This window comes from Hydrogenivirga sp. 128-5-R1-1 (assembly GCF_000171895.1).
On record NZ_ABHJ01000008.1, the window covers coordinates 1 to 54,389 of the forward strand.

General features: G+C 48.5%; 63 protein-coding genes, 1 tRNA gene and 1 pseudogene (1 of these 65 running past the window's edge). 30 read left to right on the forward strand and 35 right to left on the reverse strand.

All coding sequences use genetic code 11. The features are described from left to right. Positions 1-54 precede the first annotated feature (54 nt). From tuf to HG1285_RS18795, 16 genes and pseudogenes are all read left to right on the forward strand, one after another. Positions 55-1,178 (forward strand): annotated as a pseudogene (gene tuf / locus HG1285_RS18135) (elongation factor Tu). Between the two features lie 13 nt (positions 1,179-1,191). Further along, a complete protein-coding gene (gene rpsJ / locus HG1285_RS09120; protein ID WP_008287528.1) occupies positions 1,192-1,506 on the forward strand; it encodes a 30S ribosomal protein S10 in 315 nt (104 codons plus the stop codon). A 5-nt stretch (positions 1,507-1,511) separates the two neighbouring features. Continuing rightward, the gene (gene rplC, locus HG1285_RS09115) at positions 1,512-2,222 is read left to right on the forward strand and encodes a 50S ribosomal protein L3 (protein ID WP_008287529.1); all 711 of its coding nucleotides are present in this window, start codon (positions 1,512-1,514) and stop codon (positions 2,220-2,222) included. Continuing rightward, positions 2,219-2,818, forward strand: a complete 600-nt coding sequence (gene rplD, locus HG1285_RS09110) for a 50S ribosomal protein L4 (RefSeq protein WP_008287530.1) — start codon at positions 2,219-2,221, stop codon at positions 2,816-2,818. Before rplC ends, rplD begins: the two co-directional genes overlap by 4 nt. Further along, complete coding sequence (gene rplW / locus HG1285_RS09105; RefSeq protein ID WP_008287531.1) at positions 2,815-3,123, forward strand: 50S ribosomal protein L23; 309 nt, start codon at positions 2,815-2,817, stop codon at positions 3,121-3,123. Before rplD ends, rplW begins: the two co-directional genes overlap by 4 nt. 10 nt (positions 3,124-3,133) lie before the next feature. Next, positions 3,134-3,997: a 50S ribosomal protein L2 gene (gene rplB, locus HG1285_RS09100; protein ID WP_008287532.1), complete on the forward strand. Its 864-nt coding sequence runs from the start codon at positions 3,134-3,136 to the stop codon at positions 3,995-3,997. A 188-nt stretch (positions 3,998-4,185) separates the two neighbouring features. After that, positions 4,186-4,458, forward strand: a complete 273-nt coding sequence (gene rpsS / locus HG1285_RS20230; protein ID WP_232219482.1) for a 30S ribosomal protein S19 — start codon at positions 4,186-4,188, stop codon at positions 4,456-4,458. 10 nt (positions 4,459-4,468) lie between these two features. After that, on the forward strand, positions 4,469-4,867 hold the full coding sequence (gene rplV, locus HG1285_RS09090) for a 50S ribosomal protein L22 (RefSeq protein WP_008287534.1): 399 nt from the start codon (positions 4,469-4,471) through the stop codon (positions 4,865-4,867). A gap of 3 nt (positions 4,868-4,870) precedes the next feature. Further along, positions 4,871-5,566, forward strand: a complete 696-nt coding sequence (gene rpsC, locus HG1285_RS09085) for a 30S ribosomal protein S3 (protein ID WP_008287535.1) — start codon at positions 4,871-4,873, stop codon at positions 5,564-5,566. Positions 5,567-5,569: 3 nt separating this feature from the next. Beyond that, on the forward strand, positions 5,570-5,992 hold the full coding sequence (rplP, locus tag HG1285_RS09080; protein ID WP_008287536.1) for a 50S ribosomal protein L16: 423 nt from the start codon (positions 5,570-5,572) through the stop codon (positions 5,990-5,992). Next, complete coding sequence (gene rpmC / locus HG1285_RS09075) at positions 5,989-6,189, forward strand: 50S ribosomal protein L29 (protein ID WP_008287537.1); 201 nt, start codon at positions 5,989-5,991, stop codon at positions 6,187-6,189. The genes rplP and rpmC overlap by 4 nt, the downstream gene beginning before the upstream one ends. Next, positions 6,189-6,479, forward strand: coding sequence for a 30S ribosomal protein S17 (rpsQ, locus tag HG1285_RS09070; RefSeq protein ID WP_008287538.1), 291 nt, complete (start codon positions 6,189-6,191; stop codon positions 6,477-6,479). Before rpmC ends, rpsQ begins: the two co-directional genes overlap by 1 nt. A gap of 43 nt (positions 6,480-6,522) precedes the next feature. Continuing rightward, positions 6,523-6,729, forward strand: a complete 207-nt coding sequence (locus HG1285_RS09065; protein WP_008287539.1) for a hypothetical protein — start codon at positions 6,523-6,525, stop codon at positions 6,727-6,729. A gap of 3 nt (positions 6,730-6,732) precedes the next feature. After that, complete coding sequence (locus HG1285_RS09060; RefSeq protein WP_008287540.1) at positions 6,733-7,950, forward strand: bifunctional 3,4-dihydroxy-2-butanone-4-phosphate synthase/GTP cyclohydrolase II; 1,218 nt, start codon at positions 6,733-6,735, stop codon at positions 7,948-7,950. 11 nt (positions 7,951-7,961) lie between these two features. After that, positions 7,962-8,261 carry a hypothetical protein gene (locus HG1285_RS09055; protein WP_008287541.1) on the forward strand — a complete coding sequence of 100 codons (300 nt, stop codon included), beginning with the start codon at positions 7,962-7,964 and terminating at the stop codon, positions 8,259-8,261. After that, complete coding sequence (locus tag HG1285_RS18795; RefSeq protein WP_008287542.1) at positions 8,254-9,531, forward strand: diguanylate cyclase; 1,278 nt, start codon at positions 8,254-8,256, stop codon at positions 9,529-9,531. The genes HG1285_RS09055 and HG1285_RS18795 overlap by 8 nt, the downstream gene beginning before the upstream one ends. Here HG1285_RS18795 and HG1285_RS17425 read toward each other — a convergent pair. Continuing rightward, positions 9,524-10,132, reverse strand: a complete 609-nt coding sequence (locus HG1285_RS17425) for an ankyrin repeat domain-containing protein (RefSeq protein WP_008287543.1) — start codon at positions 10,130-10,132, stop codon at positions 9,524-9,526. The genes HG1285_RS18795 and HG1285_RS17425 overlap by 8 nt on opposite strands. 10 nt (positions 10,133-10,142) lie before the next feature. Beyond that, positions 10,143-10,478, reverse strand: a complete 336-nt coding sequence (gene metG, locus HG1285_RS09050) for a methionine--tRNA ligase subunit beta (protein WP_032496675.1) — start codon at positions 10,476-10,478, stop codon at positions 10,143-10,145. Between the two features lie 89 nt (positions 10,479-10,567). On the opposite strand from metG, the gene tpx reads away from it, so the two are divergent. After that, positions 10,568-11,080 carry a thiol peroxidase gene (tpx, locus tag HG1285_RS09045; protein ID WP_008287545.1) on the forward strand — a complete coding sequence of 171 codons (513 nt, stop codon included), beginning with the start codon at positions 10,568-10,570 and terminating at the stop codon, positions 11,078-11,080. Positions 11,081-11,103: 23 nt separating this feature from the next. Here tpx and HG1285_RS09040 read toward each other — a convergent pair whose 3' ends face one another. From HG1285_RS09040 to pseI, 5 genes are read right to left on the reverse strand one after another with little or no spacing between them, the layout of a single operon-like run. Next, positions 11,104-11,661: a Uma2 family endonuclease gene (locus HG1285_RS09040; RefSeq protein ID WP_008287546.1), complete on the reverse strand. Its 558-nt coding sequence runs from the start codon at positions 11,659-11,661 to the stop codon at positions 11,104-11,106. Continuing rightward, positions 11,658-13,097 carry an aminomethyl-transferring glycine dehydrogenase subunit GcvPB gene (gene gcvPB, locus HG1285_RS09035; protein ID WP_008287547.1) on the reverse strand — a complete coding sequence of 480 codons (1,440 nt, stop codon included), beginning with the start codon at positions 13,095-13,097 and terminating at the stop codon, positions 11,658-11,660. The genes HG1285_RS09040 and gcvPB overlap by 4 nt, the downstream gene beginning before the upstream one ends. Positions 13,098-13,109: 12 nt before the next feature. Continuing rightward, a complete protein-coding gene (locus HG1285_RS09030) occupies positions 13,110-13,517 on the reverse strand; it encodes a HEPN domain-containing protein (protein ID WP_008287548.1) in 408 nt (135 codons plus the stop codon). Then, positions 13,507-13,947, reverse strand: coding sequence for a nucleotidyltransferase domain-containing protein (locus tag HG1285_RS09025; protein ID WP_008287549.1), 441 nt, complete (start codon positions 13,945-13,947; stop codon positions 13,507-13,509). The genes HG1285_RS09030 and HG1285_RS09025 overlap by 11 nt, the downstream gene beginning before the upstream one ends. Positions 13,948-13,965: 18 nt before the next feature. Next, a complete protein-coding gene (gene pseI / locus HG1285_RS09020) occupies positions 13,966-14,997 on the reverse strand; it encodes a pseudaminic acid synthase (protein WP_032496677.1) in 1,032 nt (343 codons plus the stop codon). A 146-nt stretch (positions 14,998-15,143) separates the two neighbouring features. Here pseI and HG1285_RS09015 point away from each other — a divergent pair, with 146 nt between their 5' ends. Continuing rightward, positions 15,144-15,923, forward strand: coding sequence for a methyltransferase domain-containing protein (locus HG1285_RS09015; RefSeq protein WP_008287551.1), 780 nt, complete (start codon positions 15,144-15,146; stop codon positions 15,921-15,923). Between the two features lie 11 nt (positions 15,924-15,934). Here HG1285_RS09015 and HG1285_RS09010 read toward each other — a convergent pair whose 3' ends face one another. From HG1285_RS09010 to pseB, 13 genes are read right to left on the reverse strand one after another with little or no spacing between them, the layout of a single operon-like run. After that, a complete protein-coding gene (locus tag HG1285_RS09010) occupies positions 15,935-16,942 on the reverse strand; it encodes a glycosyltransferase (RefSeq protein WP_008287552.1) in 1,008 nt (335 codons plus the stop codon). Continuing rightward, the gene (locus HG1285_RS09005) at positions 16,939-17,592 is read right to left on the reverse strand and encodes a class I SAM-dependent methyltransferase (protein WP_008287553.1); all 654 of its coding nucleotides are present in this window, start codon (positions 17,590-17,592) and stop codon (positions 16,939-16,941) included. Before HG1285_RS09005 ends, HG1285_RS09010 begins: the two co-directional genes overlap by 4 nt. Then, on the reverse strand, positions 17,592-18,887 hold the full coding sequence (locus tag HG1285_RS09000) for an aminotransferase class III-fold pyridoxal phosphate-dependent enzyme (RefSeq protein ID WP_008287554.1): 1,296 nt from the start codon (positions 18,885-18,887) through the stop codon (positions 17,592-17,594). Before HG1285_RS09000 ends, HG1285_RS09005 begins: the two co-directional genes overlap by 1 nt. Next, positions 18,884-19,654 carry a glycosyltransferase family protein gene (locus tag HG1285_RS08995; RefSeq protein ID WP_008287555.1) on the reverse strand — a complete coding sequence of 257 codons (771 nt, stop codon included), beginning with the start codon at positions 19,652-19,654 and terminating at the stop codon, positions 18,884-18,886. Before HG1285_RS08995 ends, HG1285_RS09000 begins: the two co-directional genes overlap by 4 nt. A gap of 1 nt (position 19,655) precedes the next feature. Further along, positions 19,656-20,474 (reverse strand): aldo/keto reductase, encoded by an 819-nt coding sequence (locus tag HG1285_RS08990; RefSeq protein ID WP_008287556.1) that lies wholly within the window; start codon positions 20,472-20,474, stop codon positions 19,656-19,658. Beyond that, a complete protein-coding gene (locus HG1285_RS08985) occupies positions 20,471-21,769 on the reverse strand; it encodes a DUF4910 domain-containing protein (RefSeq protein WP_008287557.1) in 1,299 nt (432 codons plus the stop codon). Before HG1285_RS08985 ends, HG1285_RS08990 begins: the two co-directional genes overlap by 4 nt. After that, a complete protein-coding gene (locus HG1285_RS08980; protein ID WP_008287558.1) occupies positions 21,769-22,005 on the reverse strand; it encodes a phosphopantetheine-binding protein in 237 nt (78 codons plus the stop codon). The genes HG1285_RS08985 and HG1285_RS08980 overlap by 1 nt, the downstream gene beginning before the upstream one ends. 5 nt (positions 22,006-22,010) lie before the next feature. Further along, positions 22,011-22,928, reverse strand: coding sequence for a ketoacyl-ACP synthase III (locus HG1285_RS08975; protein ID WP_008287559.1), 918 nt, complete (start codon positions 22,926-22,928; stop codon positions 22,011-22,013). After that, a complete protein-coding gene (locus tag HG1285_RS08970) occupies positions 22,925-23,518 on the reverse strand; it encodes a hypothetical protein (RefSeq protein WP_008287560.1) in 594 nt (197 codons plus the stop codon). Before HG1285_RS08970 ends, HG1285_RS08975 begins: the two co-directional genes overlap by 4 nt. Before the next feature lie 3 nt (positions 23,519-23,521). After that, the gene (locus HG1285_RS08965; protein WP_008287561.1) at positions 23,522-24,334 is read right to left on the reverse strand and encodes an AAC(3) family N-acetyltransferase; all 813 of its coding nucleotides are present in this window, start codon (positions 24,332-24,334) and stop codon (positions 23,522-23,524) included. Positions 24,335-24,336: 2 nt separating this feature from the next. Then, positions 24,337-25,401, reverse strand: coding sequence for a hypothetical protein (locus HG1285_RS08960; protein ID WP_008287562.1), 1,065 nt, complete (start codon positions 25,399-25,401; stop codon positions 24,337-24,339). Beyond that, positions 25,379-26,521: a UDP-4-amino-4,6-dideoxy-N-acetyl-beta-L-altrosamine transaminase gene (gene pseC, locus HG1285_RS08955; RefSeq protein ID WP_008287563.1), complete on the reverse strand. Its 1,143-nt coding sequence runs from the start codon at positions 26,519-26,521 to the stop codon at positions 25,379-25,381. The genes HG1285_RS08960 and pseC overlap by 23 nt, the downstream gene beginning before the upstream one ends. Then, positions 26,518-27,537, reverse strand: a complete 1,020-nt coding sequence (gene pseB, locus HG1285_RS08950; protein WP_008287564.1) for a UDP-N-acetylglucosamine 4,6-dehydratase (inverting) — start codon at positions 27,535-27,537, stop codon at positions 26,518-26,520. The genes pseC and pseB overlap by 4 nt, the downstream gene beginning before the upstream one ends. A gap of 31 nt (positions 27,538-27,568) precedes the next feature. On the opposite strand from pseB, the gene HG1285_RS08945 reads away from it, so the two are divergent. The 6 genes from HG1285_RS08945 (at position 27,569) to HG1285_RS08920 (ending at position 33,584) form a co-directional block, all read left to right on the forward strand. Continuing rightward, positions 27,569-29,530, forward strand: coding sequence for a 6-hydroxymethylpterin diphosphokinase MptE-like protein (locus HG1285_RS08945; RefSeq protein WP_008287565.1), 1,962 nt, complete (start codon positions 27,569-27,571; stop codon positions 29,528-29,530). Between the two features lie 66 nt (positions 29,531-29,596). Next, positions 29,597-31,174: a flagellin gene (locus HG1285_RS08940; protein ID WP_008287566.1), complete on the forward strand. Its 1,578-nt coding sequence runs from the start codon at positions 29,597-29,599 to the stop codon at positions 31,172-31,174. Between the two features lie 56 nt (positions 31,175-31,230). After that, positions 31,231-31,602, forward strand: a complete 372-nt coding sequence (locus HG1285_RS08935) for a flagellar protein FlaG (protein ID WP_008287567.1) — start codon at positions 31,231-31,233, stop codon at positions 31,600-31,602. A 2-nt stretch (positions 31,603-31,604) separates the two neighbouring features. After that, positions 31,605-32,936, forward strand: a complete 1,332-nt coding sequence (gene fliD, locus HG1285_RS08930; RefSeq protein WP_008287568.1) for a flagellar filament capping protein FliD — start codon at positions 31,605-31,607, stop codon at positions 32,934-32,936. After that, entirely contained in the window at positions 32,933-33,349 is a 417-nt protein-coding gene (gene fliS, locus HG1285_RS08925; protein ID WP_008287569.1) for a flagellar export chaperone FliS, read from the forward strand. Before fliD ends, fliS begins: the two co-directional genes overlap by 4 nt. Beyond that, the gene (locus tag HG1285_RS08920; RefSeq protein ID WP_008287570.1) at positions 33,342-33,584 is read left to right on the forward strand and encodes a hypothetical protein; all 243 of its coding nucleotides are present in this window, start codon (positions 33,342-33,344) and stop codon (positions 33,582-33,584) included. The genes fliS and HG1285_RS08920 overlap by 8 nt, the downstream gene beginning before the upstream one ends. Before the next feature lie 9 nt (positions 33,585-33,593). On the opposite strand, the gene glp is transcribed toward HG1285_RS08920, so the two are convergent. Both glp and HG1285_RS08910 read right to left on the reverse strand, forming a co-directional pair. Then, positions 33,594-34,814 carry a gephyrin-like molybdotransferase Glp gene (gene glp, locus HG1285_RS08915; RefSeq protein WP_008287571.1) on the reverse strand — a complete coding sequence of 407 codons (1,221 nt, stop codon included), beginning with the start codon at positions 34,812-34,814 and terminating at the stop codon, positions 33,594-33,596. Then, positions 34,807-36,348, reverse strand: a complete 1,542-nt coding sequence (locus HG1285_RS08910) for an HDIG domain-containing metalloprotein (RefSeq protein ID WP_008287572.1) — start codon at positions 36,346-36,348, stop codon at positions 34,807-34,809. The genes glp and HG1285_RS08910 overlap by 8 nt, the downstream gene beginning before the upstream one ends. A gap of 56 nt (positions 36,349-36,404) precedes the next feature. Here HG1285_RS08910 and HG1285_RS08905 point away from each other — a divergent pair, with 56 nt between their 5' ends. After that, the gene (locus HG1285_RS08905) at positions 36,405-37,592 is read left to right on the forward strand and encodes a hypothetical protein (protein ID WP_008287573.1); all 1,188 of its coding nucleotides are present in this window, start codon (positions 36,405-36,407) and stop codon (positions 37,590-37,592) included. Here HG1285_RS08905 and HG1285_RS08900 read toward each other — a convergent pair. From HG1285_RS08900 to HG1285_RS08885, 4 genes are read right to left on the reverse strand one after another with little or no spacing between them, the layout of a single operon-like run. After that, the gene (locus HG1285_RS08900; RefSeq protein ID WP_008287574.1) at positions 37,583-38,716 is read right to left on the reverse strand and encodes an acetoin utilization protein AcuC; all 1,134 of its coding nucleotides are present in this window, start codon (positions 38,714-38,716) and stop codon (positions 37,583-37,585) included. The genes HG1285_RS08905 and HG1285_RS08900 overlap by 10 nt on opposite strands. Next, positions 38,713-39,996, reverse strand: coding sequence for a PDC sensor domain-containing protein (locus tag HG1285_RS08895; RefSeq protein WP_008287575.1), 1,284 nt, complete (start codon positions 39,994-39,996; stop codon positions 38,713-38,715). The genes HG1285_RS08900 and HG1285_RS08895 overlap by 4 nt, the downstream gene beginning before the upstream one ends. Then, the gene (locus HG1285_RS08890) at positions 39,993-41,159 is read right to left on the reverse strand and encodes an LL-diaminopimelate aminotransferase (protein ID WP_008287576.1); all 1,167 of its coding nucleotides are present in this window, start codon (positions 41,157-41,159) and stop codon (positions 39,993-39,995) included. Before HG1285_RS08890 ends, HG1285_RS08895 begins: the two co-directional genes overlap by 4 nt. Positions 41,160-41,208: 49 nt before the next feature. Beyond that, positions 41,209-41,574 carry a cupin domain-containing protein gene (locus HG1285_RS08885; protein ID WP_008287577.1) on the reverse strand — a complete coding sequence of 122 codons (366 nt, stop codon included), beginning with the start codon at positions 41,572-41,574 and terminating at the stop codon, positions 41,209-41,211. Between the two features lie 20 nt (positions 41,575-41,594). Here HG1285_RS08885 and HG1285_RS08880 point away from each other — a divergent pair, with 20 nt between their 5' ends. Next, on the forward strand, positions 41,595-42,611 hold the full coding sequence (locus HG1285_RS08880; protein WP_008287578.1) for an anthranilate synthase component I family protein: 1,017 nt from the start codon (positions 41,595-41,597) through the stop codon (positions 42,609-42,611). Here the strand turns inward: HG1285_RS08880 and sreC are convergent. From sreC to HG1285_RS08860, 4 genes are all read right to left on the reverse strand, one after another. After that, complete coding sequence (sreC, locus tag HG1285_RS08875; RefSeq protein ID WP_008287579.1) at positions 42,602-43,618, reverse strand: DmsC/YnfH family molybdoenzyme membrane anchor subunit; 1,017 nt, start codon at positions 43,616-43,618, stop codon at positions 42,602-42,604. The two genes, HG1285_RS08880 and sreC, sit on opposite strands and share 10 nt — an antisense overlap. Next, positions 43,618-44,361 (reverse strand): sulfur reductase subunit SreB, encoded by a 744-nt coding sequence (gene sreB, locus HG1285_RS08870; RefSeq protein ID WP_008287580.1) that lies wholly within the window; start codon positions 44,359-44,361, stop codon positions 43,618-43,620. Before sreB ends, sreC begins: the two co-directional genes overlap by 1 nt. 12 nt (positions 44,362-44,373) lie before the next feature. Continuing rightward, positions 44,374-47,217, reverse strand: a complete 2,844-nt coding sequence (sreA, locus tag HG1285_RS08865; protein WP_008287581.1) for a sulfur reductase subunit SreA — start codon at positions 47,215-47,217, stop codon at positions 44,374-44,376. Between the two features lie 118 nt (positions 47,218-47,335). After that, a complete protein-coding gene (locus tag HG1285_RS08860) occupies positions 47,336-48,511 on the reverse strand; it encodes a class I SAM-dependent rRNA methyltransferase (RefSeq protein WP_008287582.1) in 1,176 nt (391 codons plus the stop codon). 33 nt (positions 48,512-48,544) lie between these two features. Here HG1285_RS08860 and accD point away from each other — a divergent pair, with 33 nt between their 5' ends. Together accD and HG1285_RS08850 are read left to right on the forward strand one after the other, a co-directional pair. Next, positions 48,545-49,387, forward strand: coding sequence for an acetyl-CoA carboxylase, carboxyltransferase subunit beta (accD, locus tag HG1285_RS08855; RefSeq protein WP_008287583.1), 843 nt, complete (start codon positions 48,545-48,547; stop codon positions 49,385-49,387). A 44-nt stretch (positions 49,388-49,431) separates the two neighbouring features. Then, complete coding sequence (locus tag HG1285_RS08850; RefSeq protein ID WP_232219481.1) at positions 49,432-50,049, forward strand: MgtC/SapB family protein; 618 nt, start codon at positions 49,432-49,434, stop codon at positions 50,047-50,049. Here the strand turns inward: HG1285_RS08850 and pth are convergent. Then, positions 50,042-50,620 (reverse strand): aminoacyl-tRNA hydrolase, encoded by a 579-nt coding sequence (pth, locus tag HG1285_RS08845; RefSeq protein WP_008287585.1) that lies wholly within the window; start codon positions 50,618-50,620, stop codon positions 50,042-50,044. The two genes, HG1285_RS08850 and pth, sit on opposite strands and share 8 nt — an antisense overlap. Continuing rightward, positions 50,617-51,222, reverse strand: a complete 606-nt coding sequence (locus tag HG1285_RS08840; RefSeq protein ID WP_008287586.1) for a 50S ribosomal protein L25/general stress protein Ctc — start codon at positions 51,220-51,222, stop codon at positions 50,617-50,619. The genes pth and HG1285_RS08840 overlap by 4 nt, the downstream gene beginning before the upstream one ends. A gap of 61 nt (positions 51,223-51,283) precedes the next feature. Between HG1285_RS08840 and HG1285_RS08835 the strand changes: the two genes are divergently transcribed. Beyond that, positions 51,284-52,507 carry an EAL domain-containing protein gene (locus HG1285_RS08835; protein WP_008287587.1) on the forward strand — a complete coding sequence of 408 codons (1,224 nt, stop codon included), beginning with the start codon at positions 51,284-51,286 and terminating at the stop codon, positions 52,505-52,507. Here the strand turns inward: HG1285_RS08835 and HG1285_RS08830 are convergent. The 3 genes from HG1285_RS08830 to ispE all read right to left on the reverse strand — a co-directional run bounded on the left by HG1285_RS08830 (position 52,504) and on the right by ispE (position 54,341). Beyond that, the gene (locus HG1285_RS08830) at positions 52,504-53,442 is read right to left on the reverse strand and encodes a ribose-phosphate pyrophosphokinase (protein ID WP_008287588.1); all 939 of its coding nucleotides are present in this window, start codon (positions 53,440-53,442) and stop codon (positions 52,504-52,506) included. The genes HG1285_RS08835 and HG1285_RS08830 overlap by 4 nt on opposite strands. Before the next feature lie 11 nt (positions 53,443-53,453). Beyond that, a tRNA-Gln gene (locus HG1285_RS08825) sits at positions 53,454-53,529 on the reverse strand. Next, complete coding sequence (gene ispE, locus HG1285_RS18800; protein WP_008287589.1) at positions 53,520-54,341, reverse strand: 4-(cytidine 5'-diphospho)-2-C-methyl-D-erythritol kinase; 822 nt, start codon at positions 54,339-54,341, stop codon at positions 53,520-53,522. Before ispE ends, HG1285_RS08825 begins: the two co-directional genes overlap by 10 nt. 46 nt (positions 54,342-54,387) lie before the next feature. Between ispE and HG1285_RS19470 the strand changes: the two genes are divergently transcribed. Beyond that, positions 54,388-54,389, forward strand: a 2-nt sliver of a protein-coding gene (locus HG1285_RS19470) for a hypothetical protein (protein WP_008287590.1). 328 nt of this gene lie beyond the right edge of the window; only 2 of the gene's 330 nt are visible here; only part of the start codon is in view: it crosses the right edge, with 2 bases visible at positions 54,388-54,389; its stop codon lies off the right edge, out of view.

The window sequence follows — 54,389 nt, forward strand, 5'->3', positions numbered from 1 at the left end:
AACGTAGGGACGATAGGGCACGTAGACCACGGCAAGAGCACGCTGACCTCAGCCATAACCTGCACCCTTGCAGCAGGGCTGGTAGAGGGAGGAAAGGCAGAGTGCTACAAGTACGAGGAGATAGATAAAGCACCAGAAGAGAAAGAGAGAGGGATAACCATAAACATAACCCACGTTGAGTACGAGACAGCCAAGAGACACTATGCCCACGTTGACTGTCCTGGGCACGCAGATTACATCAAGAACATGATAACCGGGGCAGCCCAGATGGACGGGGCGATACTCGTCGTCTCAGCGGCGGACGGACCCATGCCCCAGACAAGGGAGCACGTGCTGCTCGCCAGACAGGTTAACGTACCCTACATAGTCGTGTACATGAACAAGTGCGACATGGTAGACGACGAAGAACTCCTTGAACTCGTTGAGCTTGAGGTAAGGGAACTCCTCAACAAGTACGAGTTTCCCGGGGACGAAGTACCCGTAATAAAAGGCTCAGCCCTTGGGGCGTTACAGGAACTTGAACAGAACTCCCCCGGCAAGTGGGTAGAGAGCATAAAGGAACTCCTTAACGCGATGGACGAGTACATACCCACCCCCAAGAGGGACACAGACAAACCCTTCCTCATGCCCATAGAGGACGTGTTCACCATATCCGGAAGGGGAACAGTTGTGACAGGGAGAGTAGAGAGGGGAGTACTCAAGCCCGGAGAGGAAGTAGAGATAGTAGGACTGAAAGAGGAGCCCCTAAAGACAGTAGCGACCTCCATAGAGATGTTCAGGAAGATACTTGACGAGGCACTACCCGGTGACAACGTAGGAGTGCTGCTCAGAGGAGTAGGCAAGGATGACGTAGAGAGGGGACAAGTTCTTGCAGCACCCGGTAGCGTGACACCCCACAGGAAGTTCAAGGCACAGGTGTACATACTCAGCAAGGAAGAAGGAGGAAGGCACACACCCTTTTTCCTGAACTACAGACCCCAGTTTTACTTCAGACAGCGGACGTGACGGGTACAGTTGTGAAGCTACCTGAGGGAGTGGAGATGGTGATGCCAGGTGACAACGTAGAGATAGAGGTAGAGCTGATAGCACCTGTGGCGATGGAAGAGGGGTTGAGGTTTGCGATAAGGGAAGGAGGAAGGACTGTAGGTGCTGGTGTAGTTACTGAAATACTGGATTGAGGAGTAACCTATTATGGAACAGGACAAGATACGGATAAGGCTTAGGGCTTACGACCACAAGCTGCTGGACGAGTCCGTCAAGAAGATAATAGAGACCGTAAAGAGAACCGGAGGAGTTATAAGGGGACCCGTGCCCATGCCCACCAAGATAAGGAAGTGGTGCGTACTAAGGTCTCCCCATAAATTTGAGCAGTCCAGAGAGCACTTTGAGGTTAGGGAGCATGCGAGGATACTGGACATAACGAGGGTTACTCCTCAGACGATAGAGGCTCTCATGGAGATAAACCTGCCTGCAGGTGTTGACGTTGAAGTGAAGATGAGGGGTTGATCGCTATGGGAATAGGAGTGATAGGAAGAAAGCTCGGCATGACGAGGGTGTTCACCTCGGATGGAACCGCTGTGCCCGTTACCGTCATACAGGTACCCGCCAACTATGTAGTTCAGGTTAAGTCTCCTGAGAAGGACGGCTACTCGGCTGTTCAGGTGGGTGCAGTTGAAGCTAAGGAGAAGCATCTGACCAAGCCCCTCATGGGACACTTCTCTAAGAAGAACGTAAAGCTGCTCAGATACCTTAAGGAGTTTAGAGTTGATAACACTCAGGACTATCAGGAGGGTCAGGAGCTCAAGCTTGAAGAGGTTTTCAAGCCCGGAGACCTCGTTGATGTGGTTGGAACTTCAAAGGGGCGTGGTTTTGCAGGAACCATGAAGAGGTGGGACTTCGGTGGATTTCCCAAGTCCCACGGACACAGGTATCACAGGGCTGTCGGTTCCATAGGTAACAGAACTGACCCCGGAAGGGTCTGGAAAGGCAAGAAGATGGCAGGACACTGGGGTGCAGAGAAGATAAGGGTTCAATCCCTGCTCGTGGTGGACGTGATACCCGAGGAGGGTCTGATACTGGTGAAGGGTTCAGTCCCCGGTCCAAACAAAGGACTCATCTTTATAGAGCAGTCAAGGATAGCGAGCAGGAAGAAGCAGCAGCTAAAACAGAACAGGCTCAAGCCTCTAATTGAGGGACTACAAAGGGCAGGAGCACAGGCATGAAGATAGGAAGGATAGAGGTGAAGGACGAGGTATTCAATGTAAAGGTTAAGAAGCATGTCCTGTGGGAAGTCGTGAAGTGGCAGCTCGCCTCCAGGAGGCAGGGAACCCACTCTACCAAGACGAGGGGAGAGGTAAACTACAGCGGTAGAAAGATACTTCCCCAGAAGGGTACCGGTAACGCCCGCCATGGAGACAGAGGTGCCAACATACTCGTCGGCGGCGGTGTTGCCCACGGACCCAGGCCGAGAGACTACAGCTACTCCCTTCCCAAGAAGGTCAGGAAGCTCGCTCTCAAGATGGCTCTCTCCGACAAGGCACAGAACAAGAACGTGGTTATAGTGGACAAGATAGAGATCGGAGACACTCCAAAGACGAAGAAGGCGCTGGAGTTCCTCAAAAAGAAGAAGATTGATTCCGAAAAGGTTCTGGTGGTGACCCCCGAGAAGGACGAACTCATAATGAAGTCCTTCAGGAACCTTCCGAACGCAAAGGTTCTGCCCGTTGAAGGTCTTAACGTTTACGACATACTCTGGAGCGACAAGCTTGTTATTCTCAAGGGTGCTCTTGAAGGAATCTATAAGAGGGTGGAAGCATGAGTCAGAGAAGACCTTACGAGGTGATAATAAGGCCGGTTATAACCGAGAAGAGCAACAGGCTTATGGAGGACTATGGGAAGTATGCCTTTGAGGTTGCCCTGGACGCCTCAAAGTCCGAGATAAGGAACGCTATACAGGAGCTTTTCGGAGTCAAGGTGAAGAAGGTCAATACCATGATAGTCAAGCCTAAGAAGAAGAGGATTATAGGTAAGTTCAGGCAGTATGGGACTACCAAGAAGTGGAAGAAGGCTATAGTTACCCTTGAGCCTGGAGAGAGCATAGACCTTCTTAACTTTGCCAGCTAAGGAGTGAGATATGGGTGTTAGAAAGCTAAAACCTGTCACCAACGGAACACGACATGCGGTAGTCTATGACTTCTCGGAGATCACCAAGAAGGAGCCGGAGAAGTCCCTGGTTGTCTGGTGGCACAGGGCTAAGGGAAGGTCCCGCCAGCAGGGTAAGATAACCTCAAGGCACAGGGGCGGGGGTCACAAGAAGCTTTACAGGATAATAGACTTTAAGAGGGACAAGAGCCTCGTACCTGCGAAGGTTGCCGCCATAGAGTACGACCCCTTCAGGAGTGCGAGGATAGCCCTCCTCCACTACGCCGACGGAGAGAAGAGGTATATACTCTGGCCGGAAGACCTCAAGGTGGGCGATACGGTCATGTCCATAAGTTACGAGGACGCCTCTGCGGGCAAAGAGCTTCCCGAGATAAAGCCTGGAAACGCCATGCCCCTTAAATTCATACCCGTGGGAACTATAATCCACAACATAGAGCTCAAGCCCGGGAAGGGTGGACAGCTGGTCAGGTCTGCCGGCACAGAGGCACAGATACTCGGTAGGGTGGGCAGCTACGTGCAGGTGAGACTTCCCTCGGGTGAGATGAGGCTCGTCCACGAGAGGTGCATGGCTACTATAGGTAAGCTCGGTCTTTCTGAGCACGAGCTCGTCAAGCTCGGTAAGGCGGGAAGGACGAGGTGGCTCGGCTGGAGACCTCACGTCAGGGGAACGGCTATGAACCCCGTTGACCACCCCCACGGTGGTGGTGAGGGAAGGACGAGGGGTAAGCACCCCGTATCTCCCTGGGGATGGAAGACAAAGGGATATAAGACGAGAAGAGGCAAGAAGTACTCGGACAGGTTCATAATTACGCGTAGAGACGGGAGGCCGCTCTGATGGGTTTTAAAGGTGCTTGGAACAAAAGGGACAGGCTCGTGGAAGACCTGGACACCTTCTACGGGCTTTACAAGCGTATTCACAGACTCCACAAGAAGGTGAGGGAAGCCCAGAAGAAGGGAGACCCTGAGCTCATAGAGAGAAGGATCAAGAAGTACGAGGAGACCTACGAGCAGTATAGGGAGCTCATAAACAAGAAGGCGTGGGTACACCCCAAGCTCTGGAAGAAAGTCAGACAGATGAACGAGAGCGGGGACAGGAAGGTTATAAAGACCTACTCCCGTTCCACAACCATAATACCTGAGTTTGTGGGGCACACCATAGCGGTTCATAACGGGAAGACCTTTGTTCCCGTTTACATAACCCAGGAGATGGTGGGACACAAGCTTGGAGAGTTCGCCCCCACCAGGACTTTCAGGGGACATCCCGAGAAGAGTGCCAAGGTCGTGAAGAAGAAGTGAGGTATAGAGGATGGGACAGCTGAAGATAAAGGACAAGAGCCAGAGGGAAGGTTACAGAGAGGGCGAGTCTATAGCTCTCCTTAGGTACGCGAGGATATCTCCCCTTAAGGCGAGGCTCATACTCAACGAGATAATAGGTAAGGACGTGGGTGAAGCCCTCTACCTGCTGAAGGTTCTACCCAAGAAGGGGGCTCGCATAGTTGAGAACGTGCTCAAGAGCGCCATAGCCAACGCAGAGCAGAAGGGTCTTGACCTTGACAGGTTGTACGTAAAGAAAGCGGTCGCCGACAGGGGACCCATGTTCAGAAAGTGGCTCCCAAGGGCTCACGGGAGGGCTACTATGCTCAGGAAGAGGCTCTCCCACATAACCATAGTTCTTGCCGAAAGGCAGGAAGGACAGGAGGACTGATTTATGGGACAGAAGACGCATCCTATAGGCTTCAGACTCGGGGTGACAAAGAGCTGGGATTCAAAGTGGTACGCTCCGAAGAAGGAGTACGCCCAGACCCTGCATGAAGACCTGAAGATAAAGCGCTACATAAAGGACAGGTACAAGGTGGCGGGTATATCCCGGATAGACGTTGAGAGGATAGTTGATAAGCTCAAGATAAGGGTTTACGCTTCAAGACCGGCGATAATCATAGGAAGGAAGGGGCAGGAGGTTGAGCTCCTCAAGAAGACCATAGAGAAGATGATCTCAGGCAAGGAGGTCACCATAAACGTTACCGAGGTCAGAGTCCCCGAGGCTGATGCCCAGCTGGTTGCCGAGGACATAGCCCTTCAGATAGAGAGGAGGGTCTCCCACAGGAGGGCGATGAAGAGGGCTATAGACAACGCCCTGAAAGCCGGTGCCAAGGGTGTCAAGATACAGGTGAAGGGAAGGATAGGCGGTGCCGAGCTTGCGAGGAAAGAATGGTTCCTCGTGGGAAGGATGCCCCTACAGACGCTCAGAGCGGACATAGACTACGGCTTTGCCACCGCTTACACCAAGTACGGAATACTCAGTGTTAAGGTCTGGATATACAAAGGAGACATACTCAAGGGAGGAAAGGAAGAGGTTCTCAAGAAGATAGAGGAAGACCTTGCCAAGGTTTCTCAGGAGGTATAAGGAATGTTTCTCCAGCCCAAGAAGACCAAGTTCAGGAAGCAACAGAGGAGAACCCTCAAGGGTAAGTCCCTGAGGGGGAACAGGGTTGCCTTCGGTGAGTATGGAATACAGGCTCTTGACAGGGCGTGGATAACCCAGAGGCAGATAGAGGCTGTCAGGGTAGCCCTCGTGAGGGCTCTCAAGAAGGGAGCCAAGGTCTGGATAAGGATATTCCCCGATAAACCCTACACCAAGAAGCCCAACGAGGTCAGAATGGGTGGAGGAAAGGGTGACCCTGAGGGATTTGTTGCCGTTGTCAAGCCCGGCAGGATAATGTTTGAGTTTGCCGGTGTTCCCGAAGAGGTCGCCGAGGAAGCCTTCAGACTCGCCTCTGCAAAACTGCCCATAAAGACGAGACTCGTTAAGGCTGGAGGATTCACGCTATGAAAGCTGCGGAGTTGAGGAAGATGAAGCTTGAAGAGCTTAAGAAGAAGGCTGACGAGCTCAAGATGGAGTTGCTTAAGTTAAAGTTCCAGCAGAAGATATCGGGACTGGACAATCCTATGGAGGTCAGAAACCTCAGGAGGGATATAGCGAGGGTTCTCACCGTTATAAGGGAAAAAGAACTCAGAGGTGAAGGGTAATGGCTGATAAGAAGTGGAATGAGAAGAGAAAGCACCTTGTAGGTGTTGTGGTGTCTGACAAGATGGATAAAACTGTCGTTGTGAAGGTGGATAGGAGGGTTCCCCACCCCCTTTACGGCAAGCACATAATAAAGAGCAAGAAGTACCACGCCCACGACGAGAAGAACGAGTGCAGAGAGGGAGATGTAGTTGAGATAAGGGAAACGAGACCCCTCTCCAAGACGAAGAGGTGGGTAGTGGTGAGGGTGATCCAGAGGGCGAGAAGTGCTGAGGAAGCTCTCTCGGAGTAGTCCTAACTTTCCTTTTAGCTGAAGTAAGCTTATCTTTATCCTTATGTTAAGGTATCTTCTGTACGTAGCTCTCGTATTTCTTCTGGCAGATCACGTATTTACGCACTGGGGTCCTGAGATAATCAACTGGCTCGCGAGCCAGTTTTTGGGAAGGGAGGTAGTCGTAGTTGAGGAAGCCCCCTACCGGGAGAGCCTCATAGACAAGGTTGTTCATGAAGTGCGTGATAAACTTGAGAGAGCCCGGAGGTAGGCCATGGCAGCAGGAGGATTTAAGTTCAACAGCATTGAGGAGGCTGTAGAGGACATACGAGAGGGCAAGATCGTCATAGTTGTGGACGATCCCGATAGGGAGAACGAAGGCGACCTTGTCATGGCGGCGGAGAAGGTCACGCCGGAAGCTATAAACTTTATGGCTAAGCACGGCAGGGGACTTATATGTCTGTCCCTTCCTCCCGAGAGGTGCGAGGAGCTTGACCTTTACCCTATGGCTCACAGGAATACAGACCCTAAAGGCACTTACTTCTGCGTTTCAATAGACGCTCACCCCAGACACGGAACCACGACCGGCATCTCCGCTTACGACAGGGCTAAGACCATAAAGCTCGCCATAAGCCCGGAGGCCGGTCCTTCGGACTTCATAAGACCGGGACACGTCTTTCCCCTGAAGGCGAGACCCGGAGGTGTCCTTGAGAGGGCTGGTCATACGGAAGCCTCGGTGGATTTAGCCAAGCTGGCAGGTCTTTACCCCGCAGGGGTTATATGCGAGATAATGAAGGAAGACGGTACTATGGCTCGCCTTCCAGACCTGATTGAGTTTGCCCGAGAGCACGACCTTAAGATAATAACGATAGCAGACCTCATAAGGTACCGCCTTAAAAAGGAAAAACTTGTTGAGCGTGTGGCGAGCGCCCACCTGCCTACTCCCTGGGGGACTTTCAGGGTTCACGCCTACAGGCACAAGCTAACGGGTGAGGAACAGGTAGCTCTGACCATGGGTGAGTGGGACGAAGACGAGCCCGTTCTCGTCAGGGTTCACTCCGAGTGCCTGACCGGGGACGTCTTCCGTTCTATGAGGTGCGACTGCAGACCGCAGCTTGAGAGGGCTCTTGAGATGATAGCGAACGAAGGCAAGGGAGTCCTCGTCTACATACTTGGGCACGAGGGCAGGGGAATAGGCATCGCCAACAAGATAAAGGCTTACGAGCTGCAGGAGAAAGGCTACGATACTGTTGAGGCGAACGAGAGACTCGGCTACCCTCCGGACTTGAGGGACTACGGTGTGGGTGTTCAGATACTCCTTGACCTTGGGGTCAGGAAGATGAAGCTCATGACCAACAACCCGAGGAAGATCGTAGCCCTTGAGGGCTTTGGACTTGAGATAGTGGAGAGGGTGCCCATAAAGACAGAGCCCAATCCCCACAACAGGGTTTACCTCAGCACGAAGAAGGATAAGCTCGGGCACATGTTTTGAGGAGGAATGATATGGCGGACTTTAGAAAGGCGGGGCTTGACAGGGGAGACATAAGGGCGGAGCTCAAGAACTTCCTCCTCTCCATAAGGATAAGGAGGGAGGAGTACATGAACATAATAGATGAGCTTGAGCCCGACGAGCTTGAGTACGACCTTAGGGAATACAGGGAGTACTTTGAGAAGCAGGTCAAGCCCCTGTACGAGCAAGCCCACGCGGTAGGTGTAAAGAGCCTGATTGAGCTTGCGGAGGAGGTAAAGGGAGTTTACGACGAGATAATAGAGCTCATAGAGAAGAAGCTTTCAGATGTCTGACAGGGATGTAGAGAGCCAGAGTATTCTTGAGGAGTTTGAGAGGCTATTTCAGGTAGTAGCTGTAAGAAAAGAAAGCCAGATAATCAGGGAGTTCGGCAGGGGCTTAACCCTCCTGAGGTTCTCCTCCATAATAGAGAGAGCGTTCCAGAACTACTACCTTGCAAAGAACATATGGAACATAAGGATAGCCGTGATCGTAGGAGTTGTCATGTACGCCCTCTTCAGTATCCTGGACGCGATAGCCTTTCCTCAGTTGAAGACCCAGCTCTGGATGATCCGCTTCCTGTTCGTTATACCCTTCGGCGTTCTCTTCCTGTTTCTAACCTTCAAGATTCAGAACGAGAGGCTTATAGAGTTCCTACACTCCCTTCTTGTTCTTATAGGCGGGCTCGGCATAGTTGCGATGATATACCTTATCTCGGGGGACAAGTACTACCTCTACTACCCCGGTTTGATGCTGGTTATCTTTTACGCCTTTACCCTGTCAGCCCTGAGGTTCTATTACGCAACGGCGAGCGTGTTAGCCTTGCTGCTCACCTATCCCGTCGTTGATCTGTACCTTCTTAAGACCCCTGAGGAGCTCCACATAACCAACATGTTCTTCCTGACGTCCTCCGCGCTCCTTGGCATGCCTGTTAGCTACCTGCTTGAGAGACACGCTCGCAAGGACTTCCTGCTGACCATGCTCCTCGCCTTTGAGAAGAGGAAGACCGACGAGCTCAACGTTAGACTGCGAGACATATCCTTCATAGATGGGCTCACAGGGGTGGCGAACAGGCTCAGGTTTGATGACTTCTTCCGCAAGGAGTGGAGAAGGGCGAGAAGGACTAAGAGACCCATATCCATTCTCATGCTGGACATAGACTTCTTCAAGAACTACAACGACCTCCTCGGGCACCTGGAGGGCGATGAGTGTTTAAAGAACGTGGCCAAGACGATCCAAAGCCACATAAGGGCTGACGTAGACCTCGTGGCAAGATACGGAGGCGAAGAGTTTGTGGTAGTCCTACCGGAGACAGACCTGAAGGGTGCTCTCAAGGTGGCTGAGAGAATAAGGAGGGATATAGAGGGGCTGAAGATAGCCCACCCAGGTTCTCAGGTTTCAAAGTTCGTTACGGTGAGCATTGGGGTTGCCTCCATAGTTCCCATAGACAACCTAAAGAAGGAAGTCCTCTTAAACATGGCTGATAAGGCTTTGTACGTTGCGAAAAAGAGAGGCAGGAACAGGGTTGAGGCTTACAGCATAGAGATGGAAGGGAAGGCTACCTGACAATACCTTTTAAGAATTCAGCTACCTCCTCATGTCCGTATTCCCTCGCGAAGTCAAGGGCTGTCAGGCCGCTGTTGTCCTTTGCACTCACGTCGGCACCCGAACGCACGAGGATTTTTACCACGGGGAGGTGTCCGTTCATGACTGCGACGTGGAGAGGAGTCAGACCGGCTCCGTTGCGGGCGTTTAGCTCCGCACCCCTATCCACTAAGATTCTGACTATATCGGCGTACCCGTTTCTGGAAGCGAGGTGCAGCGGAGTCCAGCCGTTCAGGTTTCTTGCGTTTACATCTGCACCCTTTTCCAGCAGTAGGATAACGATCTCCCTGTGCCCATTGTTGGCGGCGAGGTGTAGCGGGGTAGCCCTGTATCTGTCCTTTACGTTCGGCTCAGCTCCGAGCTTCAGGAGGTACTTTGCGAGCTCCACGTGACCGAACTCGGCAGCCGCGTGTAGAAGGGTCTCGCCCTCGTGGTTCCTTACTTCAGCCTTCTCCCTATCAAGGACTTTTTTGAGGGTTTCTAAATCACCGCCTTCGGCGGTCTTAAAGATATCAATACCGAAGGACAGACTGAAGAGCAGACTGAGTGCGAGAAGAAGCATAGATAAGAACTTAGCTCGCCTTTGAGCCCTCTTCAATATCCCTATCCGGAACCAAGAGGGACATCTTCTCTCCGTCCGAGAGGGCAAGTATCATTCCCTGGGACTCTATCCCGAATATCTTCCTGGGCTTGAGGTTTGTAACTATGAGTATCTTTTTACCCACCAGCTCCTCGGGGGAGTAAAACTTCGCTATGCCTGCGACCACCGTCCTCTCCTCATCTCCGAGGGAGAGTGTAAGTTTCAGGAGCTTCTCGGAGCCTTCTACCCTCTCCGCGTTGAGAACCTTTGCGAGTCTTAGGTCAAGCTTTAGGAAGTCCTCTATGCCTACGTAGTTTTTCTCTTCCATGGGATTCATTATTATATGACAGAAGACATCAAAACCTCTCCCCTTTGCTGATAGAATTGCTACAAAACCACAAGAAGGAGGTGGATGCCATGGCAGAGACAGTAACGCTCAAAGGAAATACAGTTAGCCTCGTTGGACCTGCGCTCAACGTGGGAGACCCTGCACCGGAAGCGGTGGTTGTTACCAAAGACCTTGAGGAGAAGAGGGTAGGTGGTGCTCAGGGAAAGGTTCAGCTCATAATAACCGTTCCTTCCCTTGACACACCCGTCTGTGAGACGGAGACCAAGAAGTTCAACGAGATGGTTCAGGGACTCGGGGACAAGGTGGACGTCACGGTCGTTTCCATGGACCTTCCCTTCGCGGAGAAGAGGTTCTGTGAGAGCTTCAACATAGGGAACGTCACGGTGGCTTCAGACTTCAGATACAGGGATATGGAGAAGTACGGAGTCCTGATAGCTGAAGGAGCCCTGAAGGGTATCCTCGCAAGGGCTGTCTTCATAGTTGACGCTGATGGCAAGGTTGCCTACAAACAGCTCGTTCCTGAGATAACCCAGGAGCCCAACTACGACGAGGTCATGGACAAGCTCAAGTCTATGGTCTGACCTGTGGGGGGTGCTTCCCCCTTTTAGAATATCTCCTCCAGTCTTACCTTAAATCCTTCTATCACCTCTGACCTTACCTCTCCCTTTCCTTCTTCTATACACCCCTCATCGTATATCTCGTACTTTCCCTGTTCGTTTAAGGCTAAAACCTCAACACACTTCATCTCCGGGTAGACGAGCCAGAACTCCTTTACACCGAACTTTTCGTAAGCTTCCTTCTTCTCAAGGGTGTCCCTTCCCAGCGTTGAAGGAGACACAACCTCAACCACCAGGTCAGGAGTACCGAAGATAGCTCTGTCTTCGTCTATTATTTCCTCTCGCTCTCTTGATACGAAGACTATGTCAGGCTGGAAGACGAACTTATCCCCCAGAACTACGTCAATTGGGGCGTAGAAAACTTCACCGATCTTTTCATTTCTTACGTAGTTCCAGAGAGCGAACTCAAGATTTCTGGAAACCCTCTGATGCCTCGGTCTCGGTGCCGGTGCCACAACGAGCCTCCCTCCTATTATCTCGTACCTTTTATCATCGTCCAGCTTTAGATACTCTTCGTAAGTCCACTCCTTCTCGGCGGTCTTCATCTCTGATATCTAAATATAGGCTTCCTGTTAGCTTCAGCCTCCTTGATCCTTTTAACGGGAGTTCTGAAAGGAGCTTTGTTGAGCTTTTCCGGGTTCTCCTTGGCTTCCCTCACTATGTTCTTCAGTGCGTTCGCAAACTTTCTCAGTGTGTCCGGGTCTTCGGTCTCGGTAGGCTCTATCATGAGAGCCTCCCTGACTATCAGGGGGAAGTAAACGGTGGGGGCGTAGAACCCGTAATCCAGGAGCCTCTTTGCCACGCCCATAGCGTTGGTCTTGTGCTTTAGGAGGTTCGTCGCAGATAGGACGAACTCGTGCATACAGGGGACATGGGAGTAAGGGTCGTTGAATGTTCCTCTTAGTAGGTATCTGAGATACCTCGCGTTCATGACAGCGTACTTTGCAACCCTATCTATCTCCTTCCCGTAGCTCAGTATGTAGGCGAGTGCCCTGAGCCACACACCGAAGTGCCCGTAAAAGGCGAGGAGCTTTCCCACACTCTTGGACATGTCCCAATTCAGGTAGTACCTCTCTCCGTCAAACTCCACCTGGGGAACGGGAAGGTAAGGCTTCAATCTCTCAGAGACCCCGACGGGTCCGCTTCCAGGTCCTCCACCCCCGTGGGGTGTTGAGAAGGTCTTGTGGAGGTTGAAGTGCATCACGTCCACACCCCAGTCTCCCGGTCTCGCCATACCGACCACCGCGTTGAAGTTTGCCCCGTCCATGTAAAGGAGCGCGTCCCTCCTGTGGAGCTCCTGGGCTATATCCTTTACCCTCCTCTCAAATATCCCGAGGGTATTAGGGTTAGTTATCATGAGACCTGCGGTCTCATCGTCCAGCTTCTTCATGAAGTCGTCCCAGTCAAGCTCCCCGTTCTTGTCGCTCTTTACAGTCACCACCTCAAACCCGCATATAGCTGCGGTCGCAGGGTTCGTCCCGTGGGCGGAGTCGGGTATGAGAACCTTCCTCTTCCCGTCGTTGCCTCTGTCTCTGTGGTAGGCGAGAATGAGGAGCAGTCCCAGAAGCTCGCCGTGAGCCCCCGCCGCAGGCTGTAGGGAGACGTCCGCAAATCCTCCCAGTTCTTTTAAAAGCTCTTTGAGCTCGTAAGCAACGCGAAGCGTTCCCTGTATGAACCCTTCGGGTGAGAGAGGATGGACAGCTATGAACTCCTCCGTACTTGCGAGTTCCTCGTTTATCCTCGGGTTGTACTTCATCGTGCAGGAGCCGAGGGGAACCATAGTGGTATCTATGGCGTAGTTCAGTTGGGAGAGCTTAGTAAAGTGCCTTACTACCTGAAGCTCGGAGAGCTGGGGAAGATTGAGTTCCTTCCTTATATACTCCTCCGGCAGATGTTCTGTGGGATCTACCTCAGGAACGTCAAGCTCGGGCAGTTTATATCCCCTTCTTCCTTCCTTTGATAGCTCAAAGAGGAGTTCCATGGAGGAATTATTTTAACCCGGCAGGGATTGAGCTATAGAAAGATAATCCTTTGCTATCCTTACAGCCCTAAGGGCATCTTCTTTTGTGTACAGCTCCTCCGGTATTATATCCATGTCTCCGTAGAAGGCAAGCTCTCTTTGACTTCTAAGCCACTTTGCCTCTTTATTGAGCTTCTTTAACTTATCCCTTATCTGGGATGGATACTCCTCTAGGTGCTGGTCTATTATGTTTCCCACATCGTGCCACTTGGGCGGTTGAATACCTATCTTTATTAGAAGCGCCTTTTGTACAAGCTCAACTATCTCCTGAGCTTCTCTAACTGTGTCCGCATAGTCATCCCTTTTTAAGAACTCCTGTAGAACATCAAAGCGTATCCTTGCTCTTCTTAGATAACTGTTTGCAAGCTCCTCATTTACCATCTTTAAATACAAAATGTGGCATAGGCTTTTTTACATACTTAATCTTACCCTTAAACTCTTCAAGCCTCTTGAGGAAATTTTTAAAGAAGTTATCCCTATCGTAAAGTACAATGAACTCTGTATCCCACAGCCAGGGAATGTCCTCTCTGAGAGAGGATCTTCTGAGGAATATGGGTGAGAGCCTCATCCCGAGCTTCTCAAGGCTTTTCAGTTTACTCTCCACGTTCTCGTAAAAGTCCATGTAGGTTTCGTAAGAACTCTTTGGCTTGTCCTCAAGGACTATGAGGAGGTCAACGTCAGACTCAGGGGTGGCTTTCCCCTTTGCGACCGAGCCAAAGACCACTAAGGATAAGAGCCTGTCCTTATAATGCTGGGTTGCCTTTTCCTTTATATCCTCCAGGAGCCTCTCAAGGTTTTTTTTGAAGTCCACATTTTAAAGTATAGTGCTTTACTCTATAAGATCCCAAGACAGGGGCGTTCCCTTTTCTATATCCTTCCTAGCTCTTCTACCCAAGATGTCTTTAAGGTGTTTGGGATGTAGCCCGTATCCCGGGCGTATAGACCTCACGTTCTCTTCCGTAAATACCTCCCCCTTCTTTACATCCTTAACCACAAACAGAGACCTTGCGAACTCCCTTCCCCTTTTCATCTTCTCAGTCAGCTCGTAACTCACCTTGCCCAGAGCCTTTTCCACATCCCTTATAGCCTGCACCATCTCTTTGAACTCCTCTGGTGTTAAAGAGAATTCTCTATCGGGAGAGTCTATATCCTTTGAGAGTATAAAGTGTTTTTCTATCACCTTCGCTCCGAGGGCAACTGCGGCTATGGGAACTGATATACCCAGGGTGTGATCGGAGAGACCCACCGGACAGCCGAAGGTCTCAGCCATGTTCGGGATGGTTCTTAGGTTCACGTCCTCCAAAGGCGCAGGGTAGGCAGACACACACTTGAGAAGGACGATCTGGTCGTTGCCCATCCGCCTGCAAGCATTCACCGCCTCCTCTATATCTGAAAGGGTAGCTATCCCCGTGGATATGATCACCGGCTTGCCTTTAGACGCCACGTACTCTATGAGAGGTATGTCCGTTATTTCAAAGGAGGCTATCTTGTAGATGGGAACATTAAGATCCTCTAAGAAGTCAACAGCGCTCTTGTCAAAGGGCGTTGAGAAGAATACTAAACCAAGCTTTTCGGCGAGTTCCTTTAACTCGTGATGCCACTCCCAGGGCATATAGGCATTTTCATAAAGCTTATAAAAGCTCTGCCCATCCCACAAGGTACCCTGTTTTATAAGAAAGTAATCCTTGTCGCTGTCTATTGTTACCGTGTCTGGTCTGTAGGTCTGAACCTTCACCGCATCCGCTCCCGCTTCCCTCATGGCGTAAATAGTTTCCTTGGCAAGGTTTAGATCTTGGGCATGGTTGGCTGAGAGTTCAGCAACTATAAATATTTTGTTCTCCAAAATTTTGTACAATGACATGTCTATCTACTCCTAGTGTCACAAAGGTTGTATGCAATGCTAAGCACATACATCTTCACACCTGTGATCTCAAGTAGATAATTCGGCCTTTACAATAATGTTTTCACTCCTATGATTTAAATACTAATATAATTTGGTGTGCCAACATGGAAGATCTGCCGATAAAGGATTTTTGGGAAGAACAAGGTAAAAGGTATAAAGATAATATTAGAGCAGTTAATTTTGACCCGTTATTAGAGGAGCTTGAGCTCTTCTTCTTAGAAAGAGTTATAAAGGACGGTGAGATAGTATGTGATGTTGGTTGTGGTAACGGTAGAACTCTTTTACAATTAGCCCAATCCTATAAGGGCTCAACCTTTTATGGTATAGATTTTGCTGAATCAATGATTGAGGTTGCGAATAAAAGCAAGGATACGCTCGGAGTTGAAAATGTCCACTTTTATCGTATAGATGCTACTTCAGAAAAACTTAGAAGTATATTTGAGCTTAAATTTGACACAGTGATAACTAAAAGGCTATTAATAAATTTAAGAGGCAAGGATAAATTTAAAGTTATTGAAAATATCTATGATATATTGAAAGATAGAGGAACTTATGTAATGATAGAATGCTTTACAGAACCTTTAGATAGGGTAAACAGGGTGCGCAAGGAGCTTGGCCTGGATGAAATAAAAATTAAATTTTTTAACGAGTACTTGTCTTGTGAGTTTCTAGAGAAAATCAGCGACAAGTTTATAATTGAAAATAAGATAGACTTTGGAAGTTTATACTATTTTATTTCAAGGATATTTAATGCTTATCTGTCTGAAGGAGAACCGGACTATTATTCTCCTATTAATAAGTTGGCATTAAGATTAACAAAAATGGGTGTCATTCCAATTGAGGGGTTTTCGCCAGAAATTCTTTTTGTTTTGAAGAAAGTTTAACATGGGCTCTTTTATTTATTTGTGTTCAATTTTATTACTAAATTTGAAGTTATCCTTCTTACCCCCTTACCATCAACCAGCAACTTACCAATTGAAGAAAGTCTGGCTCTGATCTCGTATTGTTCCAGCCTGCATATGCTTTCTTCCAACTTTAACTCCGACCTTTTATCATTCCAGTAAAGTAAATCCGCCAAGAACCCCTTGTCTTTAAATACCTGAGCCTGTAACTCCTGGTTATCTGCCACGACCACGCCTACAGTGGGAACACCCACCCGTGCAAGCTCGTATAGGGTCTGACCCGCAGCGGAGATAGCGATGTCAGCCTTTAACATTAGCTCCTTCATCTTCCCAGCGTTAGGATGGAAAACGAGTTCGGTTCTGCTATCGGATAAAGCTTCTACTTCTTTTATGGTGTCTTCTTTAAACCCTTTGCCTATAACAACAAATTTTCTGTAATCCTTAAAGTGCTTTGTTAAAATACTGAGCACTAAAGGCGTCATGCCCCGTAGATCCTCACCACCAAAGGTTACCAGAACACTGCTCAGTTCATTACTTATCTCTTTATCTTCTACCTCCCAAAACTCTTTCCTCATGGGTAGATACTTGACACCGCGAAGATATCTCACACAAGCAGATTCTGGATAATCTATCAGCTCAGCATGTATGTTTCCATTTATAACCACACCGCAAGGGTATTCTATCCCCCCAAAGTCGTCGTAGTAGGCGGGAACTTTCGCCATTTTGGAGAGATACTCGTAAACTTCCCTTGGAGCGAGATAGCTGTCTATCAGCAGTATATCAACTCCGCCGAACCTATCCTTCACACCCGAAGGGTCACTTATCCAATCAAATATATCCCAGTTTGCATCTCCAAGAACTGAACCTATGGACGCATCGCCTTTGATGATCATATAGGGTCTTACGCCGACCTCTTCAAAAGCTTGGCAGATCGCATACATTCTGGTAACGTGTCCGAAGCCTATCTCCTTGCCACCTTCGGTGAGTATCAGGACTTTCATGGTGTCTCTATGTACAACTCCTGTTTTCTCAATAGTGATACGGAGAAGAAATTGTTTATATTTATATTTGATAGAGACTTATCATCATGGTTGTAAGCCAAGGTCATCAATTCTATATACAGATTCGTTGAAGTAAATATATCTTTGTAGCGTTGCTTGTATGTATATAGTCCTTCCTTATGGTGGTATTTTCTCTTCAAAGGTATCTGGGTCTGGAAGTCACCCAGTATCAAGTGCCCTCCCCACCTGAGCATTGTATCTATCTTGGCTACGCTGAGAAGGAGCGTGCTTCTATCTATCCAGTGGAGTACGCTATTTACTATTATTAGGTCAAAGCCAGATGTGTGCTCCCTCTCATTAAATTCTGCCAGAGTGTTCTGGTAGAAGTTTATAAAACTCCACTTAGACTTGCCATCCTTAATAGCTTCTTTAGAAGGTTCTATGGCGTGAACCTCTGACCCGAACTCCTCGTGTATTTTTGCAAGTCTGTATCCGTTGGAAGCCCCTACCTCTAAGACCTTGGAGTTTTTACATATTAGGTTATAGTCTCTGATTGCCTTTAGTATCAGGTCTGCCTTAGGCTTTAACCCTTCTTTATTTCTTTCAAACCACTTATCAGCTTCTTCCTTTTTGAAGACATCATCCTGCATTAGGTTAGCCTCCTGAAAGTTTTATGACAGACCTCCGTTTTGAGTAGGCTGTAGGGATCTTTACTGCCAAGTTCGTAAAAAGTCTCTTCCACAGCTTTCCTGTAAAGCCTTAAATGATTCTTTCTGTGGGAGTAAGAGGCAAAGCATAAGGTTGAAGCAAGGAATCCCTTATCCAGCATAAGTTGAGTGAATAGAGTTTTGTAAAGAAGGGGATCTTCAGTGTTAAATGCAAAGTTTGGTATAGGGTCTATTCCAGATATGTTGATCTCAATTCCATATCTGTTAGAAGCTCTCTTCCATATACTTTTTACCTGTCTGCCCACATTTATCAAGTGAGAGGGAACTTCCCACAGATCAAGTAGCTTTATAGTTTCCAGACTGGCTACGAGACCACTCCTCTCAGTCCAGTACGTACTGCTGATAAACGTATCCTGAGCCACATCCATAACTGAAGCTCTCCCTATAACTGCAGACATCGGATAGCCGTTGCTTATAGCCTTGCCGAAAACAGCCATATCGGGCTTTATTCCAAGAACCTTATGGGCACCGCCCACGGTAAGACGAAATCCTGCGCTTATTTCATCAACTATCAAAGGAACCTTGAGGGAGTCCCTAACATCATGAAGAGTGTCTATAAACTCTTTGGTTGGCTGAACATTCCTTATTGGCTCAACGATTATGCACGCTATATCTTTATTATATTTTGTTGCCAACTCTTTGAGGGTATTAACATCGTTGTACCTGAAGGGAAAAGCTGTTCCTTTGAGCGCCTTTGGAACTCCGAGAGGATTCAACCCTTCCATAAGGTGTTCTTTTAGAGAGTCCTCTTGGTTAAGGTTTGCGGATAGATACCAGTCGTGCCATCCGTGGTATCCACAGAACAGGACTATATCTCTGTTGGTTTTTGCTCTGGCTATCCTTACCGCTATAGTAACGGCTTCACCTCCAGTTTTGGCAAACCTAACCATGTCCGCCCACGTGTGTAGCTCAAGCAGTTTTTCTGCAAGCTCTACTTCCTCCGGTGCGTTCAGCGTAGTCAGGTTGCCCTTCTTTATGGCTTCTATTACTTTGGAATCAACTTCTCTCCGTGCGTATCCGAGCACTGCTGTTCCCACTCCCATCAGGCTGAAATCCAAATACTCCTTCCCGTCCAGATCCCACACCTTACAGCCCTTAGCCTTAGAGTAGTAAGCTGGCCATAGCTTCGGCAGAAATAGCTCCGCTCGCTTAGAGAAGAGTTGGGTTGCCCCAGGTATTGCCCTTTTGGCTTCCTCATACAGTTCTTGTCCTCTCATGTAAGCCTCTCTATTTCTTCTTCGGTCAGTTCTTTGTCTTCTTGCAGGGATATGTAAAAACCTTCATCTCTGTCTATATGAGAGTTTATTTCCATAACCTCAGGGTTCTTTTTCAAGAAATCTATAACGTCTTCAAAGGAAAAATTTTTGTTATTGGCATATACGTTATCAAACACCCTTTTAAGGACTTCGTAATCTTCTTCTCTGTCCAGTGTTAAGCGAACGTGATACAGATCCTCCGGGCACACCAACTTTTCTATTTTACTGGCTACCTTGAACATATACGGGTTCACATGCTCTCTTTCAGATAGCATTCGTGCTTCCCTCCATGCCCTTTTCAGCATAGAGAAGGTGAATACAATCACATCAAACCCATCCGGGTAGCGGTCGTTGTATGTTATATCCGCTCCTGTATCCAAGTGCCTTTCCACCACTTTGTCTATTATTTGTGGATCTATTAGAGGGCAATCTGCGGTGATCCTTACTATGTGTTGCACATCAAGAAGTCTTGCGCACTGGTAATACCTGTCAAGGACATCCTTTTCAGAACCAGCAAATACCCTGAAGCCTATCTCCGATACCAATTTGACTATGGGAATGTCTTCCTTCTTCAAGGTTGTTGCTACCACCGTCTCGTCAACAAGTTTAGCTCTTGATGTTCTTTCTATAACGTGCTCCAGAGCGGTTTTGCCTCCCAGGGGAAGCATAACTTTACCGGGCAATCTTGTGGAGCCCATTCTCGCCTGAATTATTGCGACAATCTTCATTTTAGACCTTCCACATAAATGGGACTAAAAACTTTTCGTCTATATCATATCGGGGAACTTCAATATCTTTTGAGCACTCAACTGCCAAGTTCAGTTCAAGTTGTTTAATGCTGTCCACGCCCACAACCACTTTATCTACATGGGGATTTTTTAGAACATAGCAGAGCAATAGGTCTTTTAGTTCCACACCTTTGTTCTGTGATAACTTTCTCAATTCCAGCAAAATAGGTTTGATGTCATCAAAGAACGGATTTAACTCTGTTAGATCAATTAATAGTAGCCCTTGCAGAAATGCAGATCTAACATGCACCTCAATACCCCTATTCTTAAGCTTTGGTAATAAGGGTTCAAATCGCCTGTCAAGCACGTTGTAAGGAACTTGAACTATATCAAAGTTTAGCTCCAAAAGCCTTTCCAATTCCCAGGGAAAGTAAATTGAAAACCCCACTTTATCTACAAGTCCCTCCATCTTTAGCTTAAGAACTTCGTCCCACAGGCTTGGATCTTTTATAAAAACTTCTGCTCTGTGGGCTAAAAGTCCATAGACCTTTCTTAACTTCAAGCTCTGCAGGCTTTCATTTAGTTCCTCTTCTGCATTCTCCGAAAATTTAGTTATCACCTTAAAACGTTTTATTTTGGGATACTCCCCGAGAATTTTCTCTGCTTCACCGTAGGCTCTTGCGGTATCTAAGGTATCTATACCTTTATCAAGTGCTAGGTCAAGGATCTTAAAAACTTCTTCTTTTGGAATTTTACCTCTCTCATTGGCTATTCCGTAATCAAGCCCAAACTGAGCTGTGCCGAGAGCAAGCTTTTTCATAGTATTTCTAAAAGCCCTTCTCTAAGCAGTAAATTTATAGGGTCAATAAGCTCTGTAGGACAGATTTTGAGTATGTTTGCAAGATCTAAAAGATCATTTGTGCCATCTGAGTAAACTAATATGTTTAATAGAAGTTGTGGGTAGTCATACTTAGCACTCCAGTAGCTTACTCCAGGGTAAAGATTCCTCTTTCGCATGAAAGGCTCACATAGAATGGTAGTTTTATATACGTAATTGTTCTCAAGGGATTCAACGATCTTTATGTATAGATCTAAACTTTCTTCAAGCCCTTTTGGGGTAACAAATTCAAGATTATCAAGTGAGGTGTGATACTCTTTGAACTCTCCATACTTTGTCTTTGTAACAGAGCAAACGGGTAGATCAACCCCGGGCCAACAATACTGCCTTTCGTCTGAACCTCTGTCAATATAAGAATATCTTTTAAAGCTTTTGGCACAGTTCTCCAGAACAGTAAGCGCTACTTTGTCTGCTAAAGTGTTTCCATACCTACTGGGGATGTAAGAAAACTCCCCTTCATCTCCCACACAAGTTACAACGAACCCTGCTATAACCTTCTCCTTTAGGTGCTCTAAGTTTCTTTTCAAATAACAAATAGCACCTATGGTTTCGGGAATAAAGACAAACCTGTAAGTGTAACGTCTATCTTTATTCTTGAGATACTTAGCCAAAAAGGTGCATAGCACTGGTCCAGAGAGGTTGTCGTTAGCAAGTGAAGGGTGACATATATACGTAGAGAAGAAAACCTCTCTATCTTCCTTTCCCTTCAGTACTACCTCGCCGTAGTTTAACTCTCCATCTACAAAGCGACTTTTTATGACAACTCTGTATTTGGAATTATGGTTTAGTTTATTGAACTGATTGTAGGACATGCAGAATCCCCAGAAGGAAGAGTAGTAGGAGGTAACGTATGGTACTGCATCAGGCAGGTCTTCTCTGTAGAAGATATGCTCCTTTAGTTCGTCAAAATTAAGAACCTTATCAACAGGTATAGAATATCCAACTACATGTAGGTTGTTCTTTTTAAAGTCTAAGATAACCTTTCCTGTATCTACTTCCTGAATGTATGCTTCTTCACAGACCCACTCCTTTGGAACTTCCCAGTCAAAGCATCTCTCACCGCTTTTGATACCTTTTATCTCCAGCTCAGGTATATAGTCCTTTATGATCCCTAGCGTTCTTCTTACACCATCACCGGTGATAGATCTCGGTATGGGAAATAGGAGCTTGAGTAAATTAAACATGTCCTGTCCCACTTTCGGTTTAGCGTTTTTCATTACCCTTTTCTATCATTGATGTATTCCACAATGTCCTTTATAGATGTTAGATTGGGTATGTCTTCATCGGGTATGTCTATGCCGTATTTTTCCTGAATTGCTAAGAAGACAGAGAGCATATCTAGGGAGTCTATACCCTGTTCATACACAGAGGCTGAAGGATCTAAGCTTTTAACTTTGTCCTTTAAGCTTTCTATCTCACCTATAAGTGCTATGATGTCCTCAACTTTTACCATTCTATCTACCTCCTTTCAAGTATGGCAGATGCCCAGGATAACCCTACACCGTATCCAGATATAAGCACAGTCTTTATATCCTCCTTATCTATAATTTTGCTAAGCATTATAGGTATAGAAGAGGAGACTGTGTTGCCGTAGTCCCACATATCAAAAAGTACTTTCTCTCGTGGGATCTTTAACCTGCTTATTAGGAAATCTAACATATACTTGCTTCCTGGGTGTAACACGTACGCATCTATTGAGTTTATGGAGAGATCGTTTCTCTCCAGCAGTTTATATATCTGACCGGGAACCTTCAACGATACAAAATTAAATACCTTACGACCGTTCATTTTGAGCTTATCTTCATCAACCATGATCGCATCGTATTCTTTCCCATCTGTGGAAAATACTGCGTCCTTGAGTATAAAGACGGGGTCTGGGGATATATAGGTTACAGTCGCCGCATCTCCAAACAGTAGAACTGTGTTCTTGTCGTCCTCGTCTATGATCTCAGAGTAAGGATCTGCGGTAAAAAGTAAACCATCAGATATAGAGTAATTCTTCATAAAGGATAGCAACACAGCAAGCCCGTACACATACCCACTACATCCCAAGGATATATCAAAGCAAGCACAATCCTCAGATAAGTTGAGCTTTCCATGAACTATAGCTGATACATGGGGTAAGCGAGTGTCAGGGTTCTGTGTAACCACTGAGCAGCACTTTATTTTATCTCCCCTTATTTTGGCTCTAACCCTTAAATGCTTATAAGCTTCAACACACATGTCCGATGTTTTCATGGACCTATCCTTTATTGCCCTAATATATACACCCAATTTTTCAATAAAATCGTCCCCTATGGAAAATTTTTCCTTCAAATCATAGTTTGAGATCCTATGTGTAGGTATGTATACGCCTATGTCCTTTATTCCGATCATGACAGCTCCTTCCCGCTAAAGTATATATAACCCAAGAATTTACCACCCAAATGTATCTCTGTCTTAATTATTGAAGTTCCTATGTTGCTTGCTACACTTAGCTCTAAAGGATATGCATCTTCTGTAAGTTTGCTATACAACTGTAACTTTACAAATAACCACTTGCGATTACGAAAAATAGAACTCAACAGGTGTTTGTTGAGACTCACTATCTCCTCTATTTTTGTATAACCACTCGGCTTTTCTAAAAGAATGGTTTTCCCTGGTTTTATCTCTGATGCGTTTATTATAGCTGATTCATCGTAAGGTTTTCTGCAATCAACTTTCTCGCTTAATTCGTAACACCATACTTTCCTTGGCTCAGCATGACCTATTTTGTATATCAATAGAGCGACCGGTTTGTTGTCCTCTTCTTCTGTATGAGTAGCATAAAGTTTCTTGTCTGCAAGTCTATAAAAATTAAGCTCAATATACGTAACATCTTCTCTCTTTCGGAGCTTTAGTACTTTCAGTAATTCATTGAACAGATCTGTGCTGTGTACATAATCCCTATCACCCTTGAAACAAATGTCTAACAATAACCCCTTCATAATCTATAAAAACCTATAAGGTTTGTTAGCTGGTTCTTCAGAAAGCCAGCTGTAAATGTCCTTCTTCAATAGGTCAATGGCACTTTCAAAAAAGAGCTTAGTATCGTATGCGTAAAGCTTGCCTTGTCCAAGCTTAGCTTCAAGTATTTGCCCTCCGTTTTTTTTAAAGTGATTAAAAAATTTTCTGTTTTTGTCCCTTTTCTTATCAATCTCGTCGTATATAGATCTGTATATTACATGCATATAGAAGTTTTCATGGCATAGCTTTCCATTTCTTATGACGGGATGATAGAATTCCTTGATAAATCTGTAGGGCACATGCATGATGAATTCCACATGATGGATAATACTACAGGTTAAATTTGGGGGTAGTCCGATACTTATGGTGAGTGCTTTTTCAAACTTGAGCATCCTGTCGTAAGGGCTGTCTATCCCGTATGAGAATCTTGTGTTGTTTGTACATATATGTTTAGCTTGCGGTCCAATGGCTGTAAATGAGGTAAACGGATGAAAGCTTCTAACACGATCTTTCTGACTTAAAAAATAGTTGGCTATTACACCGTGCATGGAAGGAGTCCTGTCTGGATCAAAAGGTACGTCTGTATTAGCCAGATGTAATGTGAATGTAGAAGTTATCAGGGTAGTTTCTTTGCCGCTGAAGAGAAGTATATACTTCAGCAAGGTTTCCATGAGAGCGTTTTTGGATTTAAACTTATGGGATCCCAGGTTCCCCAAGTTGCCAGATATAAAAATGACGTCATAACTATCTTTTACGATACTCTCTAATGCATGAGCGATATCATCCTCACCGTACATAGTCAGTTCTCCTCCAGCCATCCCAAACCGATAGCTATTCTATATTTTCCGTCTATAGTGTTTTCTTCGTCAAATCCATGTGGGAAATTAGCACCGCTGAAGTAAAGGGCCAACCTGCCATTTACCCTCACGGGTTGGTTTGCTGTAGACGTGGTTCCAGACTTCCACCCCTCCACGGATATTAGCGGTTTATCCGATATCCTTTCCCAGTGGATACAATCTTTGCTGTATGCCAGATAGACCTCTATCTTACCGTAGTGCGTTCCATTAGGAATTTCGCGTTCTATAAAGAAAACACGTAGAAAACCAAGGTAGTATTCTTTCCAGTTAAAAGGACATAAACTATAAAAATCTGCCCATTTGAAACCCTTTTGCTGAGCAAGTTTATCTTCTGCCTTTGAGGGCACCCATATGGTTTTAGGTCTCGTCCAGTTTACGAAGTCTCTGCTGGTTGACATACCAACGCATCTCCTTGTCCTGCCCTCTGAATCTATCTTGTAGGTCTTTACCATAGCCCTGTAGATCTTCTTTTTAGTGTCGTAAAATACAGGTGCAACGTCGCTAAACCACACCTTTTTGGTTTTTCTGTTAGGATATTTCTTTATAGATATTACAGGATTTCCCCTGTACTCTTCAAAGTGAAGCCCATCCTTTGAAAATGCAACACAATAACCTTTGGAAGAGTATCCAAAGAGCTTGTAAGGGTATTCATCTTTGGAGCTATAAAGCACAGAAGGTATATGATAGTCTGAAACCGCGTTAGACATGCACTCAAGATTTTTGGTTTTTCTGTAAAAATCTTGAACCTTTCCATTCACCTCAACGGTGGGGTAGAGCTTGGGAATGGACTCTTTAAGAGACCTGAATAGTGGCTTTTCCCAATTTATTCCGTCTTCTGACTCTGCCAAGCATACAAAAAAACCTATTCCATCCACGTAGCTCTGATAATACATCCTAAGTTTATCTCCAAGATTTATAACCGAACCGTAAAGATAAACGCTTTTTCCCTCCCAAGGGTATTCTGGAACAAGAATGGGGTTGTTTTCATACTCCAAAAACCTCAGCATCCTTGCAGGCTCCCACCACGAGTTTAAGCTCTTCTTCCTTCATAGAAGGATATATCGGCAAAGTAAAGACCCTTTTGTAGAAGTTTTCAGCATTAGGAAGTAAGAGATTGTGGTAGCCCAGCTCTCTATAAAGAGGATGTCTGTAAACAGGTATATAGTGAACTTGAACGCCTATGCCTTCTTCGCGTAATTTCTTTACTATCTCTCGCTTTATATCCGCATAGATGTCTTTCAACCTAACCGGATACAGGTGGTAAGAATGCAAAGTGTAGGGCTTTTCCACAGGCAGATCAAAGAAGGGATTTTCTCCAAGTTCGTTTGCATAATAGTTAGCTATCTCCCTCCTCCTCCTTACAAACCTGTCCAATTTCTTAAGTTGGGATATACCCAAACTTGCCTGTATGTCCGTTAGCCTGAAGTTAAAACCCAGAGCTTGGACTTCGTAATACCAATCCCCATCGGGCTCATACATGAACTTTTCTCTGTTTATGCCGTGGTTTCTTATGAGCAAGAGTTTTTGATATATATCCTCATCATTTGTCAGAACAGCACCTCCTTCCCCGGTAGTTATGTGCTTCACCGGATGGAAGCTAAAAACTGCTGCGTCCGAATGCTCACAACTGCCTACCTTTGAACCCTTGTACTCAGCCCCGAGGGCATGGCAGGCATCCTCTATAACTCTCAAACCATACCTGTCCGCTACGCTTCTTATCTTTTCCATGTCAACCGGGTGTCCCGCGTAGTGTACGGGAACTATCGCCTTGGTCTTGTCGGTAATTGCACCTTCAATCAGTTCCGAATTTATGTTCCCTGTATCTGGCTCCACATCTACGAATACGGGCTTTGCCCTCAGAACGAGGATCATGTTGGTGGTCGCCACGAAGGTTATGGGACTTGTTATAACCTCATCTCCTTCGGATATACCACAGGCGTAGTATGCCCCCAGCAGAGCGGAGGTGCCGGAGTTGAACACCACGCAGTACTTGGCACCACAGTATCGGGCAAGCTTATCCTCAAACTCTTTTACTTTGGGACCCTGTGTTATGAAGTCAGATTTCAGAACCTCAACGACAGCCTCTATGTCCTCTTCGTCTATGAACTGCCTTCCGTAAGGTATCATGCCAGCTCTATATCAAGCCTATCTATCATAGACCTTAGATCTTCCACGCTCAGCCACCAGTCGTTCTTATCGCTTCTGAAAATGAACCCTTCGGGTAACTTCTCTCCCCCGCCCCACTTCTCCAAGGGCTTGGTCTCAAACCACATTTCCGGAAGAATCACGAAGTAAGTTTTCCCGTTAGCTTTTACCTTAACCGTATGTCTTGCCTCGTCCTCGGACACGAGGGTCTCGTGTAGCTTCTCCCCGGGTCTTATACCTATCTCTCTCAATTCACAATCGGGACATACAGCCCTCGCAAGGTCAACTATCCTCATGCTCGGTATGTAAGGAACAAAGACCTCCCCACCTACGCTTTCAGACAGAGCAAATAGAACGAGATCTATAGCCTCATCAAAGGTTATCCAAAATCTCGTCATCCTCTTGTCTGTTATAGGAAGTTCCTTATTGCCCTCCTCTACCAGCTTTTTAAAGAAGGGAATCACGCTACCCCTACTTCCCACAACGTTGCCGTACCTGACCACAGAAAAGCATGTATCCTTAGCACCTGCATAGGCGTTCGCGGATACGAGGAGTTTCTCCATAGCCAGCTTGGTTGCCCCGTAGAGGTTTACAGGGTTCACAGCTTTGTCAGTTGAAAGGGCAACGACCTTCTTGACACCCTTGTCTATCGCCGCTTCTATTATGTTCTGCACACCCAAGATGTTGGTCTTGACCGCTTCTATGGGATTGTACTCAAGTATGGGAACCTGCTTTAGCGCAGCGGTATGGACTACGTAATCCACCCCCTCAAAAGCTCTGTAAAGTCTATCCTTATCTCTAATATCTCCGAGGAAGAACCTCATCTGAGGATACCTTTCCGGAGGAAACTCCTTCTGCATCTGGAACTGTTTAAATTCATCCCTGCTGAAGATTATGATCTTCTTGATCTGAGGGAATTCTCTGAGGAGTTCTCTAATAAATCTTTTACCAAAAGAACCTGTACCTCCGGTTATGAGTATGCTTCTGTCCTTAAGCATCTTAAAGAAATATAAATTATATTTTTGTATTATGAGCACTAAAGCTGAAGCTATAGAAAAGGAGCTCAAGGAGAGATATATAAGAAACCATTTTTTCCTTCAGAGAAATGCACCTTCTATATTCAGAAAGGTGAATCAGGATGGCGGAATAGAGTGGAAGGTCACGGTTGGGGATGATGGTTCTATAAACGCGATCGTTAACGGCTCTCTTTTATATCCTGAAGATCCCGTTTACGTAGCGGAAAAACAGGTGGAACTTTTTTCTGAGAACCCAGATAGGTTGATTTCTCAGCAGGTAATGACAGTTCCGAAGGTTGGACACGTTCATAAACGGTGTAGTGAAGAACTTATAGATATTGCAAAGAAATTCAACAGAAGTATGAATTTGAGCTTTGATTTTGACGGTAAGAACATACCAGTTCTGATAGTGTTAGGTGTGGGTTTTGGTTTTCATATAGAAAAGCTGATGAAAAAGTATAACATACAGCACATGATCGTAGCTGAACCCAACCCCGATCTTTTAAAGTTAAGCCTATATACACTGGATTGGCAGGGTGTGTTTAATTATTTTAGTAGACCAGGCAGAAGCTTTCACGTAATTTTAGGTGATGATGTTAAAAAAATAACTGAAGATATTGTCCATCTTTTTAATAGAATAAGTCCATCTTTTATATCATATATATTTTTCTTCAAGCATTTTTCTTCTGAGTTCTTTGATAACTTGAAGTATAAATTAGCTGGAGAGCTGCCTAATAGCTGGATACTATGGGGGTTTTTTGACGATGAGTACATCTCCATACAGCATACTATAAAAAACATAAAAAAAAGGATTCCTGTATTTATAGGTTCAAATTCAGAATTTGATATTCCAGTATTTGTTATAGGTTCTGGACCATCTCTGGATGGGAGTATAGAAATAATAAGAAGATTCCAGGATAAGGCTCTGATAGTGTCTTGTGGAACCGCACTATCTGCACTACATAAAGCTGGTATAAAACCAGATTTCCAGGTGGAGATAGAGAGAACTAAATCTACTTATAAGACGCTCAAAGAAATAGATCAAAAGTTTCTTAAAGGTATAGCTTTTATAGGTATGAATACGCTTTATCCCGGAGTATTCTCCTTGTTTAAGGAGAAATATATCTTCCTTAAACCTAACGATGCAGGTTCTGCTCTGTTACCTGAGTCTTTACCGAGAATATACTTTTCCAATCCGACGGTGACAGCTGCAGGTGTGTCTCTATTTGCCAATATGGGTTTCAAGAACATATATCTATTTGGGGTTGATCTTGGCACGAAAAAATTAGACCTAGTTCACTCTAAGCTCAGTAACTATAACGCTGATAACAGCTTCCTTAAGGGTAGAGACAAAGAGATAAAATTTGGAATGACTTATGAGGGGAATTTTGGTGGAGAAGTTTATACAAACGATGTGTTTTTTAATACTAAGAAAGCAATAGAAAATGTAATTAAAATTTTTAATAAAGTCCGGGTGTTTAATACATCAGACGGCATAAAGATAGAGGGAGCAGAGCCTTTACGTTCTGAAGGCATTCGTTTGGAAGAAGTATGCATTGATAAAGGTGAGATCATAGAGGTTGCAAAAAGTAATTTCTTCTCCACAGACGTCTATAAAGATATTGATATAGCGTCAGAGATAAGAGCTCTTAAAGAAGATTTTGGCAAGTACTACGAAAAATTCAAAGATATAGATAAGGCAAATAAAACAGATATAGAGTATATACTGTCTTTATTCTCAGATATGTTCATGTATATCATACACATAGGGCTATCAAAGGGTAAAACCAAGGGTGAGTATATCCTGCTCAATCTTTTGTCTCCATCTATAAAGGTGTTCAGCGCCTTTATACTTTCCAATGCGTACTCTATACGAGACATAGATGCAAGGGCTAAATACATTCGTGAATCTCTCAGAGCACTTAGAGGTTTTTTGAGAGATGCAAAAGACCTCATAGATAAGCTTGTGTACTAAGCTAAAAAAATCCTTCTATGTCCCGATAATAGAACCTGACAGAAATCTAGATAGGAGGTGTCAGCCATGGCTCTGAGAATTAACTTCAACTACTCTGCGGCGGTTACGCAAACCGCTCTGCAGACCAACAACAGGCTTATGAACAAGTCGTTGCTGAGGCTCTCAACGGGTCTCAGAATTCTGAACGCTGCGGACGATTCTGCAGGTTTGTTCATAGCCGATCAGCTTGCCGTTGTCTCCGCCGGTCTTGAGCAGGGTAACAGGAACATCCAGACGGGAATATCTGCGCTCCAGATAGCTGAGAATTCCGCAGGTCAGATTTACAACAAGCTAAAAGAGATCTACGTTAAGGCAGAGAATGCGGCAAACGACATCAACGACCCCAACGCAAGGGCAGCACTCCAGAGGGAGATCAACAACCTGATAGACGCTATAGAAAAGATAGGAAGGGATACGGAATACAACGGGATAAAATTACTGGATGGAACATTCACCAACAAATACATACACTATGGAGCGAGGAAAGATCAGGTTATATCTGTAAACATAGACAGCGTTCTGCCCAAGGATCTGGGTGCTTACATAGTTAAAGGTCAGGGTGCTATCTATACGAGTGGTGCTGTTTCTGTCGGTACATTCAGTGCGAACTTCACATCCGCAACCAACTGGGTGGTTGATAGCGGGGATTACGTTGACGTTGCTGGTATCCGTGTGCTTAGTTATGATGGGACAAGGCGTTTTGTGGACGCCAAGAGTTTGGCGGATGCCATAAACACCAACAAGGACTTGCAGGCACTCGGAATAGAAGCTCAAGCGAAAAATACCAACAGTGCGTCTAACAGCTTTACCGGGTTTGCAAACTTCTGGTCTACTACAGGCTCTACGGCTACTGTTAGTCAGGTAACCCTTGACTTCTACATTGGAAACAAAGATATTACCGGCTCGTCCGACTTCCAGGTCACGATAGACAGCAATATTACCAGTTTGAACCAGCTTGTGGAGGCGATAAATACCCAAGCTTCAGCTGCAGGCGTAGATATAAAGGCTAAGGCTGTTGATGGCAAACTCGTACTGGAAACCGGTGGCGGAGAGACCATTGCTGTAGATGTAGCGGTATCCGGAACAGACCTATCACAAGGTGCTACGGTTAATCTCAGCCAAATACTTGAGGGTGCCTCGGATATAACTGTAAGCACCAACACAAACAATTACTTCTACATAGACGTAGGTGAGATTGATATTGCCGGGGTGGAGAGTTACAATGTTAATCAAAGTGGAGTATCGGCTTCCAACGAAGGTTTCAACTTTGATGTTTCCACCGCAACCGCCAAAAACCTCAACGCGGTAAGCGTTCTGACTAACGCAAGTGCAGAAGAGGCACTCCTTATCTTGAAAAAAGCCATACAGAGGGTAGATATAGTCAGGTCTGAGATAGGAGCGGTTATGAACAACCTCCAGACCATATACGATGCCCAAAAAGTCGCTATGGACAACACCAATGAGGCGGAAAACGTCATAAGGAATGTGGACTTCTCCAAGGAGATGTCAACCTTCACAACCCTGCAGATCAGGATGCAGTCCGGTGTGGCAATGCTCGCACAGGCGAACACGCTACCTCAGCTTGTCCTCCAGCTGCTCAGGTAATAACTTTTAAGGAGGGAGGGCTTGTCCTTCCCTCCGCCTGAAAAGGAGAGCCTGCCATGAGGGTGAACGGCAAAGGTTCGGAAGTTGACTTTGAGGTTATAAGGCAGGTCTCAAGGCAGGTCAGCGTTCAAAGGAACAATGTTGAAAGCATAAGGAAGGACATAGAAAAGAGGGCTAAGGAGAGTGTCCAGGAGAGCGGTCTGAACAGGGAGGAACTCCAGAAACTTCTCAGGGAGATCCAGAGGAAGCTTGACTACCTGAACAGGTACCTGAAGATAGACATAGACGACCAGCTTGAGATACCTGTGGTTAAGGTTTTTGAAAGAGACACAAATAAACTTATCCGCCAGATCCCCCCAGACTACCTCCTTGAGCTCATGAAAAGGATAGACCAGATGCTCGGTGTTCTGCTGAGCGAGAGGGTTTAGCTATGGCAGGTGAGCTCTTTCTTTCGGGACTTACGGGGACTAATTTTGATGGCGGTGCGATAGTTGACCAGATAATGCAGCTGAGGTCCCTCCCGCTTCAAAGATTACAGCAGGAGAAGGCACTCGTCCAGGCTAAACTGTCCTCCCTTGGAAATCTATCCAAGGGCATAGGTGACTTCCTGTCCATATTTGAGGGACTTGACGTTGATGCCCTGTTCAAGGCTAAGCAGGCTACCTCCTCAAACACAGACGTCCTTACGGCAGCCGCTACGGACGATGCACCGAACCTGAGCTTTTCCGTTACGGTGAACAAGCTTTCTCAGGCTGAGATACGTGTCAGTAATGGAGGTGTGTCTGATCTTTCAAACACCTTTGCCTCTTCGGGTACGCTAACAATAACCTACGACACGGGAAACGGCACGGAGACCTTCAACATAGACTACAACGCGGGCGATACCCTTGAAGACCTGGTGGACGCTATAAACTCCACGCAGGAACGGGTAAAGGCAAGTGTATATTACGACGGAACCAGCTACAAGCTTATGCTCTCTGAAAACGATGTGGGGGCATCAACCGTTGAGACTGATACCGGAACGGGTGTTTACGTCATAAGCGTTTCTGGGCTTCCTTCCGAGCTTGGTAGCGGACTTGACACCCTTCAGAAGGCTCAGAATGCGGAGATAGTTATAGGAACGGGCTCGCCCGTAACGAGTCCTGATAACAAGTTTGAGGACGTCATAAGCGGTCTTACGATAGAGGTCAAGGATACCGGAAGTGCCAACGTGACCGTGTCAGAAAACTACTCAAAGGTTACCTCTTTCTTGAATGACTTCGTTAAGAAGTACAACGGACTCGTGAGGCTCGTTGATTCACTGACAACGGGTGAACAGGCTCTCTTCAGGGGAGATTACACCATAGGCAGTGTGAAGACCGGCATAGCTGAAAGGCTAAGCCCTCTGATTGACAAGGGCTTGATAGAGTACGATGGTGATACGGGAGAGATATCCCTGAATACGGACAAGCTGAACGAACTCCTCAACACAGACCCGGAGGGGGTTAAGTCCATAATAGAGGAACTCAAAGGTTCCTATTCTGCTTACCTTGAAGGTCAGAAAGACCTCTTCAGCAGCTTTGAGAAGACTTACAGCGAGCAGGTTGAGGACATAGACAACAGGATTCAGTCCCTCGCCCAGAGGCTCGTTCAGGAAGAGAAGTTACTCAGGAGGGAATACGCCCAGCTTGAAGCTTTCATAGCTCAGGCTGAGGAGCTTAGGCAGAGGTTCCAGCAGTTCATGGTGTCCCTCTCCAAAATTACCGGAGGTGATAAGAAATGAATCCAGCAGAGGTTTATCTGCAGAGCATGGTTGAGAACGCAAATCCCCTCAGGCTCGTAATAATGCTGTACGACAAGGCTATATCCTGTATAGAGGATTCTATATACGCCATAGAGGAAGGGCTGGAGGAGACCGAGAACGTGAAGAGGAAAGCGGAAAACCTGACACGGGCTATGGACATACTTATAGTCTTGAAGGCTTCCCTTGACCAGGAGAAGGGCAAGGAGATAGCCAAAAACCTTGACGAAATCTACGATGTTCTTATAAATGAGATTGTGAGCGCAAACATGAGAAACGATGTTGAGCTTCTTAAGAAGATAAAGGAAGTCCTTGAGGAGCTGAGAGAAGCTTGGGAAGAGGCGGAAAGGAACGTCTACGGAAAGGAGGAGGTCTCGGCGAGGGCGAATGAATGAGAACCTTAAAGAGATACTTTTGAAATGCGAGGTATACCTTGAAGAGGGCAACTACGATGCGCTCATAGAGTCCCTTGAGAAGCTCGTTAACCTTGAACTGAAAGACTTTACCAAGGAGGATTACGAGGAGGCTCTGAAGATAATAGAGTTCCTCATAAAGAAAGCGGAGGACAGGAAGCTAAACATAGCAGAAAAGCTCATGAACTTCCAGAGGTTCAAGGGCTATATAAGATAGCTATAAAGCTTAAAACAACACCACCTCAACCTCTTCACCCTTCTTTAGTTCGTTAACGCCTTCGTAAACAACCAGGTAGGCGTTAGCCCCCACAAAAGAGGTGAGCATGTGGGACTGCTGTTTTGCCAACGGCTCGCACAGGAACCTCCCTTCTTCAAACCAGACCCTCGCCCTCGCAAACTCCCTCCTCTTAGCGTCCCTTCTCGTGAAGTCCCTCGTGAGCACGGCGGTCACCTTTCTCTTGAATACTTCCCTCGCACCCAGCATAGTCCTTATAGCAGGGTAAACGAGCAGGTCAAAGGCTACGCCGCAGGATACAGGGTTTCCGGGCAGTCCGAAGAAGAGCTTATTCTTCCCGTAGGTTCCAAAGAGAACCGGCTTCGCCGGTTTTATCCTGAGCTTGTGAAACTTCACGTTCACACCGATTTCACGGACAAGGTACTGGACGTAGTCCTTTTCGCCCATGGATACTCCGCCCGTGGTTATGAATATGTCGTAGTCTTTACACGTTTTCAGAACCCTCAGGAGCTCTTCCGGGTCGTCGGGTGCTATCCCGAGCTGGTGGGGTATGCCTCCGGAGCTCTCAATGAGGGAATAGAGCATGTGGTGGTTTGAGCTCCTTATCTGGGAGGGTCTCTTCTGGGTCTCCCCGACCTCCAGCAGTTCGTCACCGGTGGACAGAACGGCAACCTTCGGTCTGCGGTAGACCTCAACCACAGCCCTGTTAACGAAGGCGAGCATACCGACCTCGTAGCCTCTTATCTCGTGTCCTCTGAAGAGAACTACCTCTCCCTCTCTGACGTCCTCTCCTCTCAGACGGACGTTGGAGCCCTTCTTGAAAGCTCTCTTTATGTAAACTTTACCTCCCTTGGTTTCCGTGTATTCCACCGGGACGACCGTGTCAGCCCCTTCGGGTATGGGCGCTCCCGTGAATATCTTCACCGCTGTTCCCTTATCAACCTTGATCTCCTCACCTGTGCCCGCCGAGTACTCTCCCACGAGCTCCAGAACCGCCGGGTTCTCCTCGGAGGCGTTCTTTACGTCTTCGTATCTCACGGCGAAGCCGTCCATCGCAGAGTTATCAAATAGAGGCTTGTCCGTGTCTGAAGGCACATCCTCCGCGAGGAAGCAACCGAGGGCGTCGTAAAGGAAGACCCTCTCGGTGCTCAGGGGTTCCACACTCTCTAAAACGATCCTGAGGGCATCTTCAAGGGGGGTAAGCTCAGGCATGTTCACCTCCAGCTGTAAGAATGTCCTCGTAGGCTTTCTTCACGAACTCAACAGCCTCCTCCCGAGTCCTCATACTCCCCTCCATCTGTGCTTCCTCTAACCTCCTCTTTATCTCGCCGACCATCTTCCCCTGCGTTATGTTGAGGATAGCCATTATCTCGTGTCCGTTCAGCAGGGGCTTTACCCTTTCTTCGGTGAGCTCGTTCCTCTTGAAGCTCTCAAGCTCACTTATCGTTTCAAGGAGAGCTTTGACCTCCTCCTCCGTGTCGCCGCTGGCAAAGGCGTCCGCTATGGAGAGGAGGAATAGATGGGGTGCTATGTCTCCACACTCCTTCCAGAAGTTAGCCATTCCCTTTCTCTTTAACTCCCCTCTGAGGAAGGATTCCCTGAGGTAAAAGGGTCTGAGGTGGTACCTTACGAGCTTGCCTATGAACCTTGTGGCCGGCTCTCCCCACTTGAGCCTCTTCCCGATCCTCTTAACTATTTCCTCTCCTACCTTGTCGTGGTTGTAGAAGGTTACCTTTCCGTCCTTAATGGCGTAAGTGTCGGGCTTGCCTATGTCGTGGAGCAGGGCTCCCCACTTTAGGAGCTCAACGTCGGTAAACTCTCCCAGAAACCTCCTGCACCCGAAGTCTCCGAGCAGCTCAACGCTCAGGTACTTTGTCCTCTCCTCTATAACTTTCTCAACCTCTTCAAGTATCTTCAGGGTGTGCTCGTCAAGGGGGTAGATGTGGTGCTCCCCCTGGTCTTTGATGTTCCTGAGCTTTGCGAACTCCGGGAAGACCTCTTCAAGCAGCCCCACCTCATACAACTTTCTCACGACCTTTGAGGCTCTGGGGTGCTTCATCACCTTGAAGAGCTCGTGGGTTATCCTCTCGGCGGGAGCCTTGGTTACGAGTCTTCTGTTTACCTCCACGAACCTGTAAAAGTCCTCCGTAAGCTTTAGCTCCTTCTCCACAGAAAGCCTGAAGCCCCTTAGTATCCTCACAGGGTCTCTCCTGAGGTTTTCCTCGGATATAGGCCTGAGAAGACCCTGCTCCATGTCCTTAATTCCGCCGGTCGGGTCAAATACGACCGTCTGCTTTGCACCTATGCTCAGCACATCGTCCAGGTTTACCGCTATGGCGTTGGCGGTGAAGTCTCTCTCCTTCAGGTCTTCAACGAGGGCTTTCTCAAGGTCTTTACCCTTCACCTGGGAGAAGTCAAACCTGTACCTGTAAGGGGGAAGGTGTATAACCACGGAAGCCACCACAGGTCTCTTTATGAGCAGCCCTTTCTTTTCAAACACGAAGAAGTGTCCACCTGTCCTTTCGGCGAAGTCCTGGGCTATCTTCACAGGGTCACAGGTCACGAGGAAGTCCACGTCTATGTTGTGCCCCACGGGTTCGCCCAGTATCCTGTCTCTTACCCAGCCCCCCACTATGAAGCAGTAGTCCTCTCTCGGGAGCACCTTGGCGATGTCGTCAAAGTAGGAAAGGTAGAAGTTCAGTCCGTGGAGAGTGTGTTTGCCTCTGGACACAAGTTCAATTTCCATAGTCTTCTATTCTAAGGCTTTATTGGGGAATTTCTATGCTGTTATCATAGGGTCTCATGGTGCTCCTCCTGCTTGTGCTGGTGTCCCTGAGCTTCTCTGAGCTCTTAGACCTATCCACCGAAGAGAACGAGGGAGCCTTCGGGATAAAGGATATGCACGGGTGGTTCTGTTTCGTGGGCAGGCGTAGCTCCGAGGAAAATGGTTATGACGCCCTCCTGGGGGTGTGCGACGGGACCTGCAAAGCCTACTCGGTGGGCTCTGCCCGTGACGACTACAGCTACAGCGTTGAATCTACTGGGAACCTGTGCCTTGCCGGCGTGACCACGCTCGCGAAGGGAGACATGGACTTCCTATTAGTTACCTTCGGTAGGGAGGGCGTGGAGGAGACCGTGTCCATGGGGGGTGAGGGGAACGATATGCTCTGGTTTCTCAGGAGGGTTGAGGGCGGGTACCTCCTCGTGGGAGGTGTTCAGGATGAGGACTGGGACATACTCGTGGTCAAGCTTAACGACGGACTCCTGCCTGTATGGGTTCGTCGGCTCGGAACTGAGTTTGAAGAGTACGCCTACGGCGTGGTTGAGTGGAGAGGAAAGTACTACGTTGTGGGTAGGAGCAACTACCGTGGAAACTGGGACGCTTTTGTCCTTGAGCTGTCCCCGAGGGGCAGGCTCCTGTCCTCAAAACTTATCGGAAGCGGCTCCAAGGACTACCTGAGGTACGTAGGGCTCTTCAGGGGAGAACCCCTTGCGGTGGGTAGGTCTGAGACAAATGGAGACAGCGATGTGCTTTTATTTTCACCGCGGAGCGGTCTTTGCCGCCTGTACGATGGGGGCGAGTTTGATTACGGAAGGGTTTTCTCAGAGGACAGGGGCAGGCTGCTCTTGATGGGAGACACTTACGGGAGAACCCATTCGGACGGGCTGCTCCTAGTCTTAGATGGGGAGTTTGAGGTCGTTAAGGCTTACTCAATAGGTGGAGAGGACGTGGAGTCAGTCCGTTACCTTGACGGTAGGCTCTTTGCGGGCTACACCTACTCCTTTACTTTGGACAACGACGTTCTGCTGGGAAGGGTAGGGGACTCATGTGCCAGCCTTGTCAGGGAGGTGCCTTTCAGGAGGAGGGAAGGCAGGCTTGAGTTCTACCGATACCCCCTTGAGGAGAGGGATTACGCCTTCCGTCTACTTGATCTGGGTGTTGAGGTCAGGTCTATACGACTTAAGGAGATGGAGCCCTGTCAGGAGTAAACGAGTTCCTTCATCTTCAGGGCAATTCTTCTCATTTCCTCCCTTATCTCGCCGGTTCTGGGCTCGTCTATCAATTTCTCGTACATGTAGCTCCTGTCTATCTCGTCGTCAAACTCTTCCCAGTCCACCGCTTCAAGGACTTCCCTGCCCTGTGGGGTTATGTTCTCGGGTATGTCTCTTCCCGATATTTCGCACCATATCATCGCCCAAGACCTCGCCAAGGCTATGGGGTTGTATCCTCCTCCTCCCAAATACACGCCCTTTCCGAGGGCGTCCCTTACGATCCTAAAAGCTTCCAGAAATCCTACGTTGGAGAGCTCAAACTTGGATAGGGGGTCTTCTAAGAGGGGGTCTGTGCCCAGCTGGACTACATAGACCTGCGGTGTGAACACGTCAAGGAGGTGTGAGAGGGTCTTTTCCAATATAAAGAGGAACTCCGAGTCATTTACGCCCTTGGGCAGCGGTAGGTTGAGGTTGTAACCCTTGCCCTTGCCCTCACCTCTTTCCTCTATGAAGCCTCTCTCAAAGGGGAAGGCGTACTCGGGAGATTGGTGGAGGGAGAGGACGTAAACCTCGTCGCTGTCGTAGTAGGCGGTCTGGACTCCGTCGCAGTGGTGGGCGTCAAGGTCTATGTAGAGGATTTTGTTAAAGCCTTTCTGCCTCAAGACCTCTATGGCTATGACGGGATCGTTGATAAAGCAAAAGCCGTGCGCCCTGTCTCTGAAGGCGTGGTGCATTCCACCTGCGGGGTTGAAGGCAGAATTTCCCTCTAAAAACAGCTCTACCGCCTGAACGGAAGAACCCGTCGCGAGGGAAGAACCTCTGAACATGGCTGGAGACACGGGGTTCTCGTAACTGCCTATGCCGAACCTCTCCCTCGCTCCCTTGGGGACGCACTGGCACTCATCCGCCTCTATGAGGGTGTCTATATACTCCTTGTCGTGGAATAGGAGTAGCTCTTCCATGATTGCCGGTCTTCCCTCCACCTTCTCCTCTTCCTCTATGAGACCCATGGCTACGAGGAAGTCCAGCAGGAGGGAGACCCTCGGTATGCGTAGGGGGTGGTTCTTGGTGTATCTGAGGTTTTTGTACTTGAGACTGCCTATGAGTTTGGCTTTGGTCATACCGTAGTTTCCTTGAAGCTCTTGACGAGCTTGTGGATCTGACGGAAGTTGATGTCTCCTGCGAGTATGTATGTCTTTCCTTCGTAGGTGAAGCGCTCGGAGACGGTTATGCAGAAGTCATCGGTAGCCTTGGAAAGGTAGACGTCCGATATAAAGGAGCCCTCCCTGAAAGCCTGTTTGAAGTAGGGCTTCTCAGACCTGTCGCTTCCCTTCTTACCCTGGGCTACAAAGTAGTCCACCTTGGGGTTCACTATGTTGTTGGTTATCTGGAGCCCCTTCTCACTCATGATGTAGAAGAGCTCAAAGTAGGGGTACCTTTCAAATAAGTCGTAGAGAACATACTCCCAGGTGTCTTTAGGGGCACTCCTGACGTGTTCAACTATGTCCTTGAAGTCCGAGAGTATGTGTTTCTTTATGTTGGTGATCAGCTTTTGCTTCGTGGGGTCGTGGAGTATCAGGGTGGGCTGGAGCCCGTGAACTATGAAGACCGAGCCATCAATTTTGGCTGTCCTGCTCCTGAGCTCGTCCTTGAGTCGGTATAGTTTTTCCTCCGAGTCCAGTATTGACATATCAAGACAGAAGCCGTATATGTGAACCTGCTGAAACTCACCGAACAGGAGCGTGTACTCTCTGTGAAACTCCTTGAAGAGCTCCTTTATGCTCTCCTTGGCAGGTAGCTGGCTGGACATTATCCAGAGCTCTCCCTTCTCCGGGACTCCCATTATCTCACCCTCAAAGAAGTCCTTTACATCCTCAATAAATATCTTCTGAACGCTCTCCACCTTCTCCGTCCCGAAGACCTTCTTGAAGTTGTCCAGGTTCTTCAACCCGAATATGCAGAGGTATTCCTTTTTACCTATGCTGGAGTGAACTCTCTGCATCATGGGGAGCATGTGTTCCCTGTGGTGTGTTACGTAATGAAGCAGCGTGTCGTAGGTCAGCACCCCCAGATATGTTCCTTTTCTGTCTGTGATTATCACGGGCTCTCTGTCTATGGGAAGCAGGTCAAATATCCCCGAGAGACCCTCCTTCTTCATGGAGGTGTTCCTGAGCTTACAGCAGGTAGTGGCGATATCACCCGCTATGAGCTTCTCGCTTGAGTACCTCTCAACCTTGTCCCGGTAAACTAAGCCCACAGGCACGTTTCCCTTTAGTACCGTGAGGTACTTGTATATACCCAACTCGTCAAATACACCTTTCAGCTCTTTCAAGCCGAGGTCGTAGGGAACCGTAGGTACGCTGATGCTTATGTCAAGGAGGCTTATCTCCTCCGCCTTCATAACTTTAAATTTTCTATCCTCTTGGCGGCTTCAACAAGTCTTTCTGTGGGCACGGTTAGGGATATCCTGAAGTAGCCCTCTCCTGCATCTCCGAAGCCGTTTCCGGGTGTGCAGACTATACCAGCCTCGTCAATGAGCCTTCCCACGAAGTCCGCGGAGCTGTACCCTTCTGGAACCTTTATCCAGATGTAGAAGGTCACGTCAGATTCTAAAGGCTCAAGACCGAGCTTCCTTAAAGCGGAGGTCATGACCTCTCTTCTCTCCTTGTATATCGCCCTGAGTTTGTCCAGCTCGCTTTCGGGCATGTTGAGTGCGGTTATACCAGCCTCCTGAACGGCGTTGAACTGACCCGAGTCCACGTTGGTCTTCACCTTCCCGAGACCCTTGACCAATTCCTCGTTACCGACCGCCATGCCTATTCTCCAACCAGTCATGTTGTAGGTTTTGGAGAGGGAGTGGAACTCTATCGCCACGTCCTTTGCGCCGTCCATCTGGAGTATGGATATGGGTTTTCTATCGCCGAGGTATATCTCCGAGTATGCGTTGTCGGAGGCGATTATTATGTTATGCTTCTTCGCCCACTTTATAAGGTCTTTGTAGAAGTCCTCGGTGGCATCTGCGGAGGTGGGGTTGTTGGGGTAGTTCACCCAGATTATCTTCGCCCTGTCCACTATGTCTTGGGGTATAGAACCTATGTCGGGCAGGAAGTTATTTTCCGCTTTCAGGGGAACGGTGTAAGGTTCTCCGCCTGCGAATATGGTTCCTATCTTATAAACGGGGTAGGCGGGATCAGGGCATATAACCACGTCACCCTCTTGGACGAAAGCCAGCGGAAAGTGGGCAACACCCTCCTTTGATCCTATGAGGGCTATCACCTCGTTGTCGGGGCAGAGGTCTATGTCAAACCTCCTCTTGTACCACTGGGAGACAGCCTCCCTGTATGCCTTCATTCCCACGTAGGAGGGATACTTGTGGTTATCGGGGTTCTCTGCAGCCCTTTGGAGGGCTTCCACTATAGGCTGGGGCGTGGGCAGGTCTGGGTCTCCCACTCCGAGGTCTATAACGTCAACTCCTTGTTCCAGCTTCTCCTGTTTTCTCCTGTCCAGCTCTGCAAAGAGATAGGGGGGTAGGACTTTAAGTCTCTGGGCGAGTTCAAAAGCCATCGGTTACCTCCTTCAGAATGTCAAGGCTAATATTTTAACGCCAGTGGGTCTATAACTCCACCTTCACGCTGTCCTTTCCATCGTAGCTGGGACTGAAGACCGCAAGGAGGACGGATACCTCCGCCCTGTTAACGTAAAAGTGAACCTTCTTCTTGGGTATGTAGGCTATGTCGCCTTCGTAGAGGAGATAGGTCTCTCCGTCAAGGTATAGCTCTCCGCAGCCCTTTAGAACTCTGAAGGTTAGGTCGTGGTGATCGTGGTAGTGGGGTTCTTCCGCGGTGGATATGAACGCCAAAACCTGAGTCATGTGGGGAGAGTTGCTCAGTTTGACCACCTCTATGCCCTTGACCTCCTGAGCTTTGGTCTCAATTATCTTCTCTAAGTCCCTCTCTCCTTCTGTGCTCACGAACTTCATGGCTTTAAGATTATATCTCCATGAGACTCGTGGTATCCGGAGGCTGGTTCGGGAGAGATGGTCTCTGGGAGGTGGAGGTTCTTGATGTTCTCTACTCTTCCGATCTCTCAGAGATAGAAGGTCTTGAGGGTTTCGTGCTAATCTCATACGACCTTACAACCAAAGCCCTCGGCGTGCCGGTCAAAGAGAGGGGTTTGCCTCCCGTAGTGTTCCTGAAGACCGGCAGAATAAAGCCCTGCCAACCCACAGAGGGCGGTGTTGATCTTGATCTCGTGGGTATGAGTTTGGGAGAGGAGGAGTTCAAGGAAAAGATTGAGCGTGTGAAGGACTTCATAGCTTCGGGGGACGTCTATCAGATAAACCTGACCTCCGAGATGAGGTTTGGGGTGCGTGGGAGCCTTGAGACTCTGTTTTTTAAGTTCCACGGGCGTCAGCCCGTCCCTTACTCCTTCTATCTTGATACGGGAGACCTCTGCGTCCTGTCGGGATCAATGGAGCTATTCTTGAAAAAGAACGGAGACATCATAGAGAGCAAACCCATAAAGGGCACGGGGCGGTCTGCGGAGGAAATACTCGCAAGTGAGAAAGAGAGGGCGGAGAACCTGATGATAACGGACATGGTCAGGAACGACCTCGGCAGGGTGGCTGAGACGGGCAGTGTCAGGGTTGAGGATCTATTTAGGGTGGAATGGTATGAGACCCTATACCAGATGCACTCACGGGTGGTGGCGAGGACGAGGGAGAGCTTTAGCGCCATAATAGAAAATACCTTCCCGCCCGCTTCCGTAACGGGGGCACCCAAATACAGGGCTGTCCAAATAATAGACGAGCTTGAGCCTCATGCGAGGGGCTATTACTGCGGTTGTGCCGGCTTTGTTAAGGAGGACGGAGATTTTACCTTAAGTGTTCTCATAAGAACCGCCTTCGGCGGTGGGGAGGAGGTCTCCTACTTTGCAGGCTGCGGTATAGTCTGGGACTCAGATCCGGAGAAGGAGTGGAGGGAGCTTCTGCTCAAGACGAGGGCGTTTTACCCATAAAGAGATATCTTTGTCTCCTTCCTCTCCATGTAGCCCTTTCTGAGTTTGTAGCCCTGTTCTGGGTAGAGTCCGTAGAAAAGGTTCTGGACGTGGTTGCCTTCCACGAAGAAGCTCCACCTCTCCAAGGCGCTGCCCACGAGTATGAAGACATAGGTTAGCCCGAGTATCCAAGAGTTTACCGTTCCCGTTATCCATGCGTAGAGGACGAGGAATAAGGGGACTACGAAGGTCAGCAGGTATGCAACGGGGATAACCGTAGAGAGCATCTCCTTGCCTTTCCTGTAGTAGAACTCCTCTGTGCAGTAGTTTTCAGTTGTTGAACCCGTGTCTATCACCCTTATGGGTCTGTTGTGGGGCAGGTTAAGAGCCTCGTTCATGGTGGGGCGCTTGAGGTAGAACTGCCTTATGTTGAAGGCGAGCCTGAATCCGAAGCTGAGAGCCAAGAACAGGAAGCTAAGGAATATGAATGTCCCGAGGTAGGGTAGGTTGTAGAGGTAGTTGTAGTAAGCCATCAACGATGAGCCGAGCATCAGATACATGAGCAGGTAGTAGATCACGGTTATGGAGGTATTCCACTCAAGGACGAACTTGTTGGAGGCGTAGATCATGGCTGTGGAGAAGGCGCTCAGCACACCTATCACGAAGGTCAGAATTCCAAAGAAGTGCTCAAAGAAGGGGTTGACCTCCAGCTGGTTAAGGACTAAGTAAACGAGCAGTGTAAATCCGTATGCCCCGCTAAAAACTGCTTCCCTTGAGAGCCAGGAAGTTCTGAAACGCTTTATCGCTTTCCAAGCCCTGAGCTTGTGTCCGAGGTGGAAGGAAGCGCCTACCGCACCTGCACCTATCAGCAACAGCTCAAGTATTCCCATCTTGAGGATAACTTCCTTGGGAAGACCCTGACCCTTACCGAACAGCTCAAGAAACTCAATTGAGTACATGAATATGAACAGACCTATGGAAGTACCTGCGGTCAGGAAGAAGAATATCAACGATAGAGGCGGATGCATTACACGACCTCCTCCACCTGGTTTGTCTCAGGTGTTTTATTTGATACGTGGTGTCTCTTCATCACCTCAAGGAATAGAGGGTTGTCGGGCTTGAGTATGTGTTTCTCAAACTCTTCAAGGTTAACCTTGGTTTCTATTCTCGGGAGGTAGTGGTTGCCCGGGTTGGTTCCCATGTCAGGGAAGAGGACGAATCCGTTCCTCTCCTCTATGACCTTGTAAACCTCGCTCTCGGGGTCTTCTATGTCTCCGAAGAACCTCGCCCTTGCGGGGCAGGTTAAAACACATGCGGGTTTTCTGTGCTCGGGCGGGAGGGACTCGTCGTAAACCCTGTCTATGCAGAGGGTACACTTCTTCATGACTTTGTCCGCCTCGTCAAACTCCCTACATCCGTAAGGACAGCTCCATGAACAGAGCTTGCAACCTATGCAGTCATCGTAGTTAACGAGCACTATGCCGTCCTGCTCTCTCTTGTAGCTGGCTCCGGTAGGACACACGGGAACACAGGGTGCGTCCTGACAGTGGAGACAGGACTTGGGCAGGTGAAAGACCTGAGTGTTGGGGAACTCACCGGTCTCGTAGGTCATTATTCGGTTGTACCATACACCCTCCGGGTGTGCTCCGTAAGGATCAAAGTCCGAAAGGGGTCCAAACGCTGCCTGAGTGTTCCACTCCTTGCAGTTGGTTGCGCAGGCGTGACACCCGACACAGGTATTCAGATCTATAACTAACGCAAACTGTGCCATCACAGCACCTCCTTAGGGCTTGTATCTAAGAACGTCAACCCACCTCTCCTTTATGTAAGGCAGAGGCTCCACCCTGAACTCGGGGTAGGTTTCAGGGGACTGGTCTTCCGCTCTATAAACTTTAACCTTTGTATCAAACCACGCAAGGTGTCCCGTTACAGGGTCTCCGTAGAAGAGCTCCCTGCTACCTATCTTTATGGAGTGGGGTATGACGTGGTTGAGGAGAAATCCCTCGTGTCCCTCCTCTGCTTCGGGTTTCAGTCCCCAGGCTCCCTGCATCTTTCCTATGGCGTTCCAAGTCCACACGGAGTTGGGTTCGGTTGCCTCCGTCAAGAACACCTGACACTTGACCCTTCCTACCCTTGACTCTACCCATACCCAGTCAAGGTGCTTTATGCCGTACTTCTCTGCGGTTTTGGGGTTCATGTATAGGAAGTTCCTCGTGGATATCTGCCTGAGCCATGCATTCTGGGAGTCCCAGGAGTGGTACATCCACTGGGGACGGGCGGTGAAGGCATAGAGCGGGTATTCGTCACCGCTAACCTCTTCTTCAAAGGGTGGATACCAGAAGGGTAGGGGATCAAAGTACTTGACCAGCCTCTCCCTTATGACCGGATCGTTGGGCGGTTGGTTCTCACCTTCCCATAGTCCCTGACCTGCGAGCCTGAAGGTCTGCAGGTTCTCCACGTAGAAGTTCATCATTATGGGCTCCGTCTTTTTGACAAACCCTACGCTCTTAGCCCACTCAAGGTAGTCCTTGTTGATGTGTCTGTAATACCTCATGTGTTCCGGGAGCCTGTAGTAGAAGAATCCCTTGTTCTTGGTGTACATCTCAAGCTGTTTGGGGTTCGGCTCACCTACAAAGTGTTTGTCTCCGTTCTTACCTCTCCAGCCCGCGAGAGCTCCCACGCCGGGTCTGGGCTGCCAGTTTATGAGGAAGTCTTTGAAGTCTTTGTACTTGGGTGTTCCGTCCTCGTTCACGAAGCCGGGGAGCTTCAGCTTGGTTCCCAGCTTCACCATTACATCTCCCCAGGGCATAACGTCAAGACCTTCCCTCTTGGGATCAACTATGGGTTGTCTGAGAGCGTCAACGGGTCCGAAGGCTACCGATGGGGGTCTGTCCAAGAGGGATAGGGCAAACCACTGCTCAAGGTAGGTTGCGTCCGGCAGAACGAGGTCTGAAAAGGCGACCTGTTCACTGTAGAAGGCGTCTATGGTTATAACCTTGGGTATCACGTAGTTGCCAGCCGCATCCTTGGCGGTGAGCGCCTCAATTATGTAGGGTATGTTCTGGGAGGAGTTCCAAGCCATGTTAGCCATGTATATCATCAGGACTTCTATATCGTAGGGGTCTCTCTGGTAAGCGGCGGGTATGACGTTCTGTATGCATCCGTGGGCGGTTACGGGGAACTCCCAGCTGTAGGCTTTATCTATCCTGAGAGGGTTACCCTCCTCGTCCACCAACAGGTCGTCTGGGTTGTGGGGGAGTCCCAAGTGAGGACCCTTTAGGGGCTCTCCGTACTTTAGATCCTTAAGAGACCTTATCTTAACGGGCTTGGGCAGGTCTTCTATGTGCTTTGGATAAGGCGGTTTGGCGAGGTGTCCGCCCGGCGCGTCCACGCATCCTAAGAGCATCTTCAGAAGGAACACCGCCCTTGAGGTCTGGAATCCGTTGGTGTGGGAGGCAACACCTCTCATTATGTGGAAGGAGACGGGTCTTCCTTTCATACTCTTGTGCTTTCTGCCCCATACGTCCGTCCACTCAACGGGCAGCTCAAGAGGGTCGTAGAGAGCTATCACACCCATCTCCTTGGCTATCCTCTCTATGTCCTCCGCGGGTATTCCAGTTATCTCCGCTACCTTCTCCGGGCTGTAATCCTTTACAAGCCTCTCGGCGAATATGTCAAAGGCGGGTCTTACCTTAAAGCCTTCCGGAGTTTCAAACTCACCTATGAATGCTGGATCAAGGTCGTCGGGGACTATCCTGTCCGCAGGCTGGAATGACTTTGACTTCTTGTCATAAACCATCGGCTTTCCGTCTTCGTTCCTGTAGAAGAGTCCATCCTTGGACGTTCCCGGTGCCTGAATTACCAGCCAGCTTGCGTTGGTCTGCTCCTTCAGGAATGTCCAATCTATGAGGTTGTATTTAAAGAGCACATGCATGAGTCCCATAACGAAGGCGCCGTCGGTTCCGGGCTTGACGGGTACCCATTCGTCCGCAACAGCTCCGTAAGACCACCTGACGGGGTTCACGAATACGAGCTTACCGCCTCTCCTCTTCATCTCTTGAATGCCCAGCTTGAAGGGGTTGGAGGCGTGGTCTTCCGCAACACCTATCATCATGAAGTACTTGGTGTTTTCAAAGTCCGGGTCCCCGAACTCCCAGAAGGAGTAGCCCGTGGAGAGAAGCCCTGCAGCCGCAACGTTTACCGAACAGAATCCTCCGTGAGCAGCCCAGTTTATAGTCCCGATCTGCTGGGCAAACCAGCCGTTTATAGCCTGCATCTGGTCTCTTCCCGTAAAGAAGGCTACCTTGGCTGGGTTCTTCTTCCTCGCCTCGTCTATCCACTTGGCGGCTATCTCTATAGCCTCATCCCACTCTATCTCCTTGAACTGACCCGAACCTCTGGGTCCTGTTCTCAGAAGGGGTTTTCTGAGCCTTGCGGGAGAGTACTCCTTCATTATTCCGGAAGATCCCTTGGCACAGAGCACTCCTTTATTCAAAGGGTGGTCATCGTTTCCCTTTATGTAGGTGACCTTGTTGTTTCTGACGTAAACCTCAATCCCGCACCTGCAGGCGCACATGTAACAGGTGCTGTAATACTTCCTCTCGTAAAAGCTTCCTCCTATTTCCATGACGTTGCCTCCTTGGGCACACTTTAACTAAAAGGATAATCTTTAGCCTAAAGTGTTGATAGCATTTTTACTTAAAATTACATAAGCGGTGCTTATAGGGTTTATAAGGTATGGCTTATCATACCACCTCAACCCAAACTCCTTTGAGGTAGAGGGTATTGGGCATCTGGAGTATCCAGGGGTGGTCTTTGTCCTGGAAGGTCTTTGCGACAACCCTTACCTGTCTCCTGACGTCGTAAGATGCCTCTGTGAGAACTTCAAGAAGGTGTTGCTCCGTTATGTGAAAGGAGCAGGAGAAGACGGCTAAGTATCCTCCGGATTTGGTCACCTTCAAGCCTCTCACACACAGCTCCTTGTATCCCCTCAGGGCGTTGGGAACCGCGTGCTTGTTCTTGGCAAAGGAGGGGGGGTCTATAACCACCACGTCAAATTTCTCACCCTTAGTATCAAGCTCTCTCAGGTAATCAAAGGCGTTCGCCTGAACCCACTCTATACCCGACAGTCCGTTGAGCTCTTCGTTCCTCTTACCTACCTCCAAAGCGAGCTCCGAAAGGTCAACGGCTACGACCCTTTCCGCGCCCATCTTTTTCATGTTCAGCGCGAACCCTCCCGTGTGGCAGAAGACATCCAGACACCGATCCCCGGGTTCAACCAGACTCCTCACGAACCTTCTGGAGTTCCTCTGGTCAAGAAAGAACCCTGTCTTCTGTCCCTCAGGTATGTTTATTAGGTACTTTAGGTCGTGTTCCCATATCACCACTTCTTCGGGGACTTCTCCGTAAACCACGCCCTCTCGGGCGTCTATACCCTCAACCTTCTGGGCGGTGAGGTTAGCCTTTTCGTATATGCCCTTAGGCTTGAGTATTTCCACGAGGGCTTCTAAAACCACATCCCTGAACCTCGTCATGCCGTAGGTGGTGAACTCAACGACAGCGTACTCACCGTAAACGTCCACTATCAACCCCGGGAGGAGGTCACCCTCCGAGTGAACGAGCCGGAAGGCGTTGCTGTTTATGTAGAGTCTCTTCCTGTAGTTGTATGCCTCAAGAATCCTCTTCTTTATAAGGGATGGGGTTATCGGTTCCTTCTTGTCAAAGGAGAGTATGCGAACAGCTATGCTGACGTCCGGGTTTATATACCCGTAGCCTAAGAACTTGCCACCGAAGTCCCTAACGACCACCAGCTCTCCCTTCTTCGGCTTTCTGGAGTAGGAGGCTATCTCGGGTCTGTAGATCCAGGGGAAGAAACCCCTTATCCTGTCTTCAATTCCCGGCTTTACTCTAATTTGAAGCATTCAATTATATTTAGTTTATACTTCTCTCAAAGTATGGGTATATTTGATAAGCTCTTCAAGAAGAAGAGAGAAGAGGAGAACTTGTGGACTAAATGCCCTGAGTGCAAGACCCTTCTTTACGTGCCGGATCTCAAGAAGAACTATAAGGTCTGCCCCAAGTGTGATTATCACTTTCCCCTCTCGGCTGTGGAGAGGGCTGAGTTCCTTCTGGACGATACGGGCGCTGAGAAACTCTTTGAGGAAGTTCTCCCCACCGACCCTTTAAGGTTTAAAGACACAAAGCCCTATAAGGACAGGCTCAAGAAGGCTCAAAGTGAGACAGGTCTCAGTGAGGCTCTCGTGGTGGTCAAAGGGTATATGGAGGGTAAAGAGCTGATACTCACGTCCATGGACTTTGGCTTTATTGGTGGTAGCATGGGCTCAGTGGTCGGTGAGAGGTTCTTCAGAGCCTGTCAGCTTGCGGCTGAGGAGGGTATCCCCCTTGTGGCAGTCACCTGTTCAGGTGGTGCCCGTATGCAGGAGGGCATACTCTCCCTGATGCAGATGGCTAAGACCACCCTCGGTGTGGGTATGCTCAAGGAGAAGGGGATCCCCTACATTACCGTTTTGACAAACCCCACGACCGGCGGTGTGGCAGCGAGCTTTGCCTTTCTCGGGGACATAATACTCGCCGAACCAAAGGCTCTCATAGGCTTTGCTGGACCGAGGGTTATAGAGCAGACCATTAAGCAGAAGCTACCCGAGGGCTTCCAGAGATCTGAGTTCCTGTTGGAGAAAGGAATGATTGATATGGTTGTTTCCAGGAGGCACATGAAGAAGACGCTGGCTAAGCTGCTTGAACTTACCTACTATGCCGAGAGATGTTACAGAACCTGAGCTTTCTCGTAGAGACCTATCCCTTTCCCCTGTGGGAGGGAGTTTTGAGGATCTTTGTAGCCATGCTATTTGGGGCGGTTATAGGTCTTGAGAGGGAGCGCAGGAGACAGCCTGCGGGCTTCAGAACTCACTCGGTGCTTGCGGTCGGTTCTGCACTCCTGAGCATAGTTTCCATATACATTCCCAGCGTGTACGGAACCGGCGTTAATGTTGACCCGTCAAGGATAGCCTCTCAGGTCGTGAGCGGTATAGGATTTCTCGGGGCTGGAGCTATACTCAGAATGGGTATATCTGTGAAGGGTTTGACCACCGCTGCGAGCCTCTGGACTACGGCGGGCATAGGTCTGGCTGTCGGGGCGGGAATGTACCTCCTATCACTCTTTTCAACCCTTGTGCTCCTCGTAGTTCTGAGCTTGATGAGTAAGTTTGAGAGGGAGTTCCTATCCAAGGGGACTAAGGTGGTCAGGGTGGTTGTAGAGGACACCTCCGGTGTGCTTGAAGAGCTTGAGAAGATCCTTGAGGAGGGCAGGGTGTTCAGGGTTAAACGGAGCGGGGGACAGGCGGAGGTTTACTTTGAAGTTCCCTATGAGGAGGATGAGCTCAGCTCAAAGCTGAGGGACGTTCTCAAGCTGAGGGGCGTGGTGTCCCTTGAGGTCACGTGAGCAGGTCTCTTCTGTTGCAGAACTCCATGGCGTCCTGGGGAGACAGCTCTATGCTCCTGAGAACACACTCGGCAGCCTTCTTTATGACCGCCCGGACGACCTCTTCCTCCTCCTTGCTAAAGGGTGAGAGCACGTAGTTGACCACGTCCCTTTTGTTCTTTGGTCTCCCTATCCCTATCTTCAGGCGGGGGAACTTCTCCGTCTTTATGTTCTTTACTATGGACTCAACGCCCCTGTGTCCCCCTGAGCTGCCCTCCAGCCTGAGCCTTGTTACACCGAGGGGCAGGTCAAGATCGTCGTATATGACGAGCATCTCTCGCGGCTCTATGCCGTTATCCTCAAGGAGGTTCACGACCGCAAGACCTGAGTTGTTCATGTAGGTCTGGGGCTTTGCCAGCAGAACCTCCCTTCCCGCTATCTTAGTCCTGTAAACGTGGGACAGACCCTCTTCCCTGTGGTGTTTCAGCTTTAACCTTCTGACGAGCTCGTCTATAACCATAAACCCGACGTTGTGCCGGGTGTTTTCGTACTCTTTCCCTGGATTCCCGAGCCCGACTACGAGCCTTATCATTCAGAGGCTTGTTCTTCGGTCTCCTCTTCCGCGACCTCTTCGGTTACCTCTTCCTCAACCTCGGGCTCTGCCACGACGGCGACGGTTTCCTCTGGGTTATCAAGTATTACGCAGCCCTCTGGGGGTGCGACGTCCCTGACGTGAAGGGCTTCCCCTAAGCCGAGACCGCTCACGTCTATGACTATCTTGTCCGGCAGGTCTGCAGGTTTAGCCTTAACGGTGAAGGAGTGCATCAGAACCTCAAAGGTTCCTCCCAATTCAACGCCGGCAGGCGTTCCTGTAAACTCTATGGGAACCTCCACTTCAATCTCGGTGACGTTTGCAAGGTCGTAGAGGTCAACGTGTATGGGGTTGTCCCCCAGCCAGCCGAACTGTATGTCTTTGAGTATGCACACCCTCTTATCGCCGTTCACTTCGGTCTCAATCAGGAAGGTCTCACCGTGGGGCAGGGAGAGGAAGTCCTTTGCGCTCATCCAGGCATGGGAGTTGTTCACACCCTTTCCGTATATCTCCACAGGTATGAAACCCTCTCTCCTCATCCTCTTGGTTTCGCTCTTTTTGCCGGGCACCCTTTCACTCAGCTTTACGCTTACCCTCTTCATGGATTTCCTCCTAATTTGTGTGCGGAATTAAAAATTATAGCACTATAATAGTGTTCAGTCCATGGTAAAGGTTTACCTCGCAAGACAGCCCATACTGGATAGGGAGGGCAGGATATTCGCCTATGAGCTGCTCTTCAGGTCTGGGTTCAAGAACAGCGCGGACGTTAAGGACGGTGTCAGGGCTACAGCCAAGGTGATAGAGAGCATAGTGAGTTCCACGAGCCTTTCAAGGATAATCAGGGACAAGAAGGGTTTCATAAACATAGACGAGGCGAGCGAGATACTGAACGTGGTGGAGCTTCTGCCCCCTGACAGGATAGGCTTTGAGATACTTGAGACCGCAGTCCTAAGCGAGAACTTCCTTGACACTCTCACGAAGTTGAAGGAGCTCGGTTATGAGCTCTCCCTTGACGACTTTGAGTACAGGGAGGAGTTCATACCCTACCTTAAGCTCGTTGACTACGTGAAGATAGATGTTCTTGAGCACAGCCTGGAAGAAGTTGAGGACGTACTCTCAAAGATAGAACGCTACGATGTTAAGCTGGTTGCGGAGAAGGTAGAGAGCTACGAGGTTTACGAAGCTTACTACAAGCTCGGCTTTCACTACTTTCAGGGCTTCTTCTTCCAGGAGCCAAGGGTGGTCGTCTCTAAGACCGTTGAACCCGCGTACGCAGCCCTCGTTCAGCTCTACAACATGGTGGCTGAGGAGAAGGAGATAAAACATATAGAGAGGGTATTTAAGAAGTTCTCCGAGCTGTCCGTCAAGCTCCTCCAGTTCATAAACTCAGCCTATTACGCCCTGAGGCAGCCTGTAAAGTCAATTAGACACGCCATACTTATGCTCGGCTACAGGAATCTTCTGAAGTGGATACTCCTGCTCATGTACTCGGTCAGGAGCGAGGACTTCACCTCCGACCCCCTCTTTGAGGAGGCTTCCGTGAGGGGTTTCTTCATGGAGAGGCTCGCCGATTTTCTGTACGGTGACAGGGAGACCTCTGAGAAGGCTTTCATAACAGGTGTTCTCTCCCTTATAGATGTTCTCCTGGGCATACCCATGGAGGAGGTGGTCAAGAACCTATCTCTGGAAGAGGACATAAGGGAAGCCCTCATAGAGAAGAAGGGAAAACTTGGGGATATGCTGGCTATGGTTGAGGCTGTCCAGAGGGAGGCAACTGAAATCCTCGGTGCCCTCTCCTCCAGGTACAGTGATAAGGGGCTGACTCCCGAGAAATTGCTTCAGTTCCAGACCGAAGCCATAGAGGAGTATGCGAGGATAGAGTTTTAGGCAAAGAGGGAACTGACGGACTCCTCCTCGTGAATCCTCTTTATAGCCTCTCCCAGCAGGGGGGCGACCGATACCACCTTGAGTTTATTGAAGAGCTTGTCCTCAACGGGTATGGTGTTGGTTATTATCACCTGCTCTATGGGTGAGTTGGTTAGCCTTTCTACCGCGGGACCCGAAAGAACCCCGTGGGTTGCACAGGCTAACACCCTCTTCGCACCCCTGTTTATGAGCATGTTTGCGGCGGCGACCATGGTACCCGCGGTGTCTATGAGGTCGTCTATTATTATCGCCTCCTTGCCCTCTATGTCTCCCACCACGTCCAGAACCTCAGCCTTGTTGGGTTCGGGTCTCCTCTTGTAGATTATCGCTATCCCGCAGCCCAGCTTGTTGGCAAGCTGACGAGCCCTTTCAACTCCACCGGCGTCCGGGGAAACCACTATGGGGTTCTCAAGTATCAGGTTCTTCTTTGTGTAGTCGTGGAGAACGGGTAGGGCTGAAAGGTGGTCAACGGGTATGTCAAAGAAACCCTGTATCTGGGGCGAGTGTAAGTCTATGGTTACCACCCTGTTCGCGCCCGCTACGGTTATGAGGTCTGCGAGAAGTCTCGCACTCACGGGTGTCCTCGGCTTGTCCTGCCTGTCCTGCCTTGCGTAGGCGAAGTAGGGTATTACGGCGGTTATCCTGCCGGCAGAAGACCTCTTGAGGGCGTCTATTATCAGGAGGAGCTCCATTATGTGCTGGTTGGCAGGGTTTGAGAGGGATTGAAAGACGTAAACGTCTGCTCCTCTTATGGACTCGTTTATCTGAACCCTGACCTCTCCGTCGCTGAACTTCGTGACGAGCATGTCGGATATGTGAACGTTCAGATAGCTGGAAACCTCTTCAACTATAGCCCTGTTGGCAGTTCCCGTAAGTATCTTAAGAGGTCTGTTCATAGCTTTTAAAATGGCTGGGGTGCCTGGATTCGAACCAGGAACCCCCGGATCCAAAGTCCGGTGCTCTGCCAGTTGAGCTACACCCCAAGCCAGCTCTTGGTTTCAAACACACTCCAACCGCGGAGCCGAGCACCAGCCACCAGCTCCTTCGTGGGCTTACCTATATAGAATACAGCAGAACCACTTCCGCTGACAAGGGCTTTAAACCCTAAGTGCTCTATAAACCTTACCACCTCCCCTATCTCAGGGTACACCTCGCAGGCTAACTCCCCGAGCTTGTTCTCAAGGAGCTCGTACCTGCCTTCCATCACCATGGATATAACTTCCTCCGGGTTCACATCTGTAAAATGCTCTTCTCTAAATCTTGAATAGACCTCCGGTGTTGAAGCCTTAACCCTTGGTATCACCAGGGTTATGTCAAGCTCTAAATTTTCAAGCTCTCTCAGCACATCGCCCCTTCCGGCACCAAGCTGTGTGCCCCCCTTAACGAAGAAGGGCGCGTCCGAGGACACCGAACCGGCTATCTCCGAAATCTCCTCCTCCGGCAGGAGGTCACCCTCAAGTCTGTTTATCTCCTTGAGGACTGTCGCCACGTTTGAGCTTCCGCCCCCCAGACCTGAGCCCTCGGGGATCTTCTTGCTTATGTAAATGCGGTATTCAACCTCCCTGCCCGTTCTCCTCTGGAACTCAACGAGGGCTCTGTAGACGAGGTTTTCCTCCATAGGAATACCGGTGTTCGTCTCCACCCTGAAAGGTCCTTCCTCTATAAGTATCTCGTCACACAGGTCTATCGCATGAAACAGGGTGAGTATGTCGTGATATCCATCGCTTCTCTTCCCGAGGACCCACAGCCCAAGGTTCACCTTAGCAGGCGAGAGAGCTCTGGATATGACCTTCACCTTTAAAACTCTAATATATAAGTAGCCCTCTGGCAAGGAGGTAAGTAT

Bases quoted from the DNA above. Each gene is read 5' to 3' on its own strand.
- HG1285_RS08940 (WP_008287566.1), top strand. From the start codon at position 29,597: ATGGCTCTGAGAATTAACTTCAACTACTCTGCGGCGGTTACGCAAACC.
- HG1285_RS09010 (WP_008287552.1), bottom strand. From the start codon at position 16,942: ATGAAAGTCCTGATACTCACCGAAGGTGGCAAGGAGATAGGCTTCGGA.
- HG1285_RS08995 (WP_008287555.1), bottom strand. From the start codon at position 19,654: ATGAAGATTGTCGCAATAATTCAGGCGAGAATGGGCTCCACAAGATTG.
- metG (WP_032496675.1), bottom strand. From the start codon at position 10,478: ATGGAAGAGAAAAACTACGTAGGCATAGAGGACTTCCTAAAGCTTGAC.
- HG1285_RS08990 (WP_008287556.1), bottom strand. From the start codon at position 20,474: ATGAAAAAGCTTGCTCTCGGCACAGCTCAGTTTGGGCTTGATTACGGA.
- HG1285_RS08965 (WP_008287561.1), bottom strand. From the start codon at position 24,334: ATGTACGGTGAGGATGATATCGCTCATGCATTAGAGAGTATCGTAAAA.
- HG1285_RS09030 (WP_008287548.1), bottom strand. From the start codon at position 13,517: ATGGTAAATGAGGAGCTTGCAAACAGTTATCTAAGAAGAGCAAGGATA.
- rplD (WP_008287530.1), top strand. From the start codon at position 2,219: ATGAAGATAGGAAGGATAGAGGTGAAGGACGAGGTATTCAATGTAAAG.
- HG1285_RS08900 (WP_008287574.1), bottom strand. From the start codon at position 38,716: ATGACCAAAGCCAAACTCATAGGCAGTCTCAAGTACAAAAACCTCAGA.
- HG1285_RS08830 (WP_008287588.1), bottom strand. From the start codon at position 53,442: ATGAACAGACCTCTTAAGATACTTACGGGAACTGCCAACAGGGCTATA.
- rplP (WP_008287536.1), top strand. From the start codon at position 5,570: ATGTTTCTCCAGCCCAAGAAGACCAAGTTCAGGAAGCAACAGAGGAGA.
- pseC (WP_008287563.1), bottom strand. From the start codon at position 26,521: ATGATACCTTACGGAAGGCAGTTCATAGACGAAGAGGACATAGAGGCT.
- gcvPB (WP_008287547.1), bottom strand. From the start codon at position 13,097: ATGGAACTCCTCTTTGAGCTATCAAAGGAAGGAAGAAGGGGATATAAA.
- HG1285_RS09040 (WP_008287546.1), bottom strand. From the start codon at position 11,661: ATGAAGACCGCCGAGAAGGAGTGGACTTACGAAGAGTATCTAAAGCTG.
- HG1285_RS08935 (WP_008287567.1), top strand. From the start codon at position 31,231: ATGAGGGTGAACGGCAAAGGTTCGGAAGTTGACTTTGAGGTTATAAGG.
- sreA (WP_008287581.1), bottom strand. From the start codon at position 47,217: ATGGAAATAGGAGGAAGCTTTTACGAGAGGAAGTATTACAGCACCTGT.
- HG1285_RS08945 (WP_008287565.1), top strand. From the start codon at position 27,569: ATGAGCACTAAAGCTGAAGCTATAGAAAAGGAGCTCAAGGAGAGATAT.
- HG1285_RS08840 (WP_008287586.1), bottom strand. From the start codon at position 51,222: ATGAAGAGGGTAAGCGTAAAGCTGAGTGAAAGGGTGCCCGGCAAAAAG.
- HG1285_RS08960 (WP_008287562.1), bottom strand. From the start codon at position 25,401: ATGCTGAGGTTTTTGGAGTATGAAAACAACCCCATTCTTGTTCCAGAA.
- tpx (WP_008287545.1), top strand. From the start codon at position 10,568: ATGGCAGAGACAGTAACGCTCAAAGGAAATACAGTTAGCCTCGTTGGA.
- pth (WP_008287585.1), bottom strand. From the start codon at position 50,620: ATGATAAGGCTCGTAGTCGGGCTCGGGAATCCAGGGAAAGAGTACGAA.
- pseI (WP_032496677.1), bottom strand. From the start codon at position 14,997: ATGTCATTGTACAAAATTTTGGAGAACAAAATATTTATAGTTGCTGAA.
- rpsC (WP_008287535.1), top strand. From the start codon at position 4,871: ATGGGACAGAAGACGCATCCTATAGGCTTCAGACTCGGGGTGACAAAG.
- rplW (WP_008287531.1), top strand. From the start codon at position 2,815: ATGAGTCAGAGAAGACCTTACGAGGTGATAATAAGGCCGGTTATAACC.
- HG1285_RS08970 (WP_008287560.1), bottom strand. From the start codon at position 23,518: ATGAAGGGGTTATTGTTAGACATTTGTTTCAAGGGTGATAGGGATTAT.
- rpmC (WP_008287537.1), top strand. From the start codon at position 5,989: ATGAAAGCTGCGGAGTTGAGGAAGATGAAGCTTGAAGAGCTTAAGAAG.
- HG1285_RS09055 (WP_008287541.1), top strand. From the start codon at position 7,962: ATGGCGGACTTTAGAAAGGCGGGGCTTGACAGGGGAGACATAAGGGCG.
- HG1285_RS08890 (WP_008287576.1), bottom strand. From the start codon at position 41,159: ATGGCTTTTGAACTCGCCCAGAGACTTAAAGTCCTACCCCCCTATCTC.
- HG1285_RS17425 (WP_008287543.1), bottom strand. From the start codon at position 10,132: ATGCTTCTTCTCGCACTCAGTCTGCTCTTCAGTCTGTCCTTCGGTATT.
- HG1285_RS09060 (WP_008287540.1), top strand. From the start codon at position 6,733: ATGGCAGCAGGAGGATTTAAGTTCAACAGCATTGAGGAGGCTGTAGAG.
- HG1285_RS08980 (WP_008287558.1), bottom strand. From the start codon at position 22,005: ATGGTAAAAGTTGAGGACATCATAGCACTTATAGGTGAGATAGAAAGC.
- glp (WP_008287571.1), bottom strand. From the start codon at position 34,814: ATGCCTGAGCTTACCCCCCTTGAAGATGCCCTCAGGATCGTTTTAGAG.
- rpsJ (WP_008287528.1), top strand. From the start codon at position 1,192: ATGGAACAGGACAAGATACGGATAAGGCTTAGGGCTTACGACCACAAG.
- rplV (WP_008287534.1), top strand. From the start codon at position 4,469: ATGGGACAGCTGAAGATAAAGGACAAGAGCCAGAGGGAAGGTTACAGA.
- HG1285_RS09065 (WP_008287539.1), top strand. From the start codon at position 6,523: ATGTTAAGGTATCTTCTGTACGTAGCTCTCGTATTTCTTCTGGCAGAT.
- HG1285_RS09005 (WP_008287553.1), bottom strand. From the start codon at position 17,592: ATGCAGGATGATGTCTTCAAAAAGGAAGAAGCTGATAAGTGGTTTGAA.
- HG1285_RS08985 (WP_008287557.1), bottom strand. From the start codon at position 21,769: ATGAAAAACGCTAAACCGAAAGTGGGACAGGACATGTTTAATTTACTC.
- accD (WP_008287583.1), top strand. From the start codon at position 48,545: ATGGGTATATTTGATAAGCTCTTCAAGAAGAAGAGAGAAGAGGAGAAC.
- HG1285_RS09015 (WP_008287551.1), top strand. From the start codon at position 15,144: ATGGAAGATCTGCCGATAAAGGATTTTTGGGAAGAACAAGGTAAAAGG.
- HG1285_RS09000 (WP_008287554.1), bottom strand. From the start codon at position 18,887: ATGAGAGGACAAGAACTGTATGAGGAAGCCAAAAGGGCAATACCTGGG.
- pseB (WP_008287564.1), bottom strand. From the start codon at position 27,537: ATGCTTAAGGACAGAAGCATACTCATAACCGGAGGTACAGGTTCTTTT.
- rplC (WP_008287529.1), top strand. From the start codon at position 1,512: ATGGGAATAGGAGTGATAGGAAGAAAGCTCGGCATGACGAGGGTGTTC.
- rpsQ (WP_008287538.1), top strand. From the start codon at position 6,189: ATGGCTGATAAGAAGTGGAATGAGAAGAGAAAGCACCTTGTAGGTGTT.
- HG1285_RS08905 (WP_008287573.1), top strand. From the start codon at position 36,405: ATGGTGCTCCTCCTGCTTGTGCTGGTGTCCCTGAGCTTCTCTGAGCTC.
- fliD (WP_008287568.1), top strand. From the start codon at position 31,605: ATGGCAGGTGAGCTCTTTCTTTCGGGACTTACGGGGACTAATTTTGAT.
- rplB (WP_008287532.1), top strand. From the start codon at position 3,134: ATGGGTGTTAGAAAGCTAAAACCTGTCACCAACGGAACACGACATGCG.
- HG1285_RS08860 (WP_008287582.1), bottom strand. From the start codon at position 48,511: ATGCTTCAAATTAGAGTAAAGCCGGGAATTGAAGACAGGATAAGGGGT.
- HG1285_RS08895 (WP_008287575.1), bottom strand. From the start codon at position 39,996: ATGAAGGCGGAGGAGATAAGCCTCCTTGACATAAGCATCAGCGTACCT.
- sreC (WP_008287579.1), bottom strand. From the start codon at position 43,618: ATGCATCCGCCTCTATCGTTGATATTCTTCTTCCTGACCGCAGGTACT.
- HG1285_RS08975 (WP_008287559.1), bottom strand. From the start codon at position 22,928: ATGATCGGAATAAAGGACATAGGCGTATACATACCTACACATAGGATC.
- HG1285_RS08835 (WP_008287587.1), top strand. From the start codon at position 51,284: ATGGTAAAGGTTTACCTCGCAAGACAGCCCATACTGGATAGGGAGGGC.
- HG1285_RS08880 (WP_008287578.1), top strand. From the start codon at position 41,595: ATGAGACTCGTGGTATCCGGAGGCTGGTTCGGGAGAGATGGTCTCTGG.
- fliS (WP_008287569.1), top strand. From the start codon at position 32,933: ATGAATCCAGCAGAGGTTTATCTGCAGAGCATGGTTGAGAACGCAAAT.
- HG1285_RS08920 (WP_008287570.1), top strand. From the start codon at position 33,342: ATGAATGAGAACCTTAAAGAGATACTTTTGAAATGCGAGGTATACCTT.
- HG1285_RS18795 (WP_008287542.1), top strand. From the start codon at position 8,254: ATGTCTGACAGGGATGTAGAGAGCCAGAGTATTCTTGAGGAGTTTGAG.
- HG1285_RS08910 (WP_008287572.1), bottom strand. From the start codon at position 36,348: ATGGAAATTGAACTTGTGTCCAGAGGCAAACACACTCTCCACGGACTG.
- HG1285_RS08885 (WP_008287577.1), bottom strand. From the start codon at position 41,574: ATGAAGTTCGTGAGCACAGAAGGAGAGAGGGACTTAGAGAAGATAATT.
- sreB (WP_008287580.1), bottom strand. From the start codon at position 44,361: ATGGCACAGTTTGCGTTAGTTATAGATCTGAATACCTGTGTCGGGTGT.